Origin of the sequence: Trujillonella endophytica (genome assembly GCF_900110555.1) — a bacterium.
In the GTDB taxonomy this organism is placed as follows: domain Bacteria; phylum Actinomycetota; class Actinomycetes; order Mycobacteriales; family Geodermatophilaceae; genus Trujillonella; species Trujillonella endophytica.
The window spans coordinates 337,526-392,786 of the sequence record NZ_FOEE01000001.1 but is presented as its reverse complement, the minus strand read 5'-3'; the positions used below and the strand labels follow the sequence as shown (position 1 = coordinate 392,786).

The window sequence follows — 55,261 nt, the reverse complement described above, 5'->3', positions numbered from 1 at the left end:
CGGCATGTCGTAGTGGCCGAGGTCGGCCAGCCAGGCGACGACGTCGCGGCCGCGGTAGGCGCGGGCGATCCGCGGCGCCCGGCCCACGGCGAGGTGCACGGTCCGCCCGGCCAGGTGCAGGTCCTCGGCGATCTGCGCGCCGGACTGGCCGGTGCCCACCACCAGGACCTCTCCCGGCGGCAGCCGGTCGGCGTTGCGGTACTCCGCGGCCGACAGCTGGACGACGGCGTCCGGCAGCTGGCCCGCCCAGCCGGGCACGACCGGCCGGGCGTAGCCGCCGGTCGCCAGCACCACGTGGTCGGCGGTGAGCGTGCCGGCGGAGGTGGTGAGCACGAAGCCGCCGTCGGGGCCGGGCCCGAGCCGCTCGACCGCCGTCCCCTCGAGCACCGGCGGGTCGAAGGAGGCGACGAACCCGCGCAGGTACTCGACGATCTCGGCCTTGACCATGAAGCCGTCGGGATCGGCGCCCCGGTACGGCCAGCCGGGCAGCCGGCACTGCCAGTTCGGGGTGACCAGGCAGAAGCTGTCCCAGCGGGCGTCGGTCCACTCGTGGCAGACGGTGCTGCGCTCCAGCACCACGTGCTCGACGCCGTCGCGGCGCAGGTACCACGACAGCGACAGGCCGGCCTGCCCGCCGCCCACGATCGCGACCGGCACGTGCGCCGGGAACCGCGCCCGCACGGTGTCCCAGCTCGTCCGCTCAGACACCGGCCAGCACCCCGTAGGCCTCGGGGCGGCGGTCGCGCAGGTGCGCCATCGAGCGGCGGGCGCCGGCCAGGACGCCGGGCACGTCGACGGCCGCCACCGCCATGCCCTCCCGGACGCCGGTGGTGGCGAGCACCTCGCCGCCGGGGCCGACCACCTTCGCGCTGGCGACGAACCGCAGCGACCCGAAGGTGCCCGACTGGTTGGCCGACACCCACACCACCTGGTTCTCCAGCGCGCGGGCCTGGTCGAACAGGTCGAACCGGTGGGTCCAGCGGTCGTCGGCGAGGTCCGGGGAGGCCGCGGTGCGCGCCGCCGGCCACGCCGACATGCAGACGACCACCTCCGCGCCGTCCAGCGCCAGCGTGCGGGACGCCTCGGGAAAGGCCTTGTCGTAGCAGATGAGCATCCCCAGCCGGCCGACCGGCGAGTCGAACGCCCCGAAGGTCTCCCCCGCCGCGTAGCTGTGGTGCTCGCCGAGGGGCTGGTGCACCTTGCGGTGCACGCCCAGGACGCCGTCGCCGGTCACCGCGACCGCGGTGTTGTAGCGGCGGGCGCCGTCGGACTCGCAGAACCCCGCGGTGACGACGACGTCGCCGGCCAGCGCGGCGAGCCGGGCGATCTCCGGACCGTCGACGTCGAGCGCCGGCGGCAGCGCGTGCCCCGGCGGTACGGCGTCGTCCGCCCGCCCGGCCGCCCCGGCGTCCACCCTCCCGGCATCCACCCCGTGCTCGCCGAGGTCGGCCAGGTAGCCGCCGAGGGTCGCCTCGGGCAGGGCGAGCAGCTGCACGCCGCGGGCCCGGGCGGCGGCCAGCAGCTGCTCGATGCGCGCGAACGCGGCGTCCAGGTCACGCCCGAACGGCGCGGCCACGGCCGCGAGGGTGGTGGTCACGCGGAACCTCCAGTGCTGATGGAGTGCGGCGAGCGAGGTTTTCTCGCTTGTGGCACTCCGCTGGGGCCCAGGCCGGTGACGGCGCCGGGCAGGGCGGGGGTCAGCGAGCCGTCGGGCCAGCGCAGGGAGACCCCGCTGCCGGGGACGAGCTCGCCGCAGGCGGCGCTGGTCGCCGGGCCGGCCGCGGCCACGGCCCGGCCGGGGGCGTCGGCGGTGAGGAAGGCCGTGCCGGGGAAGCAGGTGAGCCAGTCGCCCACCGTGGCTTCCGCCGGGCGCGGGACGGCGGCCACGTCGAGCACGGCGCCGCAGCCACTGGCCTCGGCCAGCATGCCGAGGGTGCCGACGACGCCGGCCATGCTGACGTCCTTGGCCGCCGCGGGTGCGGTGCGGGCGACGACCGAGCCCAGGAGCCGCAGCTCGGCGGGCGCCCGCCCGGTGGTGGAGTCCCACTGGGTGCCGGTGCCGCCGCGCCGCCAGCCGCCACCCAGGTCCGCGGTGAGCGACACGGTGTGCCCGGGCCGGCCGCTGGCGGCAGGCACCGGCCGGTCGGTGCGGCCGAGGGCGGTGACGCTCAGCGCCGCCGGGACGCCGAGCTGGGTGTGTCCCCCGAGCACCGGCACCCCCCAGGCCGCCGACGCCGCCCGCAGCCCGGTCAGGACGCGCGCGGCGAACGAGGCGTCCCGGGCCGCGACGGCGTCCAGCAGGCCGACCGGGGTCGCACCCATCGCCGCCAGGTCGTTGACGTTGACCAGCACGCCGCACCAGCCGGCCCACTCGGGGTCGCGCTCGACGAGCGAGGGCAGGATCGCGTCACAGGCGGCGACGACGTCGGTGCCGGGCACGGGAGCTCCGTCGTCGCCGACGAAGCCCGGTCCCCCCAGGTCCAGCCCGGCGAGCAGTCCCCCGAGCGGTGCCTTGGTCGCGGCGGCCAGGGCCGCGAGCCGGCCGACCGGCCAGGTCACCGTGACGTGCGGGGCCCCGCCGAGGTCGGCGGTTCCCGTGGCGTGCCAGCCCAGCCGGGCGAACAGCGGCGCGACCCGCTGCTGCACGGTGGCGTCGAAGCGCAGCACCCCGGCGGACTCGGCGCGGGCGCAGGCGGCGGTGACGAGCGCCGCCGCGGTGCCGGCCGGGGCCCCGGGGGCGACGACCAGGCGGGACCCGGTCCACCAGCCGACGTCCGGGCCCCCGGGATCGGCCGGGCCCAGCCGGACGCCCCCGAGCACGGTGCCGTCGGGCGCGCGGGCGACGAGGACGACGGTGCGCGGATCGTCGTCGGCGCCGTCCCGGTCGCCGCCGGCGAACAGGCCCTGGTCCTCGACGAACGCGGCGTGCCGCAGCCGCCCGTGGGCCGCGACACCGGCCGCGTCGGCCTCGGCGATCCGCGGCCGGACGGGGGGCACCGCCCGGAAGTCGACGAGCAGCACGTTGCGCTCCAGCGAGCGCAGGTCCGCGGCCGTCGGCGGCACCATCATCGCGGTCACCCGCCGGCCGCCGGCAGCGCGCTGCACGCCCCGCACGCGGCGCAGCCGGCGCCCTGGTCGGCGCCGCGCATCCCGATCCGCCGCAGGCCCGCGGCCACGCGGGTGGTGACGTCGTCGAGCAGGGCGGGAGCGGGGGCGCCCACGCCGTCGGCCGCCGCGAGGGTGCCGGCGAGCGGCCGGTAGGGGACGACGAACGGGTACACCCCCCGCTCGGCCAGGCGCAGCGCCCCGGCGACGAGCTCGTCGGGGTCCTCCCCCAGGCCGACCAGCAGGTAGGTGGACACCCGGTTGCGCCCGAAGACCCGCACCGCCTCGTCCCAGGCGGCGTCGTACTGGGCCATCGGCACGGTGGCCTTGCCCGGCATCCAGCGGCGCCGGACCGCCTCGTCGAGGGACTCGACGTGGATGCCGATCGCCGTGGCGCCGGCGTCGTGCAGCTCCCGGAGCACGCCGAGGTCCCCAGGGGCCGGTGGCTCGCACTGCACCTGCACCGGCAGCCCGGGCACCGCGGCCGTGACCGCCCGCACGCAGCGGGCCAGGTGCCGGGCGCCGCGGCCGCGGCCGGTGGTGGTGCCGGTGGTCAGCACCACCTGCCGGACGCCGTCCAGGCGGACCGCCGCCTCGGCGACCTCGGCGAGCTGCGCCGGCGTCTTCACCGCGGTGGTCGAGCCCGCGGCCAGCGACGCCTCGATCGCGCAGAACCGGCAGCGCTGGTCCTCGGCGTACCGGACGCAGGTCTGGACCACCGTTGAGGCCAGGACGTCGCTGCCGTGCAGCCGGGCCAGCCGCTCGTAGGGGATGCCGTCGGCGGTGCTGAGGTCGTAGAAGCGCGGCCGGGCGACCGGCTGCGCCTCCAGCCCGAGGTCGGCGCCGTCCAGCAGCAGCCGGCCGCCGCTGATCGCGTAGGGGCTGCCGGCGTCCACCGGGAGCGCCGTCGGCACGCCGTCCAGCAGCACGTGCCCGTCGTCGCTGGGGCCGGCGCCGGCCCGGCGGCGGACCGGCGCGTCCACCCGGACCCCGAGGATGGCGAGGTCGACACGGTGGCGCCCCGCGCGCGGAGCCGGGCGCGCGGGGCTCGCGGTCCCCGGGGGTGGGGCCATCAGAGGTTGTAGGTCGAGTTGATGATGGCGCCCTTGCGGGCGTAGTGGATGAGCGCGTCCTGCACGTCGAGCGGATGGCAGGGGATGCAGCCGGCGATGAGATCCTCCTCGCGCAGCCCGTGCAGGGAGAGCCCGAAGCGGCAGACGTAGACCGTGCCGCCCTCGGCGATGAACCGCTCGATCTGGGTGTTGATGTTGTGCTCGCCCGGGAAGGCCGAGTCGCCGGTGGTCGGGAAGCCGCGGGTGGCCATCGCGTTCATCGCGGCGGGGCCGTAGAAGTACAGGACCGACTCGTAGCCCTTGCGCAGGGCGCGCAGCGCCTGCAGGCAGGCCACGAAGCTGACCGAGGACTCGTGGGCGATGCCGTGCACGAGGGTGAAGTAGGACTCGCCCTCGCCGGCCTGGTAGTCGGGGAAGATCTTGGTCGACCCGTAGAGGTTGCTGCCCGGGGGCAGCGAGGGGTGCGGGATCTCGCCGAGGCTCGCCTGCTGGGCGGCCTTGAGGTCCTCGTCGCTGATCAGCGGCGTGCCGGTGGTGGCGGGCAGGGTCTGGGTCACGGGCGTGCCTTCCTTCTCTCGGGGTGGGGGCTCAGAGGCCGTGGAGGGCCTCGAAGTTGCGGGCGAACACGAGGTCGGCCAGCTCGCCGTCGCCGGTCGCGGCGGCCAGGCGGGCGTACTCGCCGTCGAAGTCGCCCCACGGCTGGTCGGAGGCGAACAGGACGCGGTCGGCGCCGATGCCGTGCCGCTCGATCTCGGTGGCGAACCAGCGGGGTGCGAAGCCGATCGCCCAGCTGGTGTCGGTGTAGACGCGCTTGCCGGCGGCGACCCAGGCGAAGAAGCGCTGGCCGATGAGCTTGATGTGGCCGCTCATCCCGCCGCCCATGTGCACGAGGTGGACGGCGACGTCGTCGGCGTAGTCGTCGACCAGGGAACCGACCTCGTCGAGGTCGCTGGCCGCGCCGGGGCTGGTGTGCACGTGCACGACGAGCCCGTGCGCGCGGGCGGCGCCGAAGATCGCGTCCAGCTGCGGCCGGCACGCGGGGTCGGTCACCCGGCCACCGAGCAGGAAGGACAGCTTCAGCGCCGCGACCCCGCGCTCCCCGGCCAGCGCGAGCGCCTTCTCGGTGGCGACGGCGTCCTGGGGGCGGGGTGAGGTCCACAGCCCCGCGAGCACCCGTTCGTCGCGCTGGGCTGCCTCGACCACGAGTTCGTTGAGCGCGAAGGAGGTGCCCGGGTCGGGCACTCCGTAGTTGGGGATGACCAGCGCGCGCTCGGTGCCCTCGCGGTCGAGGTCGGCGAGCAGCTCGGCGATGGTCGCCCGGGCCGTCGTGTCGGGGTTGACCGGCGGGCCGCCGTAGAAGGGGTATGCGGGGAGGACGCCGAGGTGACGGTGCGCGTCGTGCAGCACCGGCGGGCGTCGGGTCATGCCGGAAAGGCTGTCCGCGCGGCGTGTCCTCGTGGTGACGTCCGGAACGAGATTCGGTTACCGCTGCGCCGCCGTCCGGTCCGCCGGGTTTCGGCGCCGTTGCCCGGAGGGCCCTGCCCGCGTGTCCCGGCAGCGGGGGCCTGCGGCCCTGCCGCTTCCGGGGCCTGGAACGGATGCTGATCCCGTGCGCCGCCGCGCGGCGCCCCCCGGCCGGGCGCCGCATCGCAGGACCCTCCGCCGGCTGGCCATCCTGGTGGTGGTCGGCGGGACGACGCTGGTCCCGGTCCTGCCGTGCGCCGCCGCGCCGCCGGGAACGGCCGCACCGCCCGCGAGCGCGGTCCCCGACGGCTCCCCGCCCGCGGCCACCCCCGCTCCCCCGCCCCCGGCACTGGCCGACGCGGCGCAGGCGGCGGGGGGCGCGATCACGGCCGTCGTGCTCGACCCGGCCGGCCGCGTGCTCACCGCCGCCGACGCCGACCGGCCGCTGCCCACGGCCTCGCTGGTCAAGGTCCTGGTGGTGGAGGAGCTGCTCACCCGCGAGGCCAGGGGCACCGTGGTGCTGACGGCGGCCGACCGCAGCTGGATGGCAGCCGCCCTGACCACCTCCGACGACGCGGCGATGAGCGCGCTGTGGGTGCGCCACGACGGGGCGGCGCTGGTCGCGGCCGCGGTCGTGCGGCACCGGCTGACCGGGACCGCGCCGCCGCGGCTGCCCGGGCAGTGGGGCACCGCGCCGACGACGGCCCGCGACGTGGCCGCGGTGCTGTCGGCGGTCGAGCGGGGCACCCGCCCCGCGGACGCCGTGCTGCGCGGCTGGCTGCGCGCCGTCACCCCGACGGCCGCCGACGGGTTCGACCAGGCCTTCGGCCTGCTCGGCGCGGGCGGGGCGGTGGCCGCCAAGCAGGGGTGGATGTGCTGCGTCGGCGGGCGGCGGCACCTGCACTCGGCCGGTGTGCTCCCCGACGGGCGGATCGTCGTCGTGCTCGGCGAGTTCCCCCGCACCACGCCCTGGTCGGCGGCCCGCCCGGCCCTGGACGGCGCGGCGGCCGCTCTGGTGGCGGCCACGGCTCCCAGCGAGGTCGCAGCGCGCTGACCGCGCCCTCCCAGCGGCGCGGCGGAGCGTGGGCCCATGGACGGACGCACGTGGTTGTTCGACCCCGCGACCGCGCACGCCACCGTGCTGGCGCACCGGCCGGCCGGGTGCACGGCGGTGGAGTGCGTGGTCTCCGACGCGGTGTGGGCCGACGTCGTCGGGCTCCTGCGGTGGGCCGACGCCGGCACGCGGGTGCCCGCTCCGCTCGCGGCGGGCACCTGGTGGCGGCTGGCCACCGGCTGCGCGGCACTGCTGCGCCGGCTGCCCGGCCTCTGCGCCGAGCTCGACGAGCCGTGGGCGGTGCAGGGCCTGCCGGGTGAGGACGAGCGGCCGGCGGCCGAGCGGCTCATCCGCGCGACCGGTCGGCTCGCCGGCCTGCTCTCCGCTCCCGCCCCCGTGCCCCTGCGCCGGCTGGCCTCGGCCGTCGACGCCCTCGGCGCGGCGGCGATCGCCGTCCTGGTCGAGACCGGGTGCGCCGGCGGGGCGCGACCGGCCCCGTGAGCTCGGCCGACCCGCTCAGCCGACCTCGGTCAGCCGGCCGGTGGCGACGTCGAACACGAAGCCGCGGACGCTGTCCTTCACCGGCACGAACGGGCTGTCGAGGATCCGCTGGACCGACGCCTTCACGTCGACCTCCAGGTCGGCGAACGCCTCGGACCGCCACGGCGGCCGCACCCCCGTGTCGGCCTCCACGCCGTCGCGGAAGTCCTCGTCGGTGAAGGTGAGCATCCCGCAGTCGGTGTGGTGGACGAGGACGATCTCCCTCGTGCCGAGCAGCCGCTGGCTGATCGCCAGCGAGCGGATCTCGTCGTCGGTGACGACGCCGCCGGCGTTGCGGATGACGTGCGCCTCCCCCTCGGCCAGGCCGAGGGCCCGGTAGACGTCGAGGCGGGCGTCCATGCAGGCGAGCACGGCGACGTGCTTGGCCGGCGGCAGGGGCAGCGGGCCGGAGAAGGTCTCGGCGTAGCGGGCGTTGTTCTCGAGCAGTTCGTCGGTGACGGACACGGGGGCGCTCCAGTGCGGGCCGGGAGTCGGGGGCGGCACGGCGCCGCCCCTCGGAACCAGTATCCCTACTAAACCGGTCGACTTGACAGACTTTGCGTCGAGGCGTTCGCTGGTCCTCGTGCCCGCACCCGCCCTGTACCGCCGGTCCAGCGTGGACCTGCTGCGGGTCGCCAGCGCCCTCTGTCCGGCTTCCTGACGCCCCCACCCCCCTTTCCTCCGCGCCGCAGCGCGACTCCCCGTCAGGACTCCCCGTGACCCTCAGCACCGCCCTGCCCCCGGCCGCCGCCGACCTGCTCAGCACGATCACCGCCACCCGCCCTGCTCCCGACGAGATCACCGCCCGCCGGACCAGCGCGACCGCCCTCGCCGCGGCCCTCGCGGCCAACTCCGCCGCGTGGGCCGACCTCGTGGAGTACCGGCCGGACCGCCGCTGGAGCTCCGTGCTCGACCACGCCACCGCCGCCGCGGCGCTGGATCCCGCGCTGCACGCCGACCTGGTCGGCGCGCAGGTGGAGCTGTTCTCATGGCTGCCCGGCCAGGCCACCGCGCTGCACGACCACGGGGGCGCGGCCGGCGCCTTCGCCGTCGTCCACGGCGCGCTGACCGAGCTCACCGTCACCGAGACCGCCGCCGGCGGGGTGCACGACGAGGAGGTGCTGCTCACGGCGGGCCGGGTCCGCCCCTTCGCCCCGCACCACGTGCACCAGGTGACCAACGTCGGCGTGCTGCCCGCCGTGAGCGTGCACGTCCACACGCCGCGGCCGACCGTCGTGCACACCTACCGGATCGCCGCGTGCGGGTTGCTGCGCACCGGTACCGAGCAGCTCGGCTGAGCGGACCGGCCCGCCCGCGCCGCTCAGCGCAGCGGCGCGGGCGGGCCGTCGTCGCCGGTCAGCGGACGCTGGAACCAGGCGACGTCGCGCCAGTCGCCGTCCTTGAAGCCGACGGCACGGAACACCCCGACCGGGGCGAAGCCGAGCGCGCCGTGCAGGCCCTCGCTCGCCGGGTTCGGCAGCGTCACGCCGGCCAGCGCGGTGCGGTACCCGCGGTCGGCCAGCCGCGCGAACAGCGCCCCGTAGAGCGCGCGCCCCGCGCCGGTCCGACGCCGCCCCGGCTCCAGGTAGACGCTGACCGTGCACGACCACCGGTAGGCCGCCCGGGTCATCCACGTACCGGCATAGGCGTAGCCCACGACCGCGCCCGCGTCCTCCGCGACGAGCCAGGCGTGGGCCGCCTGCGCCGCCGCGATCCGCGCCGCCATCTCCTCCGCGCCCGGCGGCTGCGCCTCGAAGGAGACGGCCGAGCCGGTCACGTACGGCGCGTAGATCTCGGCGCAGCGGAGCGCGTCGGCGGCGGTCGCGTCGCGGATCTGCAGGCGGGCCCCGGTCACCGTCCGAGCCTGGCACGCCCGCGTTGCGCCACCGTGACGGGCACGGGCGCGCCTGTGGCACCGTTCCCGGCCATGACCGCCGTCCTGTCGATCCAGTCCCACGTCGTGTTCGGCCACGTGGGCAACTCCGCCGCGGTGTTCCCCCTCCAGCGGCTGGGGATCGAGGTGTGGCCCGTGCACACCGTGCAGTTCTCCAACCACACCGGCTACGGCGCCTGGCGCGGACGGGTCTTCGACGGGCAGGCCGTCGACGAGGTGGTCGAGGGCATCGCCGAGCGGGACGCGCTCGCCGGGTGCGACGCCGTCCTCTCCGGCTACCTGGGGTCGGCCGACATCGGGCACGCGGTCGTCGGCGCCGTCGGCCGGGTCCGCGCGGCCAACCCGGCCGCCGTGTACTGCTGCGACCCGGTCATCGGTGACGTCGGCCGCGGCGTGTTCGTGCGGCCGGGCATCCCGGAGTTCATGCGCGAGGTCGCCGTTCCGGCCGCGGACCTGGTCACCCCCAACCACTACGAGCTCGACCTGCTCTCGGGGACGACGACGGGCTCGCTGCAGTCGGTGAAGGACGCCGTCACCGCCGTGCACGGCCTGGGCCCGAAGGTCGTGCTCACCACCTCGCTGGACGCCGAGGACACCCCGCCCGACGCCGTGGACCTGCTCGCGTCGGAGGGCGGCCGGCACTGGCGGGTGCGCACCCCCCGCCTCGGCGTCGCGGTCAACGGCGCCGGCGACGCGATCGCCGCGCTGTTCCTCGCCCACTGGCTCGACACCCGCTCCGCGGCCGAGGCGCTGGGCCGCGCGGCCGCGTCGGTGCACGGCCTGCTCGCCGCCACCGAGGCGGCCGGATCGCGGGAGATCCTGCTCGTCGCGGCCCAGCAGGAGTTCGTCACCCCGAGCCACGTGTTCGCGGTCGAGGAGGTCTGAGCGATCCGCGCGCCCGCGGCAGGGCCGCCCCGACGCCGGCACTCCCGGGGCGGGAGAGTCAGGGCGCCGGCCGCCCTGACGCGACGCAGCCGGGGACGGCGGGCTCCCGTGCGGCGTGCTCAGCGGCGTGCACCAGTGCCGCGGGCAGCTCGTCGAACACGTGCCCGCGCGCGGCCACCGGGCCGAGGGCCCCGACCGCGGTCAGGAGCCGGGCCTGCTCCGGGGTGGCGCCCTTCACCAGCACGGTGACCCCGCGGCGCTCCAGGCCCTCGACGGCGTCCCTGAGCGCCCTCGCCCCCGTGGCGTCCAACAGCGTCATGCCGCTGAGCCGGAGCACCACCACCCGCACCTCCCGGTCGGCCGCGAGACCGGCCAGCGACCGGACGGCCGCGAAGAACACCGGACCGTCCAACCGGTAGACCTGCACGTGCGGTCCGAGCCCGGCCGGCACCTCGTCGGGCGCCGCGGACAGGGTGCGCGCCAGGTGCACCAGCGCGAGGACCGCGGACGCGGCCAGGCCCACCTCCACGGCGGTCACCAGGTCGGTGGCCACCGTGGCGACGGCGGTCAGGCCGAAGACGACGGCGTCGGCCCGGGTGGAGGCGAGGACCGCCCGGACGTTGTGCCGCTCGATCATCCGCCACGCCGTCACCAGCAGCACCCCGGCCAGCGTGACCAGCGGGATGCGGGCGACCAGCGGTCCCGCCACCAGCACCAGCACCGCCAGCACGCCCGCGTGGGTGAGCGCCGCGGCCGGCGTGGCCGCACCCGCGCGGGCGTTGACCGCGGTCCGGGCGATCGCACCGGTGGCCGGCATGCCCCCGCACAGACCCGAGGCCACGTTGGCCAGGCCCTGGCCGACCAGCTCCCGGTCGGGGTCGTGCCGGGGCCCCGGCACCAGCCCATCGGCGACCCGGGCCGACAGCAGGCTCTCCAGCGCGGCCAGGAACGCCACCACGAACGCGGGGCCGACGAGCGCCCCGACTCCACCGAGGTCCGGCAGCGCCGGCACCGGCAGCCCGGCCGGCAGCGTGCCGATCACGGCGAGATCAAGGCCGGCCAGCTCGGCGACCAGCGTGCCGGCGACGACCGCGATCAGCCCGGCGGGCACCGCACGGTGCAACCGCGGCAGCACGCCGGCCAGCAGCACGGTGAGCACCAGCACGCCCAGCACGGCGGGGTCGGGTGCGGCGAGGAAGCCGCCGATCGCCACCGCTGCCGCGGCAGCGGCGTTCTCCTGGCCGGTCACCTCGACGCCGAGCGCGTGCGGAACCTGCTGCGCAGCGATGACCACCGCGATGCCGACGGTGAAGCCCTCGACGAGCGGCCACGGCACGTACTCCAGCAGGCGCCCCAGCCGGAACACGCCCGCCGCCAGCACCAGCAGGCCGGCCAGCACGGCGAGGGGATAGACGACCTGGGGACCGTGCTCGGCGACCAGCGGCACCAGGACGACCGCCATCGCGCCGGTCGGCCCGGAGACCTGCACCCGCGAGCCGCCGAACACCGCGGCGACCGCCCCGGCGACGACGGCGGTGACCAGGCCGACCGCCGGCCCGACCCCGGACGCGACGGCGAAGGCCAGCGCCAGGGGCAGCGCCACGACCCCGACGGTGGCGCCCGCCGCCAGGTCCCGAGGCCAGGAGCGGCGCAGCCCGCGGTAGTCGGCACGCCGGGGCAGCAGCGCGCGCAGCCGGTCCGCCAGGGCGTTCACCGGACCCGGGCCCGGTCGGCCAGCGCGACGGCGTCGTCGGCCCCGTCGAGCTCGGCGAGGAGGGCCTGCCCCTCCCGGAGGGTGGCTGTGATCATGCGCCGGGCGACCGCGAGCAGCTCGGCGGTCTGCGGGTCGCGCAGCGAGCACACGACGGTGCTGCGCACCCTCCGGCTGTCGACCACGCCGGCCCGGCGGAGCACCGTCACCTGCTGGGACAGGTGGGACAGCTCCAGCCCCGTGGCATCGGCGAGCTCGCCGACGGTGCGGTCGCCCTCTGCCAGCAGTTCGAGCACCCGGACCCGGGCGGGATGGGCGAGCGCCTTGAACAGATCGGCCTTCGCCTCAGCGACGGGACGGCCGGCGGTGAACGGCATGCTCGGAGTCTATGACTTGAGAGAACCGTCAAGTGGTGAAGCTGCTCACTCGCGAGCGACGGGTGCGCGCTCCCCCTCCGCGGCGTGCCGCTCCACCGATGCCAGGACGTCGCGCAGGTCGTCGGCGATGCGGCGCAGCCGGTCCTCCGGCAGGCCGGCGAGCATCTGCTGCTGCTGCTCGAGCCCGGCGCCGACCGCCTCGTCGATGAGGGCCCGCCCGCCGTCGGTGAGCCGGACCTGCAGCGCGCGCCGGTCGGCGGGGTCGGGCGTTCGCACGATGTGCCCCGCCTTCTCCAACCGGTCGAGGCGACTGGTGGTGCCCCCGCTGCTGAGCATCATCTCGGCGGTGAGCCGCCCGGGCGAGAGCCCGTCCGGGCCGCCGGCGCGGCGCAGCGTGGCGAGGACGTCGAAGTCGGCACGGGTGATGCCGAAGCGGGCGTGGAACCGCTCCTGGGCGTCGCCGGCCACCCGCGCGGCCCGGTAGATCCGGCCGAAGACGGCCATGGCCAGGGTCTCCAGGTCCGGCCGCTCGGCCGCCCACTGGTCGATGATCGCGTCGACGCCGTCCCGCTCGGTCACGGCGGCAGCATCGCACAGCCGTACGGGTTCGAGAAAGCCGCTGCCGAGTATCTTGACATCGAGATACATACCGGCGAACGATTCCGGCCATGACGCTCACGGCCTCCCCCCTCGCTCCGGGAGCCGCCCCGACGACGCCCCACCGCCGGCCCGGCCTCCTCGTCCTCGCCACCGCCGTCGCGCCCGTGACCTGGGGTACGACGTACGTCGTCACCACCGAGTGGCTCCCACCCGACCGCCCACTGCTGGCGGCCACCGTGCGCGCGCTCCCGGCCGGCCTGCTCCTGGTGGCGCTGGGTCGCCGGCTGCCGCGCGGCGCCTGGTGGGGAAAGGCGGCCGTGCTGGGCGTGCTCAACATGGGCGCGTTCTTCGCGCTGCTGTTCGTCGCCGCCTACCGGCTGCCCGGCGGCGTCGCGGCGGTCCTGGGTGCCGCCCAGCCGCTGCTGGTGGCCGTGCTCGCCGTGCCCCTGCTCGGCGAGCGGCTGCGTGGGCGGACGCTGACCCTCGGCCTGCTCGGCGTCGCCGGCGTCGGGCTGATCGTGGTCACCGGGCCGGTGGCGCTCGACCCGGTCGGCGTCCTCGCCGGTCTCGCCGGAACGGCGAGCATGGGCGCGGGCGTCGTCCTCACCAAGCGGTGGGGCCGGCCCGTGCCGGTGCTGGCCTTCACCGGCTGGCAGCTCACCGCGGGCGGCCTGTTCCTGTTGCCGCTGCTCCTGCTGGTGGAGGGCCTGCCGCCCGCGCCCACCGGCGGGCAGGCCGGCGGCCTCCTCTACCTGGCCACGGTCAACACCGCGCTCGCCTACGTGCTCTGGCTGCGGGGCGTCGGCGCCCTGCCGACCGCGCACGTCAGCTTCCTGGCCCTGCTCTCCCCCGTGGTCGCCGCGGCCGCCGGCTGGGTGCTGCTGCAGCAGGTGCTCTCCCCGCTCCAGCTCGCGGGCATGGCGCTCGCGCTCACCGCCGTCGTCGCGGCCCAGCGCTCCCCCACCCCCACCCCCTCCCGAGAGGACTGAACCGTGCACGTGTTCCTGACCGGTGGCACCGGCCTGATCGGCTCCGCCGTCCTGACCGCCCTGCTCGCCGACGGCGCCACCGTCTCCGCGCTGGCCCGCAGCGACGCCTCGGCCGCCACGCTCACCGCGGCCGGCGCGGCCGTCGTCCGCGGTGACCTCACCGACGGCCGCCTGCTGGCCACCGCTGCCCGCGGCGCCGACGCCGTCGTGCACACCGCGTCCCCCGGCGACGGGACCAGCGCCGCGGTCGACGCCGCCCTGCTCGACGCGGTGCTGCCCGCGCTCGCCGGCACCGGCCGGCCCTACGTGCACACCAGCGGCGCGTGGGCCCTCGGCTCCGGCGACCTGGACGAGACCACCCCGCCCGACCCCGCCGAGCTGGTCGCCTGGCGCGTGCCGCTGGACGCCCGCGTGCAGGCCGCCGCGGCCGACGGCGTCCGCAGCGTGGTGCTCGCGCCGGGCATCGTGCACCGCGCGGGCGCGGGGATCCCGGCCACTGTGGTCGGCGGCGGGCCGCGCACCCCGGACGGCGCGCTGGTGCTGCCCGGCAGCGGCGCGCAGCACTGGACCACCGTGCACGCCGACGACCTGGGCCGGCTCTACGCGCTGGCGCTGCGGCACGCGGCGCCGGGCAGCCGGTACCTCGCGGTGAGCGGGCACAACCCGACGGTGACCGAGATCGGGGCCGCGTTCGCCCCCAGGGTCGTGGGCTCGTCGGACGAGGAGACCGCCGGCCGCCTCGGTCTCTTCGGCGCCGCGCTGCTGCTCGACCAGCGGGCGACCGGCGCACTGGCCCGGTCCGAGCTGGGCTGGGCGCCGGCCGGGCCGACACTGCTCGACGAGCTGACCCGGGCTGCGGCCCCTGCTGCCTGAGCCGCCGCGGCGGCCCGGGGTCGCGCCTCAGGGCAGCCGGTAGACGGCGTCCGGGACGTCGGTGACGAACATGTGCCCCGGCGCGTGGGTGATCGCCAGGGGCGGCCGCGAGGCGAGGACGGCGGCCTGCGGCGTCACCCCGCAGGCCCAGAACACCGGGACGTCGCCGGGGCGCGCCTCCACCGCGTCGCCGTAGTCGGGAGCGCCCAGGTCCGCGATGCCCAGGGCCTCGGGCGCGCCGACGTGCACCGGGGCCCCGTGCACCTGCGGCATCCGCGCGGTGACCTGGACGGCGACGGGCACCAGCGCCGCCGGCACCGGACGCATCGACACGACCAGCGGCCCCGACAGCCGGCCGGCGGGACGGCAGGGCCGGTCCGTCCGGTACATCGACACGATGCGGCCCTGCTCGAGGTTGCGCACCGGCACCCCGGCGGCCAGCAGCGCCGTCTCGAAGCTGAAGCTGCAGCCGATCAGGAAGGCCACGAGGTCGTCGCGCCAGACGTCGAGCACCTCGGTCGGCTCGTCGACCAGCTCGCCGTCCCGCCACACCCGGTAGCGGGGCAGGTCGGTGCGCAGGTCGGCGCCGGGGGCCAGCGTCGTCTCCGGGGAGCCGGGGTCGGTCACCTCGAGCACGGGCACCGGCTGCGGGTTGCGCTGGGCGAACAGCAGCATGTCCCAGGCCCAGTCCTGCGGAAGGACGACGAGGTTGGCCTGCGTGTGTCCCGGCGCGGCGCCCGACGTGGGGGCGGCCAGGCCGGCGCGGTACTGCGCGCGGTGTTCGGCGGGAGCAGCCATGCCCCCCATGCTGGTGGCCGCACGGCGTCCCGGCAGCCGGTCAGAGGGCGGGGTGGTCGCCCAGGACCTCGGTGCCGAAGGTCGCGGCCAGCGCGACCAGCCGGTCCGGATCGGCGCGCAGCGCCTCCTCGCCCTCGCGCTCCACCGCGGCGAAGAACCCCTCCATGCCGGCCGGGGAGACCACCGTCAGCATCCGGGCGGGCTCGTCGCCCAGCCGGCGCAGCGCGTGCGGCGTGCCGCGCGGCACGAGCAGGAACGCGCCCGGCCCGGCCTCGGTCTCCGCGCCGTCCAGCCAGGCCGCGACCCGGCCGGAGAGGACGTAGAACGCCTCCTCGGCGGCGATGTGCCGGTGCAGCGGGGTCACCGCCCCCCAGAACTCCTCCTCGACGAGCCAGTAGGCGCCGCCGGTGACCTCGGCGCCGGCCTTGGTCGTGTAGGTGGACCCGAGTGCGGTCGTCCGGGCGCCCTGCGCCGATTCCAGAACGATCATGGTGACCTCCCGGGGGATGCGGTGCCGATGCGACCGACCCTCCCGAGGGGAGCACCACCCGTCAACGCCCGCTGTTCCGCGACAGCGCAAGAACGGTCGGGCACGCGGGGCCGGTTCCTCGCCAGACTCTTCCCGTGGCCGACGAGACGACTCCCCCGAGCGGGCGCGACCGACTGCGCGAGCTGATCGACGCCGTCCTCGACGAGGACAACCGCACGCTGCCCGCCATGGCCGGGGACGCCTACGCCAGCCCCTGGTACTTCAGCCGCCAGGTCACCCGCGGCGCGGGCGAGCCGCCCGTGGCGCTGCGCCGCCGGGTGCTGCTCGAGCGCGCGGCCTGGCAGCTGCGCCGGGGCGCGGCCGTCACCGACACCGCGTTCGCCGCCGGCTACGACTCGGTCGAGGGGTTCGCGCGCGCGTTCGCCCGCGCCTACGGACGGCCGCCGGGCAGCGTCGCCGACGAGCAGCCGGGGACCCGCGACGCGCACTGGCTGCCGGCGCCCAACGGCATCCACTTCCACCCGCCGATGTCGCTGTGGGTCGCCGACGAGTCCGGCCGCGGCGCCCCCGACGAGGTGACCGGGCTGATGGTCCACCACGACGTCGAGGACACCCGCGCCCTGCTCGAGGCCGCGAAGGGCCTGACCGACGAGGCGTACCGGCTGGCCCGGCTGCCCGGCTGGTCGGTCCTGCCGTGGGACGGCACCGAGGAGTCGATCGCCGACGTCCTGCACGGGCTGGTGCGGAGCAAGGAGGTGTGGCTGGCCTCGATCGAGGGCGCCGACCACCCGGCGGGCGGGGCCGACGACCCGGTCGCCCTGCTGGCCCGGTTCGACGCCGTGGCCCCGCGCTGGCTGGCCGCCGTCCGCGACATCGCCCGCCGCGGCGCCTGGGGCGACCGGCTGGTCGACGCGCTGTGCGAGCCACCGGAGACGTTCGTGCTCGGCAGCGTCGTCGCGCACGTGCTCACGTACGCCGCACACCGGCGGCTGCTGGTGCGCCACCTGCTCCGCGACGCCTGCGTGGAGATCGACACCGGCGACCCGATCGACTGGCTGACGCGCTCGTCCCGCTGACAGGAGGACCACCCCGTGACCCGCACCGTGTACTACACCGCCACCACCCTCGACGGCTTCATCGCCACCCCCGAGCACTCGCTGGACTGGCTGCTCTCGCGGCAGATCGACCAGGACGGCCCGTTCGGCTACAAGGACTTCGAGAAGCGGATCGGCGCCGTCGTCATGGGCGCCAGCACCTACCGCTGGATCCGCCGGCACGAGCCGGACTCGTGGGCCTACGCCATCCCGACCTGGGTGCTCACCCACTCGCGCGACCTCGAACCGTTCCCGGGGGCCGACATCCGGATCACCGCGGCCGACTCGCCCGAGGCGCTCACCACCCTGCACGGGGAGCTGGTCGCCGCCGCCGGGGGACGCGACGTCTGGGTCGTCGGCGGGGGCGACCTCGCCGGCCAGTTCGCCGAGGCCGGCCTGCTCGACGAGCTCGTCGTCTCGATCGCGCCGGTCACGATCGGCGCCGGCGCCCCGCTGCTCCCCCGCCACGTGGAGCTGGTGCGCACCGAGTGGGCGGTCAACGGCGAGTTCGTCTGCGTCCGCTACGACGTCGTCCGGTAGCCGAGTCGCTCGAGCGCGGAAACCGTTCCCGAGGGAACTCCGCTCAGCCGGTGATCCTCTCGGGAAATCGCTTGGCCGGACCGCGATGCTGGACGGCGTGCGGCTCACCTTCACGCGGATGGCCGACCGGCGCGCCGTCGAGTCGCTGATCGAACGGGACGACGGCGTGGTGTTCGCCGTCCGCGGTGCGGGCGGCGGCGAACACCTCCCGCACGACCTCGTGCACGCGCTGGTCGAGGCCGAGCTCGGCATCCGCGACGGGATCTGGGGCTGCGTCGCCGACGGCGCGGTGTGGACGACGATGCGCCACGTGTCGGGTCGCCGTCCCCCGCACGCCGCCGAGCGCTCGGAGCGGCTCAAGCGCGAGCGGCCGCGGCGATCGGCCGGGCCGAGGCCCTGGCCGACCTCGTGCATCGGCTCGCCGACGGCGCGGAGGTGCTCTCCGGCGAGGCGGATCGCAGCGGCATCCCCTCGGAACGGCTGGCCGCGGCGGCCGAGGCGCTGCGGGCGGCCGGCCGGCGCTGGGCGGCGCTGCGGCCCGGCGAGGAGGAGGTCCTCCAGTGGCCGGGGAGCCGGAGCCGTCGGCGCTGAGCAGGATGAGCCCCATGGACCTGAACTCCGACCTCGGCGAGGGCTTCGGCCAGTGGACCCTGGGGGACGACGAGGCGCTGCTCGGCGTCGTCACCAGCGCGAACGTGGCTTGCGGCTTCCACGCCGGGGACCCGGTGATCCTGCGCCGGGTGTGCGAGCAGGCGGCGGCCGCTGGGGTCGCCGTCGGCGCGCAGGTGGCCTACCGCGACCTGGCGGGGTTCGGCCGGCGCTTCGTCGACGTCGAGCCGCACGAGCTCACCCAGGACGTGCTCTACCAGATCGGCGCCCTGGAGGCCTTCGCCCGCGTGGCCGGCACCCGGGTGCGGTACGTCAAGCCGCACGGGGCGCTGTACAACGCGATCGTCGCGCACGAGGAGCAGGCCGCGGCCGTCGTCCGGGCCGTCGTGGAGTACGACCGCACGCTGCCGGTGCTGGGCCTGCCCGGCTCGGCCTGGCTGCGGCAGGCCGAGGCCGCCGGGCTGGCCGTGGTGGCCGAGGCGTTCGCCGACCGCGCCTACACCCCCGAGGGCACGCTGGTGTCGCGCCGGCTGCCCGGGGCGGTGCTGCACGACGCCGACGAGATCGCCCGCCGCTGCCTGGCCATGGCCACCGGCGAGCCGGTCGCCGACGTCGAGGGCGGCTCGCTCCTGCTGCGACCGGGCTCGATCTGCGTGCACGGCGACACCCCCGGCGCGGTGGCGATCGCCGGCCGGGTGCGCTCGGTGCTGACCGGGGCGGGGGTCGCGCTGGCCCCCTTCGCCGCCTGATGCGGGTCCTGCCCAGCGGGTCGACCGCGCTGCTGGTGGAGCTCGACGGGCTGGACGACGTCCTCGGCCTCTACGCCGCGCTCGTCGCCGAGCCGCTGGACGGCGTGGTGGACCTCGTCCCGGCCGCCCGGACCGTCCTGCTCGTCACCGACCCGTCGGCGGTGGCGCTCGCCGACGTCGAGGCCGCCGTCCGCCGGGTCCGTCCGCGGCCGGGCCGCGCCGGCACCGGGGGAACCGTGGAGCTGCCGGTGCACTACGACGGCGCGGACCTCGCCGACGTCGCCGCGCTGTGGGGCGTCGACCCCGACGAGGTGGTGCGGCGGCACACGGGCACCGGGTGGACCGTCGCCTTCTGCGGCTTCGCCCCCGGGTTCGGCTACTGCACCCCCGACGGCGACCCGTGGGACGTGCCGCGCCGGGACACCCCGCGGACGCGGGTCCCGGCCGGGGCGGTGGGGCTGGCCGGGCCGTTCAGCGGCGTCTATCCGCGGGAGTCCCCCGGCGGGTGGCAGCTGATCGGCCGCACCGACGTCGCCGTGTTCGACCTCGACCGCGACCCGGCGGCACTGCTGCGGCCCGGGGTGCGGGTCCGGTTCCGAGCGGTGTCGGGAGCGGCGTCGTGAGCCGCGCCGTCACCGTTCTCGAGACGGGCCCCCTCACCACGGTCCAGGACCTCGGCCGCCCCGGCCGGGGCGCGCTGGGCATCGGCCGCTCCGGGGCGGCCGACCGCTCCGCCGCCGCCCTGGCCAACCGGCTGCTCGGCAACGACGCCGGCGCCGCGCTGCTCGAGGTCACCTACGGCGGCCTGGTGCTGCGCGCCGAGGGCGACCTGCTGGTGGTGACCACCGGGGCCCGGTGCGCCGGGTCGGAGGCGCACAACGCACCGGTGCCGCTGCCGGCGGGGCGGGGGCTGCGGCTCGGCGTGCCGGAGACGGGGCTGCGCACCTACGTCGGCGTCCGCGGCGGTATCGACGTCGAGCCGGTGCTCGGCTCGCGCGCCACCGACGTGCTCTCCGGCCTCGGCCCGCCGGTCGTCTCGGCCGGCGACGTGCTGCCCGTCGGCCCGGCATCGGCGCTGCCGCCCGGCGTCGACCTCGCGGCGCTGGCGGACCCGCCGGGCGGTGAGGTGACCGTGCGGGTGCTCCCGGGCCCGCGCCGCGACTGGTTCGGCGACACCGGGTGGACCGCCCTGACCGCCCGGCCGTGGACGGTCACCGCCGAGAGCAACCGGGTCGGCCTGCGGCTGGACGGCGAGCCCCTGCGCCGCGAGCGGGAGGGCGAGCTGCCCAGCGAGGGCATGGTGCGGGGCGCGCTGCAGGTGCCGCCGTCCGGGCTGCCGGTGCTGTTCCTCGCCGACGGCCCCGTCACCGGCGGCTATCCGGTGATCGCCTACGTCGCCGACGACGACGTCGACCGCTGCGCGCAACTGCGTCCGGGGCAGGCGCTGCGGCTGCGCGGGTGACGGGTCCCGGTCACAGCTCGCCCGCGCCGCGGACGGCGAGCGACACCGCGAGCAGGATCATCACCACGGCGATGACGGCGTCCAGCACCCGCCAGGCCGCCGGCCGGGCGAACACGGGCCGCAGCAGCCGCGCGCCGAACCCGAGGGCGGTGAACCAGACGATGCTGCCGACCCCCGCGCCTACGGCGAACTCCCAGCGGTGCTCGCCGTAGGTGGAGGCCGTGGAGCCGAGCAGCACCACCGTGTCCAGGTACACGTGCGGGTTGAGCCAGGTCAGCGCCAGGCAGGTGGCGACGGTGGCGGCGATCCCGACGCGGGCACCAGCCGACTCCGACAGCAGAGCGGCCGGGCGGATCGCCCGCCGGGCGGCCAGAAGGCCGTAGCCGAGCAGGAAGGCCGCCCCGGCGAAGCACACCGCGGGAATCAGCCACGGCCGGCTCGACAGCACGCTCCCGGCGCCGAGCACGCCGGCGACGATGAGCGCGACGTCGGACAGCGCGCACACGGCGACGACGACGAGCACGTGCTCGAGGCGGAGACCCTGGCGCAGGACGAAGGCGTTCTGCGCGCCGATGGCGACGATCAGCCCCAGCCCCAGCACGAGCCCGGAGGCGGCGGCGACGAGCGCCGGGGCGGTGAGCACGCCGTCGACGCTAGGAACCCCGCCCCGAGCCGTCCAGCTCATGATTCTTCCGCGTCGTTAGCATCGCTGTCGATGGATCTCGACCTGAACCAGTTGCGGGCGCTGGACGTGACCGTCCGCGAGGGCACGCTCGAGGCCGCGGCCCGGGCGCTGCACGTGACGCCGTCGGCGATCAGCCAGCGGCTGCGCGCGCTGGAGGTGGCGACCGGCCGGGTCCTGCTGGTGCGGACCAAGCCGGTGCAGGTGACCGACTCCGGGCAGGTCGTGCTGCGGCTGGCGCGGCAGGTCGGGTTGCTCGCCGCCGACGTCGCCCGGGAGCTCGGCGAGGACGCGGCCGAGGACGGCGGCGGCGGGGCGGCGCCCGCGCCCGTGCTGCCGATCGCGGTCAACGCCGACTCCATGGCGACCTGGCTGCTGCCCGCGCTGGCGCCGCTGGCCGGCGAGGTCTGCTTCGACCTGCACCGCGAGGACCAGGAGCACACCAGCGCCCTGCTCCGGGCCGGCACCGTCATGGCGGCGGTGACCGCCGAGGCGCGGCCGCTACCCGGCTGCACCTCCACCCGCCTGGGGGCCATGCGCTACCGGCCGATGGCCGCTCCCGGCTTCGCCCACCGCTGGTTCCCGGGCGGGCCCACTCCCGAGACGCTGGCTCACGCCCCGGTCGTGGTGTTCGACCGCCGGGACGACCTCCAGCACCGCTACCTGTCCGCGGTCGCCGGTCCGGGCGTCGTCCCGCCGGCCCACTACGTGCCCGCCTCGGCGGACTTCGTCGCCGCGATCGGCCTCGGGCTCGGCTGGGGCATGGTGCCCGACCTCCAGGCGCGGACGGCGCCCGCGGACCTGGTCGTGCTCGACCCGGACGCCGGCGTGGACGTCGTCCTCCACTGGCAGCAGTGGAAGCTCCGCTCCCCCGCGCTCGACCGCGTCCGCGAGGCCGTGCTCGCCGCGGCGGCCCGCGAGCTGGACCGGTCGACCGGGGAGGTGGACCCCTCAGCCCGGGACCAGGTCCCGGCGGCGGAAGCCCGTCACCCCCGCGGCGAGCAGCAGGCCGGCGAGCGCGGTGAGGCCGGCGAGCGCGCCGGCTGACCACTCCTCGACCGGCGCCAGCGGCGTCCACGCCAGGGGCGACGCGTCGTCGACCCAGCCCGGCCAGTCGAGGGACGCGGCGAACATCGTCACGACCGCGACATAGGCGACCGCGCCCCAGGCCAGCGCGGAGGCAGACCGGGGCAGCAGCCCGAACAGCGCCACCGCCGCGCCGGCCAGCACCCACACCGCGGGCAGGTACGCCGTCGACGCGCTCAGCAACCGGGAGAACTCGCCGCCGTCCCCGGTGTCGACCGCGCGCACGGCGCCGATGGCCGCGCCGGCGACCAGGAGGACCAGCGAGGCCCCGGCCAGGGCGACGACGCCGTGCCCGGCCAGCCACGCCGCGCGGCTGGTCGCGGTCGCCAGGACCGGTTCGGCCCGGCCCACCGACTCCTCGGCGCGGGCGCGGAGGACCGCCGACACCGCGTACGCCCCGGCCAGGAGAGCGTTGATCGACAGCGTCGTCGCCAGGTAGGCGTCGACCAGGCTGCCCGAGTCCGGCAGGAACGCCCGCGCCTCGGGATTGTCGGCGAACAGCGTCTCCACCGACCCCGCCAGCCCGCCGTAGACCAGGCCGAGCAGCCCGAGCGCCACCGCCCAGCCCAGCAGCGCCCCGCGGTGCAGCCGGACCGCGAGTCCCAGCGAGGAGGCCAGCGAGGGCGGCGCCGAGGCCCGGCCGGGGCGGGCGGCCAGCAGCCCGGAGCCGAGGTCGCGACGGTCGAGCAGCGCGCCGGCGGCGGCGAGCAGGCCGACGGTGACGAGCAGGCACAGCAGGATGGGACTCCACCGGTCGTCGGACCACGGATGGGTCGCCTGCGCCCAGCCGATGGGCGAGGTCCACGACACCCAGCTGCCCTCCACGTCGCCCACCGCCCGCAGCACGAAGGCGATCCCCAGCGCTCCCCCGACCATGCCGTAGACGGCGCGCGCCGAGGCCGTGACCTGGGCGACGACGGCGGTGATGCCCGTGAACACCAGAGCTCCGGCGCCCACGGAGGCGCCCAGCAGGAACGACCCACCGGCCGGCAGCCCCGTGCCCACTCCCGCAGCGGCGACGGCCGGCACCATCGCGGCGCAGGCGAGCGCCGAGACGGCGACGGCCGCCAGCAGCGGCGCATGCCGGCCGACCCGGGTGGCCCGCAGCAGCTCGGTGCGTCCGGCCTCCTCGTCGCCGCGCGTGTGCCGGCCCGTGGTGAACATCGCCATCAGCGCCGCCACGAGGATCACGAACGAGGAGATCTCGAAGGCGACCGCCCCCGCGACCGTGTCCAGCCCGACCGGCGGACCGGCCAGGGCGATCGAGGCGGCGTTGCTGCCCACGGAGGCCTCGTAGGCGGCCAGGTCCTGGGGTGAGTCGTAGAGGGCCTGGCTGGACACCGACTGTGTGGCGACCAGCGCAGCTCCCCCGGCGATCCAGAGCGGCAGCCGCCACCGGTCGCGCCGCAGGGCGGCGCGGATCAGCGTGCCGGTACCGGCGACCGACGGTCCGCCGCTCACGACCGGGCCGCCGGGGCCGGCACGCCTCCGGCACCCGCCGCCGGCCCGGCGCCCTCCGCCTCCGCGTCCCCGTAGTGCCGGAGGAACAGCTCCTCGAGCGTCGGCGGGGTGCTGGTCAGCGACCGGACGCCCGCCCCGGCGAGGCACCCGACCACCGCGTCGAGGGCGTCGGTGTCGACGTCGAAGCGCATCCGCCCGGCGTCGCTGCGCAGGCCGTGGACGCCGGGGAGCTCCGCGAGCCCGGGCACCGGCCGGGCGGTCTCGACCGTCATCGCCGTCCGGGTGAGGTGCCGCAGCTCGGTCAGGCTGCCGCTCTGCACGGTGCGGCCCCTCCGGATGATGCTGACCCGGTCGCAGAGGTTCTCGGCCTCGGCGAGGATGTGGCTGGACAGCAGCACCGTGCGCCCTTGGGCCCGGAGCGCGCGGACCTCCTCCTGGAAGGCGGCCTCCTTCAGCGGGTCGAGCCCGGACGTCGGCTCGTCGAGCACGAAGAGCTCCGCGTCGGACGCGAGCGCGGCCACGAGGGCCACCTTCTGCCGGTTGCCCTTCGAGTAGGTCCGCGCCTTCTTGCGGGGGTCCAGCTCGAACCGCTCGAGCAACTCGGCGCGGCGGGCGGGGTCCAGCCCGCCCTGCAGCCGGCCGAGCAGGTCGATCGCCTCGCCACCGGACATGCCGGGCCAGAGCGTGACGTCGCCCGGGACGTAGGCCAGCCGCCGGTGCAGGCCGACCGCGTCCCGCCACGGATCCCCGTCGAAGAGCCGCACGGAGCCCGCATCGGCCCGTAGGAGCCCGAGCAGCACGCGGATCGTCGTGGACTTGCCCGAACCGTTGGGACCGAGGAAGCCGTGCACCTCACCGGCTGCGACGTCGAGGTCGAGGCCGTCCAGGGCGCGGGCCGTGCCGAAGCTCTTGACCAGTCCGGAGATCGAGATGACGGACGTCATGGCGCTGCAACCTACGGCCTGCGGGTGGCCGGGAAGGTGCACGAGCGCTCTGGACGAGACCCGCAGCGCCGACGTCCTCCTCGTCGGTCTCCCCTCCTGGCGAGGGCGGGCTCCGGCGAGGGCGGGCTCCGACCAGGGCGGGCTCCGGCCAGGGCCGGCTCCGGCCAGGGCCGGCTCCGGCTAGTGCGGCGGGCTCCGGCCAGGGCGGGCTCCGGCTAGTACGGCGGGACGTCGAGGTCCGTGCCGAAGCGCGGCGGATGACTGACCAGGGTGTCGCCCGAGGGAGCGGTGACCGCGAGGCCGCCATCACCGGTGTCGGCGAGCCGCCAGCCGGGGGCCTGGTGCTTGAGCCGGTGGTGGTGCTCGCACAAGCAGCAGAGGTTGTCGTGGGCGGTTCGCCCGTCGGGCCACTCGCGGCGGTGGTCGAGGTCGCAGACGCGGGCCCGGGCGCGGCAGCCGGGGAAGCGACAGCGCCGGTCGCGGAGCTTCACGAATCGCTCGAGTTCGGCGCCGGGATGGTGGTCGTCGACCCCGGGCGGCGGGTCGAGTCCCTGTCCGCGGCGGATGCCGGTGGCGTCGGTCAGCGCGACGAGGCTGCCGCGCAGCATGTCGACGACCGCGATGTTCGGACGGTGCGCGAGGCCGGTGCCGGCGACGTCCCGCACGGACATGAGGGCTCCGAGGTCGAGCAGCGCGCGGTCATCGCCGTCGGTCCACCCGCCGTCGAGCAGCGCCTCGCGAGCACCGGTGAGGGCAGCGCCGACGGCGGCCTCGTGCCGTGCCGCGGCCTGCGCCATCCACTCGGCCAGCGTCCGGTCGCGCGCCGGGGTCACGGGCGGCGACCGGTCGGGCTGCGCGGGTCCGGAGTTCGCCCGCGCCCCGGTCCGGGACCCGGGCGTGCCGGGGGCGCCGGGGGCGCCGGGGGCGCCGGGGGCGCCGAGGGCGCCGAGGGCGCCGGGGGTCCCGGGGGGTTCGGCTGTCCCGACCTCGTCGGCCGGCGGCAGATCTCTCAGGTCCGGTGCGGGGCGCGGCATCAGGCCGAAGGTGTACGCCAGCTCGCGGACCGCTTCCGCCGGGACCAGGTGCCCCTCGATGTGCCCGGGCTCGCTGCCGCCGAGCATGGTCTCCAGGGTCGCCACGAGGGTGAGCGCGACCGTGACCGGCGGCAGGCCGTTCTCCCCTGCGCGCAGGAGCAGGTCGGCGACGACGTCGGCCATCCGCTGCTGCTTGGTCCGCTCGTCGCCGTCGACCCGCAGCTGCTCGGCGTGGGCCTCCAGCGTGCGGTGGATCGCCGCGGCCACGGGGAGCGGCAGGTCGAGCGCCACCGTGGCCGTGCCGTCGCGGCGGTCGTGGAACCGCACCCCGCGCCCGCGCACCGCCGTGACCAGCTTGCGCGCTGCCGCATCGGCGTCCTCGCGGAGCACGATCCGCCGCGCGCAGTCCCCCAGCTGCGGCGGCGTCTTGTCCTTCAGCAGCCCCAGGACCCTCGCCTCGATCCGGGCGCGGAGCTCGTCGTCCTCCACCGGGCCGACGATCGCGATGATGTGCCGGGCGTGCGCCCAGCTGATCCGCCCCACTTCCAGAGCCGCGAGCGTGGCGGCCAGCCGCTCGACCAGCACGATCGCCTCGGCCAGCCGACTTCCGGCCGCGCTGGAGGTGACCCGCAGGGCCAGCGCCACCTCGTCCACCGCCCACTCGCTCACCTCGGTCAGCGCCGACGGCCGCGCCGCACGTGTGGCCGCCGACATCGCCCCCCGCTCCCCGGGCTGCCGATCGAACGAGCCCTGCGGCCGGCACCGCGCGAACGCCGCCAGCGCCCGCATCTCGCGCGCCACGGCCATCGCCTCGACCCGGGCGGCATGTCGGGCCTGCCCCAGATGATCTACGCCGGCGTCGAGCAGCCGCCGTAGCTCGGCTCCCGGTGCGCGGAGCTCGTCGGTATCGATCACGTGTTCGATCCTGGCGTCCGGCCCCCCGCCCACGCCGAGAAAATCGGAAGCTGTGGACAGCCTCAGTGCCTGTGGACGGATCCGGGCCCGACGTCGCACCCGCGGTCCAGCATCCACGTCATGGACGACCCTCAGCACCCAGCCCGACAGCGGCGCGGGACACCGCGCGCCATCAGGGACCGAGCCCCCCACGGCGCGCGGCTGCACTCAGAACGGATAGCGCGGCAGATCCCCCCGCAGCGTCACCCACTGCGTTTCGGTGAACGCCTCGATGTTGGCCTGCGCCCCGCCGTGCCGGGAGCCGGTGCCCGAGGCGCCGACCCCGCCGAAGGGGGCCACCGCCTCGTCGTTCACGGTCTGGTCGTTGATGTGCACCAGGCCGGAGGGGATCCGCTCGGCCAGCTGCAGTCCGGCGTAGACGTCGCGCGTCAGGATGCCCAGCGACAACCCGTACTCGGTGCCCGACGCCAGCCCGACCACCTCGTCCAGCGAGGCGAACGGGGTCACCGGCGCGACCGGGCCGAAGATCTCCTCGGCGTAGGCCGGGTGGTCGATCGCGACGTCGGCGAGCACGGTCGGCCGGTAGAACAGCCCGTCGTACTCGCCGCCGGTACGCACCGTGGCCCCCCGTGCCACCGACGCCGTGACCAGGCCGTGCACCCGGTCGCGCTGCCCGGCGTCGATCAGCGGCCCCAGGGCCACCTGCTCGCGGAACGGGTCGCCGACCGGCAGCTTCTCCACCTTCTCGGTGAGCACCTGCGTGTACTCCTCGGCGATCGACTCGTGCACGAGGTGCCGCGACGTCGCCATGCAGATCTGACCCTGGTGGGAGAAGGTGCCCCAGGCGCCGACCGGGGCCGCCGCGGTCACGTCGACGTCGGGCAGCACGATCAGCGCGGAGTTGCCGCCGAGTTCCAGGTGCGCCCGCTTCAGGTGCTGACCGGCCAGCGCGCCGACGGCCCGGCCCGCGCGGGTCGAGCCGGTGAAGGCGATCACCCGCACCTGCGGGGCGACGACCAGCGCCTCGCCGACGTCGGCACCGCCGGGCAGCACCTGGAACACCCCGGCCGGCAGGCCGGCCTCCTCGAACACCCGGGCGAACACGGCGCCGCCGCAGATCGCGGTGCGCGGATCGGGCTTGAGGACGACGGCGTTGCCCAGCGCCAGCGCGGGCGCGATCGCCCGGATGGCGAGGATCGTCGGCACGTTGAACGGGGCGATCACGCCGACCACCCCGGCCGGCACGCGCCGGGCGAACGACAGCCGCGGCGAGCCGGTGCGCAGCAGCTCGCCGTAGGGGTGCGAGGGCAGCGCGGAGGCCTCGAAGCACTCCTGGGCGCTGGTGTGCACCTGGAAGTCGCCGAACGGCGCGATCGCGCCGGACTCCCGGGCCAGCCAGCCCTTGATCTCCTCGGCGTTCGCCTCCAGCACCTCACCCGCGCGGCGCAGCACCCGGGCGCGCTGCTCGAACGGCGCCGCCGCCCACGCCTTCTGCGCCTCGGCGGCGCGCTCCGCGGCCGCGATCACGTCCTCGGGGGTCGCCTTCCCGACCGGGGCGATGACGTTCCCGGTCGCGGGCTCCACCGCGTCGTAGGTGCCGCCGGACCCGTCGGTCCACGCGCCCGTCCAGACCTTGCCGTGCCAGACGCCGTCGTCGAGCAGTGCCACTGTGTCTCCTCAGTCCTCGGAAGTGCCGGCGCGGAGTTCGGCCAGGATCGGGCCGGCCACCGCGAAGGCGTGGTTGGCGGCGGGCACCCCCGCGTACACCGCGGCGTGCTGGAGCACCTCGGCGATGTCGTCGTCGGTGAGCCCGTTGGCCACGGCGGCGCGCACGTGCAGTGCGAACTCGTCCCAGTGCCGCAGCGCGACGGTGGTCGACAGGGTGGCGATGCTGCGCTCGCGGCGGGTCAGGCCGGGCCGCTGCCAGACATCGCCCCAGGCCACCCGGGTGATGAAGTCCTGGAAGCCCGCCGTGAACGGGGTGGTGTTCGCGACCGCGCGGTCGACGTGCGCGTTCCCCAGCACCTCCCGCCGGGTGCGCATGCCCGCCTCCCGGCGCGCGGCATCGGTGTCGGGCAGGTCCTCGCTCATCGCCCCGCCCCGTCGACGTGGGCCAGCAGCGCGCCCGTCACCTCGGACACCCGCTCCAGGTTGGCCAGGTGCGCGCCCGGGCTCACCGACAGGAACTCGGCGCCCGGGATGCCGGAGGCGATCAGCCGCTGGTGCTCCGGGGGCAGCGCGAGGTCGTCGGCACCCGAGATCACCAGGGTCGGCGCCGCGATGCGGGAGAGGTCCTCGCGCAGGTCCAGGCCGGCCACGACCTCGCAGCACGCGGCGTACCCCTCGTCGTCGGCCCCGGCGATCATCGCCTCCAGGCGGGCGACCAGGTCGGGGTGCTCGGCGGCGTACGCCGGGGTGAGCCAGCGGCCGACGACGGTGGCCGCGACCGGCGCGGTGCCGCCGGTCCGGACCGCGGCCGCGCGGTCGCGGAAACCCTGCGGGTCCGCCTTCGCCGAGCTGCACAGGACGGCGAGCCGGTGCACCCGGTCGGGCTCCCGCGCGGCCAGCCGCAGCGCGGTCATCCCGCCCAGCGACAGCCCGGCGACGTGCGCCCGCCGCGCGCCCACGCGGTCGAGCAGCGCGACGACGTCGTCCACCAGGTCGTCGAGGGTGTACGGCCCGGCAGGCGCGGGCGACTCCCCGTGACCGCGGGTGTCGTAGGTGACCACCCGGAACCGCTCGGCCAGGGCGGGCACCTGCGGATCCCACATGCCGCGCGTGGCCCCCAAGGAGTTGGAGAGGACGACGACCGGCGCGTCGACCGGCCCGTCCTCGGAGAAGGCGACCTCGACCGCGCTCATGCGTCTCCCTCCGTCAGCCGGCGGTGGTCCGCCAGCGCCGCGTCCACCTGCGCGCCCGCCTCCCCGACGTCGAGCCCGGCGGCCGCGGGGATCGCCTCGGCGGCGGCCGCCGCGGTGGCGGCCATCCGCGGGACGTCGACCCGGAGCGAGGCCAGGCTCTCCGCCAGCCAGGACGCCGCCGACCCGACGGTGACCAGCAGCCCGGTCAGCGTCGGCCACTCCGCGTGCCAGGCGCCGGCGGCCCGCTCGTGCTCCTGCTCCATGGCGGCGAACAGGGTGCCGACCAGGCCGGGCGCCCGCCGGGCGCAGGCGCGCGCGGAGATCGCCGCCACGGGGTTGTTCTTGTGCGGCATCGCCGAGGACCCGCCGCGGGTGTCGCTGACCTCGGCGACCTCCGCGACCTCGGCCTGCGCGAGCAGGACGACGTCGACGGCGACCGTCGCGACCACTCCCGCCGCCGCACCGAGGGCGCCGGCCAGGTCGGCGACGGGCAGCCGCACGGTGTGCCAGGGCAGCGCCGTCGACTCGAGCCCGAGCTCCGCGGCGAGCGCGTCCCGGACGGCGACGGCCGACCCCGCGAGCGTGCCGACCGCCCCGCCGTACTGCACCGGCAGCGACGCGACCACTTCCGCCAGCCGGGTGCGGGCGCCGTCCAGGCCCGCCGTCCAGCCCGCGGCCTTCAGCCCGAACGTGGTCGGAAGGGCCTGCTGCATCAGCGTCCGGCCGATGAGGACGTCGTCCCGGTGCGCCGCCGCGAGCCCGGCCGCGCTCTCCGCGGCCGCCGCCAGATCGGCGTCGAGCACGGCGATCGCGTTGCGGGCGAGCAGCACGAGCGCGGTGTCCAGCACGTCCTGGCTGGTGGCGGCGACGTGCACGGCGCGGGCCGCATCGGGCCCGACGGCCTCGCGCAGCGCCCGGACCAGCGGCGGCACGGGGTTGCCGGCATCGGCGGCCCGGGCCACCACCGTGGCCAGGTCCAGCCGGCCCGGATCGGCGCAGGCGGCGGTCACCGCGTCGGCCGCGGTGGCGGGGACGAGACCGGCGCGGGCGGCGGCGCGGGCCAGCGCCGCCTCCACCGCGAGCAGCGCCCGGAACCAGGCGTCGTCGGAGACGGTGGCGGCGGTGCCGCCGCGGGCGAAGGTGCCGGCGAAGAGGCTCATACCGCGAAGAACACCGTCTCGCGCTCCCCCTGCAACCGGACGTCGAAGCGGTAGCCGTCGTCGGCGGGCGTGGCCAGCAGCGTCTCCCGGGCCGCGTCGTCGGGCAGCGACCGCAGGACGACGTCGGCGGCGTTGGCCTCGGCCTCGTCGGCGAAGTAGATGCGCGTGACCACCCGGTCGAGCAGGCCGCGGGCGAAGACCGAGACGTCCACGTGCGGCGCCTGCAGGCCGCCCTCGCCGTCCGGCACCCGGCCCGGCCTGAGCGTGAAGACGGCGAACTCGCCCGACAGCGTCTGCGCCCGCGCGTGGCCGCGGAACCCGGGACGGCCGGCCGCCCCGCGCGGATCCTCGGGCGACGGGAACCGCCCGTCGGGGTCGGCCTGCCACGTCTCCACCATCGCGTCGGGAACGACGTCGCCCGCCCCGTCGAACACCCGCCCGCGGATCCAGAAGCCGCCCGCGATCCCCTCGGCGGCGGCCCACTCGCCGTCGGGCCAGGTCAGGCCGATCGCCAGGTAGGGGCCGACGGTTGCGCTCGGGGTGGTGCCGCGGCGCAGGGGCTCGGTCAGGAAGCCGCTGCCCCGCCTCCCCGACCGGGGCTGGAAGGGCCCGGGCGGGTCGGCCGGCACGTCGAGCGGATTCAGGGCCGTCACGCCGCGCCTCCCGCGCGATTCCGCCCCGCGGTCCCCCGCACCTCGGAGTCGGCGGTGGTCTCGAACGGCGTCTGCTCGGCCCCGCGCAGCACGATGTCCCACTCGAACGCGAGCGCCCAGTCGGCCTGCGTCCGCTCCAGCGAGAACCGGCTGATCACCCGGTGCCGCGCCGCGGGGGGGATCGCACCGAAGATCGGGTCCTGGCCGAACAAGGGGTCGTCCGGGAAGTACATCTGGGTGACCAGGCGCTGGACGAACGCGCGGCCGAACAGCGAGAAGTGGATGTGCGCCGGCCGCCACGCGTTGGCGTGGTTGCCCCAGGGGTAGGCGCCCGGCCGGATCGTCAGGAACTCGTAGCGGCCGAGGTCGTCGGTGACCACGCGGCCCATCCCGTCGAAGTGCGGGTCCAGCGGCGCGGGCCACGTGTCGACGACGTGCCGGTAGCGGCCGGCGGCGTTGGCCTGCCACACCTCGATCAGCGCGCCGGGGACCGGGCGGCCGTCGCTGTCGAGCACGCGGCCGTGCACGAGGATCCGCTGGCCCACGGCCTCGCCGCCGAGGCGCTGCGTGAGGTCGGCGTCGGCGGGGGTGACGCGGTCGGCGCCCAGGACCGGGCCGGTGACCTCGGTGAGCCGGTGCGGCAGGTCGACCGGCGTGCGCAGCGGGGCCCGCAGGGCGGTGCTCCGGTAGCCGGGGTACGCGAGCGGGGTGCGCATCGAGGGGTCCTCGCGCAGGTAGCGCGGCAGGACCGGGTCGTCGGAGGTGCTCCGCGTCATGCCGCGACCGTAGGCCGCGGCACTACGCTGCCCAAGCTCGCACTCCCACTGGACGGAAGGGGCGCCCGTGGCCGGACGCGCCGCGCTGCCGGGACGGTCGGTGACGTCCCGCGCCCTGGCCGTGCTCGACGCGTTCACCGCCGACGCGCCCCGCCTCACGCTCACCCAGATCGCCGAGCGGTCGGGCACGCCGCTGTCGACCGCGCACCGGCTGGTCGCCGAGCTCGCCGACTGGGGCGGCCTGGCCCGCCGGCCCGACGGCCGCTACGAGATCGGCCACCGGCTGTGGGACCTCGGCCTGCTCGCGCCGGTGCAGGCCGAGCTGCGGACGGTCGCCGCGCCGTTCCTGCTCGACGTGCACACCGCCACCCGCGACACCGTGCACCTGGCGGTCCGCGAGGGCCCGACCGCGCTCTACGTCGAGCGGATCTCCGGCCGCGAGTCGGTGCCGGTGGTCAGCACCGTCGGCAGCCGGCTGCCGCTGCACGCGACCGGCGTCGGCAAGGTGCTGCTGGCCGCGGCGCCGGACGACGTCGTCGACTCGGTGCTGCGATCGCTGACCCGCCAGACCCGGCACACGGTCGTCGACCCCCGGCGGCTGCGCCGGGAGCTGGCCGAGGTGCGCCGCCGTGGCTACGCCCGGACGACCGAGGAGATGTCGCTGGGCACCCACTCGGTCGCCGTGCCGGTGCAGGTGGAGGGGACGCCGGTGGTGGCCGCGGCGCTCGGCGTCGTCGTCCCGAGCTCGCGCCGCGACGTGACCCGGCTCGCGCCGGTGCTCGAGGTGGCCGCCCGCGGCATCGGCCGGCAGCTGGCCCGGGTGCGCGACTTCCACTGAGCGGGAGGCCGGGGATGACCGCGCCACCCCGCCGCGACCACACTCGGCGGCGTGCGCACTCAGGTGGGGATCATCGGCGCCGGCCCGGCCGGCCTCCTGCTGTCGCGGCTGCTGACGCGCCACGGCATCGACTCGGTGGTGCTGGAGAACCGCTCCCGCGACTACGTCGAGGCGCGCATCCGCGCCGGCATCCTCGAGCAGCACACCGTCGACACCCTCACCGCCGCGGGCGTCGGCGACCGGCTGCACCGCGAGGGCCTGGAGCACTCGGGCATCCACCTGCAGTACCCCGGCACCCGGCACACGCTGGACTTCCCGGCGCTGTGCGGCCGCAGCGTGTGGGTCTACGGCCAGACCGAGGTCACCAAGGACCTCGTCGCCGCCCAGCTCGACGGCGGCCCGCCGCTGCTGTTCGAGGTCTCCGACGTGACGCCCGAGGACGTCGACGGCGACGCGCCGCGGATCCGGTTCACCGACGCCGACGGCATCCCGCAGGTGCTCGAGTGCGACGTGATCGCCGGCACCGACGGCTTCCACGGCCCCTCCCGGGCGGTCGTCGCCGCCGGCGCCGGCGGGGCGCGGGTGTGGGAGCGCACCTACCCCTACGCCTGGCTGGGGATCCTCGCCGACGCCGCCCCCGCCACCGACGAGCTCATCTACGCCTGGCACCCCGACGGGTTCGCCCTCTACTCGATGCGGTCCCCGAAGGTCTCCCGGCTGTACCTGCAGGTCGACCCGGACGAGAAGATCGAGGACTGGTCCGACGACCGGATCTGGGACGGGCTGGCCACCCGCCTCGCCCTCGACGGCTGGGCGCCGAACACCGGCCCGATCACCGACAGGTCGATCCTGCCGATGCGCTCGTTCGTCAGCGCCCCGATGCGCCGCGGCCGGCTCTTCCTCGCCGGCGACGCCGCGCACATCGTGCCGCCGACCGGCGCCAAGGGCCTCAACCTCGCCGTCGCCGACGTCACCCTGCTGGCCACGGCCCTGGTCCGGCTGCTCCGGGAGGGGCGCACCGACCTGGCGGACGCCTACTCCGACACCGCGCTGCGCCGGGTCTGGCGGTGCACGCACTTCTCCTGGTGGATGACGTCGATGCTGCACGCCTCCGGCGACGACTTCGACGCCCAGCTCCAGCTGTCCCAGCTGCGCCGCGTCTGCTCCTCCGAGGCCGCGGCCCGCGAGCTGGCCGAGAACTACACCGGCCTGCCGATCGAGGCGTGAGCCGCACCCCGCCGGGCGGCCGCCGGACGGCGGAGGACACTGCGCCGGTGACGAGCACGGGGGCCGCACCGGGGACGCCGACGACGCCGGGAGCGCCGACGACACTGGGGACGCCACCCCGGGGCCTGGTGCAGGTGCTGGTCTCCACGGTCGCCGTCGTGGCGGTGATCAGCAGCCTCGGCGCCCCACTGGTGCCCCTGATCGCCGAGACGCACGACGTCCCCGTCACCACCGCGCAGTGGGCGCTGACCGTCACCTTCCTCGTCGGCGCCGTCGCGACGCCCGTCCTGGGCCGCCTCGGCGACGGCCCGCACCGGCGGGCGGTCATGCTCGGCGCGCTGGCCGTCGTCGTCGTGGGGAGCACGCTTGCCGCGCTGCCGCTCGGGTTCGGCTGGCTGCTCGCCGGCCGCGCCCTGCAGGGGCTGGGGCTGGGGCTGGCCCCGCTCGCCATGGCCACGGCCCGGGACGCGCTCTCGGGCAGCCGCCAGCGCGGCGCGATCGCCGCCCTGTCGATCACCGTCGTCGCCGGGGTGGGGCTCGGCTATCCGGTCGCGGGCCTGGTGGCCGACCTGGGCGGCCTGCACGCGGCCTTCTGGTTCGGCGCGGCGGTCGCGGCCCTGGCCCTCGCCGCCGGCGCGCTCGTGCTGCCCCCGGCCCGGTCCGCCCCGGCCCGCGCGATCGACGTCCCGGGGGCCGTCCTGCTGGGCACCGCGCTGAGCGCCGGTCTCCTGGTGCTCAGCGAGGGCGGCGCGTGGGGGTGGACGTCGCCGCGCGTGCTGGCGCTGGCCGCCGTCGCCGTCCTGGCCGCCGCGAGCTGGGCCGCCTGGGCGCTGCGGACCCCCACGCCGCTGGTCGACCTCCGGCTGGCCCGCGGCCGGTGGGCGGCGACCGCGCACCTGGCGTCGCTGCTCGTCGGCCTGGCCAACTACCTGCTGCTCTCCTCGGTCACCGTGTTCGCCCAGACGCCGACCGGCTCCGGCTACGGCTTCGGCGCCTCGGTGGTGACCGCCGGGCTCGTGCTCGTGCCGTTCTCCCTCGCCAGCGTGGCCGCGAGCCGCTCCGCCCGGGCCCTGTCCGACCGGTTCGGGCCGCGGGTCGCGGTGCCCGCCGGCGCGGTCGTGCTCGCCGCGGGCCTGGGGCTGTACGCGCTCACCCCCTCGAGCATCTGGCTCCTGGGCGCCGTCATGGCCGTCGCCGGCGTCGGCACGGGAGCGGTGTTCGCGCTCCTGCCGACCCTGGTCGTGGCGGCCGTCCCGCCCGGGGAGACCGGCAGCGCGATGAGCCTCAACCAGGTGCTGCGCTACGTCGGGTTCGCCACGGGGAGCGCGGCCACCGCGGCCGTGCTGGCCGCCACCACCGCCGACGGAGCGGCGTACCCCTCGGCCGGCGGCTACTCGGCGCTGGCACTCGCCGGCTCGGGCGTCGCCGTGCTCACCGCCCTCGTCACCCGGCTGCTGCCGCCGCGCCGGGCCGCGACGGTGTCACCGGCCGGGTGACCCTCCCGCCGCCAGCAGCCCCAGGACCGTCTCGGCGGTGCCCGGCGCCAGCGGCAGGTGCGGGAGCACCGCCGGGACCTCCTCGGGCTCGATCCCCTCGCCCAGCAGGAGGGCCAGCAGCCGGTCCGCGTCGGCCGGCGCCACCGGCCCGGCCGGGCCCGCCTCGGCCAGCGCGGCCCGGGCCAGGAACACCGCCCCCGACGCGGCCGTGTCCTCGGCGGGCAGCGCCTCCCGGCGCGGGGCCCGGGGCGCCGGTGCCGCCGCCTCGCGGGTGAGCGCCTCCGCCCGGCGGACCAGCGCCAGAGGCAGGCCCTCCGCCTCCACCTGCAGCAGCGGGACGCCGCCCAGCGCGGCCAGCGCCAGGTGCTCGGCCTCGATCCGCAGCGGCACCTCCCACTCCCCCGCCGCGACGAGGGCGGGCAGGTCGGACCCGTCCTCGCCGAGGTCGTCGAGCAGCTCGCTCCACAGCGCGGGCCGGGTGGCGCGGGCCCGCTCGGCGGCGAGCACGCACGTCGCCAGCACGAAGGGCTCGATCACCTCGTGGTCGAACCGGTCGGCGTAGACCACGCCGTCCGGTCCCACCGCGTTCAGCGCGTCGGCGAAGCTGCCCGGCAGGGCGTCGCCGAGGTCGAGCCGGCCGTCCTCCTCGCCGCTGAGCATCTGGCCGGTGGCCGCCCGGTCGCCCATCGTGCCGCCGGTCTCCACCAGCCGGCCGCGGCGGCGCAGGTGGTGCGGACGGTCCGACAGCCCGACCGTCCACGCGCACGCCTCGGCGACGAGCTCAGCGGTCCGCTCGCGCAGCACGGCGCGGCACAGCAGATCCATCCAGTCGACGTCGAACACGATCCCCTCCTGCCCTGCGTGGGGGCGCCGCACTCCCGCCGGCTCTAGCCTGACCGGCGAGGACGACGGCCGCGCGACGGGGAGCGCGGCGGGAGGAGGTGCGCGGTGGAGGTCGAGGAGACCCGCCTGCCCGGCATCGGGCTGCGGCACGACCTGGTGACCGCGTCGGGACGCCGGATCGCCGTCGTCTCGCAGTCCACCGGGGCCCGGCACCTCGTGCTCTACGACGAGGTCGACCCCGACGCCGCGGCCGCCACCGTGGAGCTGACCCCCGAGGAGGCCGACGCGGTCGCCGAGCTGCTGGGCGCCCCGCGGATCACCGAGCGGCTGTCGCGGCTGCGCGAGCAGGTGTCGGGCCTGGCCACCGAGGGGGTGCCGATCCTCCCGGGGTCCCCCTACGTCGGGGCGACCCTCGGCGACACCGCGCTGCGCACCCGCACCGGGGCGTCCGTGGTCGCCGTCCTGCGCGCCGGCGAGGCCGTCGCCTCGCCGCGGCCGGGCTTCCGCTTCCAGGCCGACGACCGGCTGATCGTCGTCGGCACGGCCGACGGGGTCGCGCGGGTCCGCAGCCTCCTGCAGGCGCCCTGACCGTCCACCCGTTCCGCACCGACGAACGACGCACCCCGGGGAGGCCCAGAGCGTGAGCGACGCGGCGCGGCTGCTCGTCGAGCTCGGCGCCGTCGTCCTCGCGCTGGGGGTGATGGGCCGGTTCGCGGCCCGGATCGGGCTCTCGCCGATCCCGCTCTACCTGCTGGCGGGGCTCGCCTTCGGCAGCGGGGGTCTGGCCCCGCTGGACGCCCCCGAGGAGTTCATCGAGGCCGGCGCGGACGTCGGCGTGGTGCTGCTGCTGCTCGTGCTGGGGCTGGAGTACACCGCCGACGAGCTGGTCACCAACCTCCGCCGGCAGGCGCCCGTCGGCGTCCTGGACCTGCTCCTCAACGGCCTGCCCGGCGCCGCCTTCGCGCTCCTCGCCGGCTGGGGCCCCACCGCCGCGCTGGCCCTGGCCGGCGTGACCGCGATCAGCTCCTCGGGGATCGTCTCCAAGGTCCTCACCGACCTCGGCCGGCTCGGCAACCGCGAGACGCCGGCGGTGCTCGGCGTCCTGGTGCTCGAGGACCTGGCCATGGCCGCCTACCTGCCCATCCTGACCGCGCTCGTCGCCGCCTCGGGCGGGGCGACGGCGGTGGCCTCGATCGCCGTCTCGCTCGGGGTCCTCGTGCTGGTCCTGGTGGTCGCGCTGCAGCACGGGCACGTCGTCAGCCGCGCGATCGGCACGGGGTCGGACGAGGTGCTGCTGCTCAGCGTGGTCGGCCTCGCGCTGCTGGTGGCCGGGGGCGCGGAGGCGGTGCACGTGTCGGCCGCCGTCGGGGCGTTCCTGCTGGGGATCGCGCTCTCGGGCGAACTGGTCGCCCGCCTGCGTCCCCTGCTCGGGCCGCTGCGCGACCTGTTCGCCGCCGTGTTCTTCGTGTTCGCCGGGCTGTCGATCGAGCCCGGCGACCTGCCCGCGGTGCTGCTGCCCGCGCTCGGCCTGGCGGCGGCCGGCATCCTCACCAAGATCGCCACCGGCTGGGTCGCCGGGCGACGGGCGGGGGTGGGCCCCGCCGGCCGGCTGCGCGCGGGAGCGGTGCTGGTGCCGCGCGGCGAGTTCTCGATCATCATCGCGGGCCTCGTCGGGAGCGCGGTCGCGCCGGAGTTCGGTGCGCTCGTGGCGGCCTACGTCCTCGTCCTCGCCGTGCTCGGACCGCTCGCCCCGCGGATCACCGATCCCCTGGCCCGCCGCCTCGCCGTCCGCGCGGCGGAGCGGGCGGCGCAGCAGCGGCGGGCCGGGACGTGACGGCGGCTCAGCCGAACAGGTCGGAGAGGAAGGACTCCTTGCGCTTCTTCTGCGGGTAGGGCTGCCCGTGCCGGCTGCCCGAGTGCGACCGGCCCTGCACCGAGCCGAGCACCTCGCTCACGACCGCGCCCAGACCGCCCCCGCCGCCGGACGACGACCGCTGCTCCTGCCGGTGCTCGTCGGCCTCGCGGTCGTGGTCGGAGCGGTAGCGCCCCTCCGCCGGCGGTGCCGACGGCGCGCGGGCGGCGCCGCCGTGCCAGGCGTTCTCCGCGTCGATCAGCCGCTCGAGCTCACCCCGGTCGAGGAAGATGCCGCGGCAGTCGCCGCACTGGTCGACGTGGACGCCGTTGCGCTCGTAGGTCCGCATGGACCCGTGGCACTTGGGGCAGGTCAGCTGCATGCCCGCGGGAACGGGCACCGCGGCCTCCGTGTTCCCGGCAGCGGTGCCGCCCGCTCCTGCTACCGGCGAGTAGCACATGTGGGATCGTCGTCCGCACCACGCACGAGAGGGCGGCGGCCATGGCGGCCGGCGTCAGGAGAGAGGTCCGATGCGGTTGCAGCTGTCCCCGGAGCTCGAGGCGTTCCGGGAGGAGATGCGCACCTTCTTCACCACGCAGGTGCCCCAGGAGATCCGGGACACCGTGGCCGCGCGGCGCCACCTGGGCAAGGACGACTACGTCCGGGCCCAGCGGGCGCTGAACGCCGCCGGCCTGGCCGTGCCGCACTGGCCGGTCGAGTGGGGCGGCAAGGACTGGACGCCGCTGCAGCGCCACATCTGGCGCGAGGAGATGCAGCTGGCCTGCGTCCCCGAGCCGCTGGCCTTCAACACGTCCATGATCGGCCCGGTGCTGGCCCAGTTCGGCAACCAGGAGCAGAAGGAGCGCTACCTGGCCAAGACCGCCAACCTCGACATCTGGTGGTGCCAGGGCTTCTCCGAGCCCGACGCCGGCTCCGACCTCGCGTCGCTGCGCACCACCGCCGTCCGCGACGGCGACGACTGGATCGTCAACGGTCAGAAGACCTGGACGACGCTCGGTCAGTACGCGGACTGGATCTTCTGCCTGTGCCGCACCGACCCGACCGCGGAGAAGAAGCAGCGCGGCATCTCCCTGCTGCTCTTCCCGATGGACACCCCCGGCGTGACGCTGCGGCCCATCGAGCTGCTCGACGGTGGCTTCGAGGTCAACGAGGTCTTCTTCGAAGACGTCCGGGTGCCCGCGGAGAACCTGGTCGGCGAGGAGAACCAGGGCTGGACGATCGCCAAGTTCCTGCTCGGCAACGAGCGGGTCGGCATCGCCCGGGTCGGCACGACCAAGTACTACCTGTCGCTGGCCAAGGACCTCGCCCGGCAGACCACCGCCGGCGGGCGGCCGCTGCTGGACGACCCGCGGATGGCCGGTCGGATCGCCGAGATCGAGAACGAGCTGCTGGCCCTGGAGCTGACCGCGCTGCGGGTGGTCGCCAACTCCGCCGACGGCAGGCCGCACCCGGCGTCCTCGGTGCTCAAGCTGCGCGGGTCGGAGCTGCAGCAGGCGGCCACCGAGTTGCTGGTCGACATCGCGGGCCCGCTCTCGCTGGCCTCGTTCGCCGACGGCGGCTCCGAGGTGCCCGACTGGGCCCGGGTGGCCACGCCGGAGTACCTGAACTACCGCAAGGTCTCCATCTACGGAGGCTCCAACGAGGTGCAGCGCACCATCATCGCCGGCACGATCCTGGGGCTCTGATCTGACGTGGACTTTCAGTTCGACAGCGAGCAGAACGACCTGCGCGAGGCCGTCCGCGGCCTCCTGGAGCGCGCCTACGGCGACGCGGAGGAGCGCCGCCGGGTGACCCGGGCCGACCCGGGCTTCGACGAGAAGACCTGGGCGCGGCTCGCCGAGATGGGCGTGCTCGGCCTGCCCTTCGCCGAGGCCGACGGCGGGATGGGCGCCGGCCCGATCGAGGTGGCGATCGTCGCCGAGCAGATCGGCCGGGTGCTGGCCCCCGAGCCGTTCGTCGAGGCCGTGGTGCTGGCCGGCGGCCTGGTCGCCGCCGTCGGCACCGCCGAGCAGCGGGCCGAGCTGCTGGGTCCGCTGAGCGAGGGCAGCAGCGTCCTCGCGTTCGCGCACGCGGAGCCGGCCACCCGGTGGAGCGCCGCCGCCGTGGGCGTCACCGCCACCCGGGACGGCGACGCGTGGACCCTGACCGGCGTGAAGGAGCCGGTGCTGGCCGGCGCCCGCGCCGACGTCCTGGTCGTCAGCGCCGTCACCGGCGGGGGCACGGCGCTGTTCGTCGTCGACGGCGACGCGACGGGCCTGACCCGCACCGGCTACCGCACGCACGACGGCGGGCGCGCGGCCAACGTGACGTTCGCGGCCACGCCGGCCCGGCTGCTCGGGGACGGCGGTTCCCCCACCCACCCCGCCGACCGCACCCCCGACATCGAGCGGGCCTTCGCCCTCGCGCGGATCGCCTACGCGAACGAGGCGGTCGGGGCCATGGACACCGCGCTGCGCACCACGTCGGAGTACCTCACGACGCGCAAGCAGTTCGGGGTCACGCTCAACAAGTTCCAGGCGCTCACCTTCCGCGCCGCGGACATGTACGTCTCCCTCGAGCTGGCCCGCAGCGTCGCGCTGTGGGCGAGCATGGTCGCCGACGCCGGCGGGGACGTCGTCTCCGCCGCCGACCGCGCCCGGCTGCAGACCAGCCGCGCCGGCCGGCACATCGGCCAGGAGGCCATCCAGCTGCACGGCGGCATCGGCGTGACCGCGGAGTACAAGGTCGGGCACTACACCAGCCGGCTCACCGCGATCGACCACGTGCTCGGCGACGGCGACTTCGCCCTCGACCGGCTCGCGGCCACGGTGGGCGACCACCCGACGGTCGACCCGCTCGGCGCGCCCTACGCCCCGGGTGCCGGCGTCGACGCCTGAGCCCCGCGGGGATCAGGGTCCCTGATCATGGAGCGTCCTCCCTCACCGCAGAACGTGAGGGAGGACGCTGCATGATCAGGTGGGCTGATCGTGGCCGAGGAGCGAGCCCTGATCGGGCCCGGTCCTAGTTGTCGAGCATCGCCCGGCGCAGCTCCTCGGCGCCCTGGGCCACCTGCTCGAGGACCGGGCCGACGGCGTCCTCGCGCAGCTGGCCGTCGGTGAGCTGCGCGACGTCGACGGCCTCGTACCCGGGCTCGGTCAGCCGCGCCGCCACTTCGAACGCCACCCGCAGCAGCGCGCCGTCGGACGAGGACCGGTCGTCGACCACGGTCAGCGGCCCCACCATGCTGTGCGGAAAGCCCCACTGCTCGAGCGCGACGCCGGTCAGCCGCATCCCGGAGATGCCGTACCGGCGCACCTCGGCGGCCCGCCGGCCGGGGAAGCTCGACTCCTGCGCCAGCAGCTCGCGGTAGCCGTCGGGGTCGTTGTGGTGCAGCAGCGCCACGCCCACCTGGGCCAGCAGGCCGAGGCAGAGCGTGTCCTGCGGCCGCTCCCCGAACCGGGTCGCGAGCAGGGACGCGGCGAGCGCGACGCTGGTCGTGCTGGCCCAGAAGTTCTCCGGCAGCCGCGACTCGTCGTCGAGATCGGTCAGGGCCACCGTGGCCATGGTCCGCACGGTCGTGAAGCCGACGACGGTCACCGCGAACTGCAGCGTCGTCACGCGCCCGCGCATGCCGAAGTAGGCGCTGTTGGCCAGCTTCATGACCCGGCTGGCCAGGGCGACGTCGGCGGCCAGGATGTCGGCCAGCACCCGGGCGCTGGTGTCGTCGGAGTTGGCGACCGACACGATCTGCGCGGCCACCGGCTTCTGGGCGGCCATGGTGTCGATGCCGGCCAGCACCCGGTCCAGGTCGAAGGAGGGGGCGGCGGCGAGGAGGGCCACGGGGCGGGGCTGGGCGGTCACGTCGGCTCCGGGGGCAGTGCGGGTCGGGCGGGCGGGCCGGGGCACGGCGGTCCGGATCACGGCAGGGGCGCCCGCGGCCCGGGGACGGCGGAGCCCGGCGGGGAGGCGCGCTGGGCGTACCAGGCCGCGGCGCCGGCACCGCTCATGGGCACCGCCAGACCGAACCCCTGCAGGTAGGTGGCCCCCAGCCGGGTCAGCTCGGCGGCCAGCTCCGGCGTCTCCACGCCCTCGGCGACGGTGCTCAGCCCGAGGCTGCCGGCCAGCGCGATGACGGCGGTGGTGATCTCGGTGTGTCCCTCGGCGATCTCGGCGACGAAGGAGCGGTCGACCTTCAGGCAGTCCACCGGCAGGTGCCGCAGGTAGGCCAGCGACGAGTAGCCGGTGCCGAAGTCGTCGATCGCCAGCTGCACGCCCAGGTCGCGCAGCTGCTGGAGCACCGTCCGGGCCGAGTCGGGGTCCTTCATGAGCGCCGACTCGGTGATCTCGATCGACAGCCGGCCGGGAGCCAGCCCGTGCCCGGAGAGCGCGGCGACGACCAGCGGGAGCAGGTTGGCGTCCAGCTGCAGCGCCGAGACGTTGACGTTGGCGCGGCGCGGCGCGTCGGCGCCCAGCAGGCGGTCCCACTCGGCCAGCTGCCGGCACGTCTCGTCCAGCACCAGCGAGCCGAGCGCCCCGATGAGGCCGCTCTCCTCCGCCAGCGGCACGAACGTGGTGGGGCTGATCGGGCCGCGCTCGGCGTGCTGCCAGCGGGCCAGCGACTCGACCGCGGTCGAGATCCCGTCCGCGGTGGCGAAGATCGGCTGGTACTGCAGCGCGATGTCGCGCCGCTCGATGGCGTCGCGCAGGTCCGCGACCAGCCGCAGCTTGTCCCGGGCCTGGGCGCGGGCGTGGTGGTCGAGCACGGTGATCCGGCCCTTGCCGCCGTCCTTGGCCTGGTACATCGCGATGTCGCAGTCGCGGATCAGGTCGTCGGCGCAGGCGTGCTCGTCCGCCTGGACCGTGACGCCGACGCTGGCGTGCGGGCGCACGTCGACGCCGCCGAGGCGCACCGGCTCGGCCAGCGCGGCGCCGATGCGCTCGGCGAGGGTCACCGCGTCGTCCTCGTCGACGTCCTCGCAGACGACGACGAACTCGTCGCCGCCGAAGCGGGCGACCAGGTCGCCCGGCCGCACCACCGCGCGCAGCCGGTCGGCGACCTCGACCAGGAGCTCGTCCCCGGCGGCGTGCCCGAGCGAGTCGTTGACGACCTTGAAGTTGTCCAGGTCCAGGAACAGGCAGGCCAGGCCGGCCTGCCCGCGGACGAACCGCGCGGCCACGTGCTCGGCCAGCAGGGTGCGGTTGGGCAGGCCGGTCAGCGGGTCGTGGTTGGCCTGGTGGGCCAGCCGGGTCTCGAACGCGAGCCGCTCGGTGATGTCCTCGATGCTGGCGACGAAGCCGGCGCCGACGCCGGGGGTGAACAGGTGCGCGAAGCGGATGACGGTGCGCCGTTCCCCGCCGTCGCGCTGGAGGAGGCGGGCCTGCGCCTCGCCGTCGCCGCCCCCGAGGACGACCGCGACCTGCTCGATGACGCCGTCGAGGTCGTCGGGGTGGATGCACGCCATCCAGCCAGTGCCCAGCAGCTGCTCGGACTGCAGGCCGACCAGGCTGCAGAACGCGTCGTTGACGTGCGCCAGCCGCATGCCCTGCTCCGAGAGCAGCGTGGGCACCGGGGAGCGCTCGGTCAGGGTGGCGAACCGCCGCTCGTGCACGTCGGCGGTCGCGCGCAGCGCGCGCTCCTGCTCGTTGTCCGCCGACACGATCCGCAGGTTCCACATCCGGCCGGTCGGGGTCGGGGTGCAGAGGACGACGCACTCGGTGAACACCCCGCTGGCCGTGCGGAACGGCAGGTTCATCCGGGCGGTCCGCTCGCGGCGCAGCAGGAGCTTGAGCTCGCCGCCGCGCAGCGAGGGCAGCAGGTGGGCGACCGGGAGGTCCCGCAGGTCCTCCAGCGCGTAGCCGAGGAGGTGCATCGCGCCCTCGTTGCCCCAGGTGATCCGGGGTTCGCCGCCCACCGTCTCGGCGACCAGCAGGGCGAGGCTGGTGCTCACCGCTGCGCCGTAGAAGACCGAGGAGACGATCTCCGGGGCCACCCTGGGATCGGCGATCGCCGTCGGGATGGCTGTCACGGTCATGCCTCCGTCCTGCACACGCTGTTCGTTGCGGACGATTTCGTCCGCACTGTCGTCTACGGTCGTCCGGTACCTCCGCTGCACCCGCCGTGCCACCGATCCACCCCGACGGGGGACCTCCCGGCCCCCGGAGTGCTGCTCCTCACAGGAGCCGCAGCTCTCGGTGACCGCCCGGGCTGATAGGAATCGGGCACGGACCCGCCGTCCCGCGCGGCCTCCCCGTCCCCAGGCCCCCCCGCAGTGCTGCCGGACCGACCTGTACTGGAGTGCGCGTGCTCATCGGAGTTCCCCGCGAGACCGCCCCGGGCGAGACCCGCGTGGCCGCCACGCCCACCACCGTGCGCCAGCTCATCGGCCTGGGCCACGAGGTCGTGGTCGAGTCCGGCGCGGGCGGGGCGGCGTCCTTCCCCGACGAGGAGTACGCCGAGGCCGGCGCCCGGATCGCGGCAGCCGCGGACACGTGGGGCGCCGACCTGGTGCTGCACGTGACCCCGCCGTCGGCGGTCGAGATCGGCCTGCTGCGCGACGGCGGGATGCTGGTGGGCCTGCTGGCGCCGGCCTTCGACCCCGACCTGATCCAGGCACTGGCCGGACGGCCGATCACCGCCCTGTCCATGGACGCCGTCCCGCGGATCTCGCGCGCCCAGTCGCTGGACGTGCTGTCGTCGATGGCCAACATCGCCGGCTACCGGGCGGTCATCGAGGCCGCGCACGCGTTCGGTCGCTTCTTCACCGGCCAGGTGACCGCGGCGGGCAAGGTGCCCCCGGCGAAGGTGCTCGTCGCCGGTGCGGGCGTGGCCGGGCTCGCGGCGATCGGGGCGGCCAGCAGCCTCGGCGCCATCGTGCGCGCCACCGACGTCCGCCCCGAGGTCGCCGACCAGATCGCCTCCCTCGGCGGGGAGTACGTGGGCGTGCCGGCCGACGAGCCGCAGCCGGGGGGCGGCACGGGGTACGCGTCGGTCACCAGCGAGGACTACAACGCCCGCGCGGCGGTGATGTACGCCGAGCAGGCCCGCGACGTCGACATCGTCATCACCACCGCGCTGATCCCCGGACGTGCGGCCCCGCGGCTGCTCAGCGCCGAGATGGTGGCCTCGATGAAGCCGGGCTCGGTCGTCGTCGACATGGCCGCGGCCCAGGGCGGCAACGTCGAGGGCTCGGTCGCCGACCAGGTGGTGACGACGGCCAACGGCGTCACGATCATCGGCTACACCGACCTGCCCGGGCGGCTGCCGGCCCAGGCCTCGCAGCTGTACGGCACCAACCTGGTCAACCTCGTCAAGCTGCTCACGCCGGGCAAGGACGGCCGGCTCGTGCTCGACCTCGACGACGTCGTTCTCCGCGCGATGACCGTCGTCCGAGAGGGCGAGGTGCTCTGGCCGCCGCCGTCGGTGGCCGTCTCGGCGGCGCCGGCGACCGCTGCTCCCCCGCCACCGGCGCCCCTGGTGCGGCACGAGAAGCCGGCGATGTCGGCGGGCCGGCGGTCGGCGCTGGTCGGCCTGGCCGCGGCCCTGCTGTTCCTGGCGACGGCGTTCGCCCCGAACCAGCTGGTCGGCAACCTGACCGTCTTCGCCCTCGCGGTGGTCGTCGGCTTCTACGTGATCGGGCACGTGCACCACGCGCTGCACACCCCGCTGATGAGCGTGACCAACGCGATCTCCGGGATCATCGTCGTCGGCGCCCTGCTGCAACTGGGCCACATCAGCGGGGCCGTGACCGTGCTCGCCTTCATCGCGGTGCTGCTGGCCAGCATCAACGTCTTCGGCGGCTTCGCCGTCACCCGCCGCATGCTCGGCATGTTCACCCGCGGCCCGGCCCGCACCGCCGTGTCCGCTCCGACCGCGGGAGCGCACCGATGAGCCTCGAGTCCGCCGCCGCGGCCGCCTACCTCGTCTCCGGCCTGCTGTTCGTCCTGAGCCTCGCCGGGCTGTCCCGGCACGAGACGGCGAAGGCCGGCAACACCTACGGGATGGCCGGCATGGCCCTGGCGCTCGTCGCCACGGTCGCCCTGGCCGCCGACGACCTCGAGGCCGCGGCGATCGTCGCCATCGGGATCGCGATGGCCGTCGGCGCCGCCGTCGGTATCTGGCGGGCCCGGCAGGTCGAGATGACCGGGATGCCCGAGCTGATCGCCCTGCTGCACAGCTTCGTCGGCCTCGCCGCGGTGCTGGTCGGCTGGAACGGCTACCTGTCGGTCGAGGGCGCCCCGGCCGGCGAGGCCGAGGAGCTGGCCCTCGCCGTGGAGATCCACTCGGCCGAGGTGTCGATCGGCGTCTTCATCGGCGCGGTCACCTTCACCGGCTCGATCGTCGCCTTCCTCAAGCTGTCGGCGCGCATCCGGAGCAACCCCCTGGTGCTGCCGGGCAAGAACTGGCTCAACCTCGGCGCGCTCGCGGCGTTCGTCGTCCTGACCGTCGTCTTCGTGGTCGAGCCGAACCTGCCGGTGCTCGCCGTCCTCACCGCTCTGGCGCTGGCGCTGGGCTGGCACCTGGTCGCCTCAATCGGCGGCGGCGACATGCCGGTCGTCGTCTCGATGCTCAACAGCTACTCGGGCTGGGCCGCGGCCGCCGCGGGCTTCCTGCTGGACAACGACCTGCTGATCATCACCGGCGCCCTGGTCGGTTCCTCGGGTGCCTACCTCAGCTACATCATGTGCAAGGCGATGAACCGCTCGTTCATCTCCGTGATCGCCGGCGGCTTCGGCAACGAGGGGGCCGCGGCGTCCGGCGGCGACGAGGACGGCGAGCACACCGAGATCACCGCCGCCGACGTCGCCGAGCTGCTGATGGACGCCGAGTCGGTCGTCATCACCCCGGGCTACGGCATGGCCGTGGCGCACGCGCAGGGCCCGGTCGCCGACCTCACCCGGCAGCTGACCGAGCGCGGGGTCGACGTCCGCTTCGGCATCCACCCCGTCGCGGGGCGGCTGCCCGGGCACATGAACGTGCTGCTCGCCGAGGCCAAGGTGCCCTACGACATCGTGCTGGAGATGGACGAGGTCAACGACGACCTGGCCAGGACCTCCGTCGTCCTCGTCATCGGCGCCAACGACACGGTGAACCCCTCGGCGGCCGAGGACCCGTCCAGCCCCATCGCCGGCATGCCGGTGCTGCGGGTGTGGGAGGCCGAGACGGTGATCGTGTTCAAGCGGTCGATGAACACCGGGTACGCGGGGGTGCAGAACCCGCTGTTCTTCCGCGAGAACACCCGCATGCTCTTCGGCGACGCCCGCGAGCGCGTCGAGGACATCCTCAAGGCGCTCTGACCCCCGGGTCGGCGGGCCCGCCTTGCGCCGGCCCGCCGACGCGCCGACCGTGGCGGCGTGGATCCCTTCCGTCTGCCGCGCATCCCCGGGCTGTCCGACCTCGTCTCGCTGCTGCAGACGCAGACGGAGGCGCTGGCCTCGCTGCCGCGCACGCTCACCGACCTCAACGGCGCCGTCCGCGAGCTGATCACCGCCACCCGGACGGCGACGGCGGCCATCACCTCGGCCCAGCGCACCGCCGAGCGGCTGGAGGCGCTGGTCGAGGAGCTGGAGGAGCCGGTGCGCGCCCTGCGGCCCGGGCTGGTCCGGGTCGGCCGCGTGCTCGACGACCCCGTGGTCGACACGCTGCCGGAGACGCTGCGCCGGCTGTCCGACGACCTGCTGCCGATCGTGTCCGGCCTGCGCGCCGCCCAGAGCCGGGTCGAGTCGGTCACCGGGCTGCTGCGGCTCCGGAGGAACGAGGAGCGCGACTGAGGACGAACGCGAACGGCTCCTCGAGCCCGCGCAGGTCCATCAGCCCCAGCAGCGTCGCCGCGTCGACCCGGCGGAAGGCGTCGATGATCGGCAGCGCGTCGTAGACGATCGCCGCCGTCGCCACCCCGCGGTGCGCCACGGTCCGCACCCGCGCCCCGGGCCGGCGGGCGCGCAGCAGCGGAAGGACGGCGGCGACGCCCAGCCGGGCCGGCAGCGTCCGCGCGAGGCCCGGGGCGTGGAGGAGCACCGCGAGCGGCACCGGCCAGGGCGTGACGGGCCGCGGGACGCCGTCCCGGCCGGGGAACAGCAGCGGGTGCACGGTCTCGGGATCGAGCACCTCCTTGCCCCACCAGCCGTGCAGCGTCAGCAGCCCGTCCAGCCGGCTGCCGGTGGGGAGCTCGGCGCCCCGCCAGCGGCCGACCAGCTCCTCGGGGGCGACGGGCTCGAGCGAGTCGAACAGGGCGAGCACCCCCACCGCCGAGCTCACCGGACGGTCTCCGGCACCCGGGTCGCGCCGTCGGTGCGGGCCGCGGCCACCTGCGGGCGGGTGAGGAACAGGACGCCGCGCAGGTCCGCGCCGCGCAGGTCCGCCCCCCGGAGGTCGGCGCCGAGCAGGTCGGCTCCGCGCAGGTCGGCCTCCCGGAGATCGGCCCCGATCAGCAGCGCGCCACGCAGGCAGGCGGCCCGCAGGTCGGCGCGGCGCAGCCGCGCCCCCGCCAGATCGGCACCGGCGTGGTCCCGGCGGGGGCCGGGCAGCTCGCTGCGCACCCGCTCACCGACGTCGCGCAGCAGCGCACCGGCCTCCCGGCGCAGCCGCCCGACGTCGAGGACGGCGAGCTCGGCGGGCGGGGCGTCCCGCAGGCCGCGCACGCGGTCGCGGAGCGCGGTCAGCCCGGCGCCCAGCGGCGCGGCGGCGGGCCGGGTCAGCGCCTCGGCGAGGTACCAGAGCAGCTCCGACAGCCCGCGCATCGCGTCGAGGACGGCGAGCGCCTCCGGCTCGCCGCGCGGGTCCCGGCCGCCGTAGGTCACCTGCACGACCTGCTGGCCGGCGCCGAAGCAGTCGAAGGCGACGCATCCGCGGAAGCCCCGCTCGGGCAGCTGCGCGTGGATGCCGCACCGGTCGTCGGCGGCGAGGTTCGGGCAGGGCCGCCCGGCCGGCTTGTCCAGGGCGAAGTCGGCGGAGGCGGCGAACGGCGGCAGGACGCAGCACAGCGCGGCGCACCTGCTGCAATCGGCGTGCAGGAGGGCCCGGTCGTCGTCCGCCGGGATCGCGGGTGGCACGGGCCCTCCAGGGGACGTCAGGCGGTGGCGCGCTCCAGGGTGACGAGGATGCCCTCGACCCCGCCCGGGCCCATCCGGCCCTTGACCTCGACCGCGGTGATGGCCTTGAGCTGCCACCCCTCGCGGGCGTGCTCGTTGAGCACCTTCTCCAGCTTGTCACCCGACATCTTGCCGCCGAGGAGGCCCTCGCGGAGCTCCACCACCTTGTACTCGTAGCGCCCTGCCATGTCTCGCTCCTCGCTCTCAGGGGGTGGGTCCTGCGCCGTCGGCGGGCGGACCGGGAGCCGGGCCGCGGACGAACTCGGCGACGGACTCCTCCAGCCGCGCCCAGGTCGAGCTCCACTCGACCAGCGGGTCCAGCAGCCGCTCGAACACGGCCAGCTGCTCGTCGAAGGCCTGCAGCTGGGCGACCATGCCCTGGATCTGCCGGCGCTGGCCCTTCACCGCCTGGTCGATGGCCCGCAGCTGCGCCGCCGACATCGCGCCGGGCGGGGAGGGCAGCCGCGGCAGCCCGAAACCCGACGGGACGGCGCCGGCGGCCAGCCCCCGGGCGCGGTCGGTGAACCCGCGCAGCTGGTTGACGAAGTCCTCGATCGACCGGGGCACGCGCCCTCCGGCCGGTTCCTGCTCGGTCACGCCGCCCCCTCCGGCCCGACCTGCGCGGGCTCCCTCCCCCAGTCTGCCCGCCGCCACGGCCCAGCGACGCCGGAGCGGCTCAGCGGCGCCGGGCGGCCAGCGATCCGACCGCGGCGACGATCCGGCCGTAGCCGCCCGGGGCCACCCGCACGAGGAGGTCGGGCACGATCGCGCTGACGCCGATGAGCAGCCGCGGCGTGCGCCGCTCGACGGCGCGGACGATCAGCGCCGCCGCCTTCTCCGGCGGGAAGCGCAGCAGCCGGGCGAACTCGGCCTTGCCCCGCGCGGCCTCCTCGGGGTCCACGCCTGCGGCCACCCGGGCGCTCTCGGCGATGCGGGTCCGGATGCCGCCGGGGTGCACGCTGGTGACGCCCACGCCGTCCTCGGCGAGCTCGTGCCGCAGCGCCTCGGTGAACCCGCGGACGGCGAACTTGCTCGACGAGTACGCGGCCTGCCCGGCGGGCGCCATCAGCCCGAACAGGCTGGAGACGTTGACGACGTGCGACCCCGGACGGGCCGTCAGCGTCGGCAGGAACGCCTTCGTCAGCCGGACGACGGCGCGGAAGTTGATCTCCATGACCCAGTCGAACTCGTCGAGGGTCACCTGGTCGAAGCGGCCGCCGAGGGCGACGCCCGCGTTGTTGACCAGCAGCGTGGTGTCCGGGTGCGCGGCGACCAGCTCGTCGGCCAGCCGCTGGGTCGCGACCGGGTCGGCCAGGTCGACGACGGCCGTGTCCACCGAGACCCCGGGGTGCGCCGACCGGACCGCGGCGGCCACCGCGCCCAGCCGCTCGGCGTCCCGGTCGACGAGCACGAGGTCGCTGCCGCGGGCGGCCAGCAGCGGCGCGAGGGCGGCGCCGATCCCGCTGGCCGCGCCGGTCACGACCGCCGTCCCCCCGGCGAAGCGGTAGGCCTCCATCAGGCGGCCGCCGGCAGCCGGGCCGGCTGCCGCCTCGAGAAGCGGATGCCCTCGTCCTCGACCGGTCCGCGGCGGAACAGCCGCAGGTCCAGGATGTAGTTCTGGTGGAGCTTCCACGGCGCCCGGCCGCCCTGCTTGGGCAGCCGGTCCAGGCTGCGCTGCACGTAGCCGGAGCTGAGGCCGAGGAACGGCTCGCGCTCGGGGCCGGCCGGGGCCAGCGGGGTCGCGATGTCTGTGCCGGTTCGCTCCAGGTGCTCCAGCAGGCGGCACACGTGGCGGGCGACCAGGTCGGCCTTCAGCGTCCAGGAGGCGTTGGTGTAGCCGATGGTGAGCGTGAAGTTGGGAACCCCGGAGACCATCATCCCCTTGTAGGAGACCGTCTCCGACAGCTCGACCGGCCTCCCGTCCACGGTGAGGGCCATGCCGCCGATCGGCAGCAGGTTGAGGCCGGTCGCGGTGACGATCACGTCCGCGGCCAGGTGCTCCCCCGACGCGAGCCGGATCCCGGTCTCGTCGAACCGCGCGATGCGGTCGGTGACGATCGAGGCCGAGCCGGACCGCAGGGCGCGGAACAGGTCGCCGTCCGGGACGACGCACAGCCGCTGGTCCCACGGGTCGTAGGGCGGGCTGAAGTGGGTGTCGAGGTCGAAGCCCGCCGGCAGCTGCCGCTCCTGGGCCTTGCGCAGGACCTTCTTCATCAGCGCCGGGCGGCGGCGCGACAGCTGGTAGGACGCCATGGAGACCAGCACGCTCTTCCAGCGGACCACCGGGTAGACCACCCGCTCGGGCAGGCGCCGGCGCAGCTTCTCGGCCAGCGCGTCCCGCCCGGGCAGCGCGACGACGTAGGTGGGCGTCCGCTGCAGCATCGTGACGTGCGCGGCCTGCGGGGCGAGGCTCGGGACCAGGGTGACGGCGGTGGCGCCGCTGCCGATCACGACCACGCGCTTGCCGGTGACGTCGAGGTCCTCGGGCCAGTGCTGCGGGTGCACGACCTGCCCGCGGAAGCTCTCGGCGCCCTCGAAGCGCGGGGTGAAGCCCTCGTCGTAGCGGTAGTAGCCGGAGCACACCGACAGCCACGAGCAGGTCAGCTCCTCCTGCTCGCCGGTGTCGGTGCGCTCGACGGTGACCGTCCAGCGGGCGTCGGCCGAGGACCACTGCGCCGACAGCACGCGGGAGCGGTAGCGGATCCGGCGGTCGACGCCGTACTCGCGGGCCGTCTCCTCGATGTAGTCGCGGATCGAGGTGCCGTCGGCGATGGCCTGCGGATCGGTCCACGGCCGGAACGCGTAGCCCAGGGTGAACATGTCCGAGTCCGAGCGGACGCCGGGGTAGCGGAACAAGTCCCAGGTGCCGCCCATCGCCGCGCGCGCCTCGAGGACGGCGTAGGTCGTGCCCGGCCGCTCCCGCTCCAGGTGGCAGGCCGCGCCGATGCCGGACAGCCCGGCCCCGACGATGAGGACGTCGACGTGCTCTGCAGTCATCGGGCTCCCGCTCTCCGTGGTGGCCGTTCCCATGCTGCACCGCGCGGACGGTGCTGTCGACACCGTGTCGAGCAGCTCAACGATGCGTCGACGGATCGGTTGCGCGGGTCAGCGGTCGATCCGGTCCGAGCCGTAGATGGTCCGCAGCCAGATGGCCAGGAGCACCTCGACCAGGTCCTCCTCGGCCAGGCCGGGCCCCGCGCCGGAGACGGAGACCTGGATGACGCGCTCGTTCATCCAGTTGAGGGCCACGGCGAGGTCGCGGGCCGGCGGCCCGGCCGGGGCGGCGCCCCGGGCGCGCTCGGCGTCGATCGCGGCGGCGGTCTCGGCCACGAAGTCCTCCATCACCGCCGACCACAGCGACCGCACCTCGGGGCTGGCGGCGAGCAGCTGGGTGGCCGCGGCGGTCAGCGCCCGGTGCTCGCGGAACGTGTCGCGCACGGTGACCAGCGCGGCCCGCCACGCGTCCCGCGCCCCGGTGGCCCCGGCGAGCGCGGCCGTGCGGGCGGCGCGGGCCTCGGCGACCACCCGGTCGAGCAGGGCGAGGACGACCGCCTCCTTGGAGGCGAAGTAGAAGTAGAAGGTCGAGCGGGAGATCCCGGCGCCCCGCGCCAGGTCGTCGACCGAGATGCCGTCCAGCGGCCGCTGCTCGAGCAGCGCCTCGGCGGTGGCCAGCAGCGCCCGCTCCCGGTCGTCGCCCGAGGGACGGCGGGGACGCCGACCGCGCCCGGGAACATCGGTCAGGGCCTCGCTCACGAGGCGGACGCTACCCGGCGTCGAGCATCTCGACATGGCGTCGAGCCGCGGGCAGTCGGCTCAGGGCAGGCGCCAGACCGTCGTCCGGCGCACACCCGGCCCCTCGGTCTCGTCGTCGAGCATCTCGACATGGCGTCGAGCCGCGGGCAGTCGGCTCAGGGCAGGCGCCAGACCGTCGTCCGGCGCACACCCGGCCCCTCGGTCTCGGCGATCTCGTGGACCGCGGCCTCGACCAGCCGCTCGTGCGGCAGGTAGGGCCGGCCGGGATCCCCGATGTAGACCGCGCAGCCGGCATCGCGCGCCCGGTCGAGGAAGGGCAGCACCCGCTCGGTCATGACGCGGTCGTAGCAGACGTCGCCGGCCAGGACGACGTCCACCGGGGGCAGGGGATGGCCGAGGACGTCGCCCAGCACGCTCACGCCGCCGACGCCGTTGAGGCCGGCGTTCACCGCGACCGCCGTCCGGCTGAACGGGTCGACGTCGCTGGCGAGCACCCGCGCGGCGCCGGCCCGTGCGGCGGCGATCGCCACCAGGCCGCTGCCGGCACCGAGGTCGAGGACCGACCGCCCCGCGACGACCTCCGGGGAGTCGAGCACGAAGCGGGCCAGGGCCTGCCCGCCCGGCCACGCCGCCGCCCAGAACGGCGGGGCGTCACCGGCTCCGCCCGCGGAGCCCTCCATCGCCTCCCACAGGGCGACGACGTCGTCGGCCACGTGCAGCCGGACCTCCGGCACCGAGGACGGCCGGCGCACGGCGGTGTGCGCACGGACGAATCCGGCGGGCACCACCGCGGTCATCACGCCGTCAGCCAATCAGTCGGCACCGCCGGCTGGAACGGCCCCGCTGCAGGGACCCGCGCCGCGCGGAGCGTGGCGTGGGGGGCAGCGGGGCCGTTCCTCAGTACCAGCCGGTGGACTGCGAGTGCGCCCACGCGCCGCAGGGGCTGCCGTAGCGGTTCTCGATGTAGATCAGGCCGGCGTCGATCTGGCGGTAGCCGTCGCTGGTCTTGGCGATCCCGGTGCTGGCCCAGGTGGAGTTCAGGAACTGCGGAATGCCGTACGCAGTGCTCGTCGGGTTCTGCGCGTTGGGATTCCAGCCGCTCTCCCGGCCCCAGAGCCGCTCGAGGCAGGAGAACTCGGAGGCGCTGCCCACCTTGGCGAGCGCGTAGTCCTTGAACGACCCCTGCGAGGCCGGGGCGGAGTTCGAGGATGACGACGTCGGCGCGGGGGCGGAGGCGGGGGCGGGGGCGCTGGGCCGCTGTGCGGCGGCCTGGGCCTGGGCGGCGGCCTGCGCCTCCGCGGCGGCCTGCGCCTCCGCGGCGGCCTGCGCCTCCGCGGCGGCGCGCGCGGCGGCCTCGGCGGCGGCGGCCTCGGCGGCCAGCCGGTCCCACTCGGCCTGGTCGGCGGCCTGCTGCACCGCTGCGGCGCCGTAGGCCTCGATGCCGCGCTCGGACCGGGTGGCGGCGAGGTCGCCGAGCCCGGAGAGGTCCGGCGAGCCGGCCGCGGCGGGGGCCACGCCGTCGACGCCGAGCGCCTCGGCGACGCTCACGGACTCGGGAACGGGGGCTGCGTCGGCCGAGGCCGGCGTCTCGCCGGTGGCCAGCACGCTGACCATGATGCCGCCGGCGGCGGCAGCGGCGAGGAGGACTCCGGGACGGCGCGCGCCCAGCAGGGAGCTGGCGCGACGGAACCGGGCGGTGCGGTGCGAGGACATGCGGGGAGGACTCCGAGTGAGAGTGCGCACGCGGCAGCGACCCCTTCGTCGAGGGGGCGCAGGCGGTGCTGGTGTGTCTTCGGGGGGATCCGGGGGCGCGACGGCGCGCCGTCCCGGGGCGGGGCGGGTGCGAGGGCGGCGCGGCTAGACGAGCGAAGCGCGCGGCCGACGGCACCTGCGGGCCGCGGGAGCCCGGAGGCGAGGCATGCGGAGAATCTCCGTTTCTTCCGTTGCCGCCTACCGAGTTAGCTGACGGGTTCGGGAGGGAAGGCGCCCTACCCGGCTCCGAGCGGGGCTCGGAGAGCGGGATTCACCCCAGTACTGCGGTGGGTCCCCGGCTCGCTCCCGCACAGGGCGGTCGCGACTCGGCGGCGTCCGGCCGAACTCCCCGGCTGGGGAGGAGACGACCGACCGGACTCAGCCACGGTAGGTGCCGTTACCGAGCCGTGACAATGCCGGAACGGCAATCCCCTGCGTGACGATCGTCGCCCCACGCGTCCCCGGCGCCCCCCGGGCCGGGCCCGCGGGCACGCAGAGTCACCGGCGCGGCGCCGCTCAGGAGGCGACGGGCC

Annotated in this window: 61 protein-coding genes and 1 riboswitch (2 of these 62 cut by a window edge); of the genes, 23 read left to right on the top strand and 38 right to left on the bottom strand. The window is 76.1% G+C overall.

The features are described from left to right. From BMY88_RS01930 to BMY88_RS01905, 6 genes are all read right to left on the bottom strand, one after another. On the bottom strand, positions 1-708 hold the 5' portion of the coding sequence (locus BMY88_RS01930; protein WP_244524407.1) for an MSMEG_0569 family flavin-dependent oxidoreductase. 624 nt of this gene lie to the left of the window's left edge; only the first 708 of its 1,332 coding nucleotides appear in the window; its start codon is at positions 706-708; its stop codon lies beyond the left edge, outside the window. After that, positions 701-1,597: a carbon-nitrogen hydrolase family protein gene (locus BMY88_RS01925; protein WP_091939531.1), complete on the bottom strand. Its 897-nt coding sequence runs from the start codon at positions 1,595-1,597 to the stop codon at positions 701-703. The genes BMY88_RS01930 and BMY88_RS01925 overlap by 8 nt, the downstream gene beginning before the upstream one ends. Beyond that, positions 1,594-3,105: an MSMEG_0567/sll0787 family protein gene (locus BMY88_RS01920; protein ID WP_244524406.1), complete on the bottom strand. Its 1,512-nt coding sequence runs from the start codon at positions 3,103-3,105 to the stop codon at positions 1,594-1,596. The genes BMY88_RS01925 and BMY88_RS01920 overlap by 4 nt, the downstream gene beginning before the upstream one ends. Next, on the bottom strand, positions 3,075-4,088 hold the full coding sequence (locus BMY88_RS01915) for an MSMEG_0568 family radical SAM protein (protein ID WP_244524405.1): 1,014 nt from the start codon (positions 4,086-4,088) through the stop codon (positions 3,075-3,077). The genes BMY88_RS01920 and BMY88_RS01915 overlap by 31 nt, the downstream gene beginning before the upstream one ends. A gap of 89 nt (positions 4,089-4,177) precedes the next feature. After that, a complete protein-coding gene (locus tag BMY88_RS01910; RefSeq protein ID WP_211435421.1) occupies positions 4,178-4,735 on the bottom strand; it encodes an MSMEG_0572/Sll0783 family nitrogen starvation response protein in 558 nt (185 codons plus the stop codon). A gap of 31 nt (positions 4,736-4,766) precedes the next feature. Then, positions 4,767-5,603, bottom strand: coding sequence for an amidohydrolase family protein (locus BMY88_RS01905; protein ID WP_091939527.1), 837 nt, complete (start codon positions 5,601-5,603; stop codon positions 4,767-4,769). 184 nt (positions 5,604-5,787) lie between these two features. Between BMY88_RS01905 and BMY88_RS01900 the strand changes: the two genes are divergently transcribed. Then, positions 5,788-6,696 (top strand): serine hydrolase, encoded by a 909-nt coding sequence (locus tag BMY88_RS01900; protein WP_091939525.1) that lies wholly within the window; start codon positions 5,788-5,790, stop codon positions 6,694-6,696. Between the two features lie 36 nt (positions 6,697-6,732). Then, a complete protein-coding gene (locus BMY88_RS01895; RefSeq protein WP_091939523.1) occupies positions 6,733-7,197 on the top strand; it encodes a hypothetical protein in 465 nt (154 codons plus the stop codon). Between the two features lie 15 nt (positions 7,198-7,212). Here the strand turns inward: BMY88_RS01895 and BMY88_RS01890 are convergent, their stop codons facing one another. Beyond that, the gene (locus BMY88_RS01890) at positions 7,213-7,701 is read right to left on the bottom strand and encodes a beta-class carbonic anhydrase (protein ID WP_091939521.1); all 489 of its coding nucleotides are present in this window, start codon (positions 7,699-7,701) and stop codon (positions 7,213-7,215) included. 251 nt (positions 7,702-7,952) lie between these two features. On the opposite strand from BMY88_RS01890, the gene BMY88_RS01885 reads away from it, so the two are divergent. Continuing rightward, entirely contained in the window at positions 7,953-8,534 is a 582-nt protein-coding gene (locus tag BMY88_RS01885; RefSeq protein ID WP_211435420.1) for a cysteine dioxygenase, read from the top strand. Between the two features lie 23 nt (positions 8,535-8,557). Here BMY88_RS01885 and BMY88_RS01880 read toward each other — a convergent pair whose 3' ends face one another. Beyond that, positions 8,558-9,091, bottom strand: a complete 534-nt coding sequence (locus BMY88_RS01880; RefSeq protein ID WP_211435419.1) for a GNAT family N-acetyltransferase — start codon at positions 9,089-9,091, stop codon at positions 8,558-8,560. Positions 9,092-9,163: 72 nt separating this feature from the next. On the opposite strand from BMY88_RS01880, the gene pdxY reads away from it, so the two are divergent. Next, positions 9,164-10,015: a pyridoxal kinase PdxY gene (pdxY, locus tag BMY88_RS01875; RefSeq protein ID WP_091939519.1), complete on the top strand. Its 852-nt coding sequence runs from the start codon at positions 9,164-9,166 to the stop codon at positions 10,013-10,015. Between the two features lie 58 nt (positions 10,016-10,073). On the opposite strand, the gene BMY88_RS01870 is transcribed toward pdxY, so the two are convergent. Genes BMY88_RS01870 through BMY88_RS24575 form a run of 3 tightly spaced genes read right to left on the bottom strand, consistent with a single transcriptional unit; the run spans position 10,074 to position 12,682 of the window. After that, positions 10,074-11,729, bottom strand: a complete 1,656-nt coding sequence (locus BMY88_RS01870) for a SulP family inorganic anion transporter (protein ID WP_211435418.1) — start codon at positions 11,727-11,729, stop codon at positions 10,074-10,076. Beyond that, on the bottom strand, positions 11,726-12,103 hold the full coding sequence (locus tag BMY88_RS01865; RefSeq protein ID WP_091939516.1) for an ArsR/SmtB family transcription factor: 378 nt from the start codon (positions 12,101-12,103) through the stop codon (positions 11,726-11,728). Before BMY88_RS01865 ends, BMY88_RS01870 begins: the two co-directional genes overlap by 4 nt. A 45-nt stretch (positions 12,104-12,148) precedes the next feature. Beyond that, positions 12,149-12,682 carry a MarR family winged helix-turn-helix transcriptional regulator gene (locus BMY88_RS24575; protein WP_280138678.1) on the bottom strand — a complete coding sequence of 178 codons (534 nt, stop codon included), beginning with the start codon at positions 12,680-12,682 and terminating at the stop codon, positions 12,149-12,151. 89 nt (positions 12,683-12,771) lie between these two features. Here BMY88_RS24575 and BMY88_RS01855 point away from each other — a divergent pair, with 89 nt between their 5' ends. Together BMY88_RS01855 and BMY88_RS01850 are read left to right on the top strand one after the other, a co-directional pair. Further along, positions 12,772-13,692, top strand: coding sequence for an EamA family transporter (locus BMY88_RS01855; RefSeq protein WP_091939512.1), 921 nt, complete (start codon positions 12,772-12,774; stop codon positions 13,690-13,692). A 3-nt stretch (positions 13,693-13,695) separates the two neighbouring features. Next, the gene (locus tag BMY88_RS01850) at positions 13,696-14,565 is read left to right on the top strand and encodes an NAD-dependent epimerase/dehydratase family protein (protein WP_091939510.1); all 870 of its coding nucleotides are present in this window, start codon (positions 13,696-13,698) and stop codon (positions 14,563-14,565) included. 27 nt (positions 14,566-14,592) lie between these two features. On the opposite strand, the gene BMY88_RS01845 is transcribed toward BMY88_RS01850, so the two are convergent. Together BMY88_RS01845 and BMY88_RS01840 are read right to left on the bottom strand one after the other, a co-directional pair. Beyond that, the gene (locus BMY88_RS01845; protein ID WP_091939508.1) at positions 14,593-15,363 is read right to left on the bottom strand and encodes a putative hydro-lyase; all 771 of its coding nucleotides are present in this window, start codon (positions 15,361-15,363) and stop codon (positions 14,593-14,595) included. A gap of 40 nt (positions 15,364-15,403) precedes the next feature. Further along, a complete protein-coding gene (locus BMY88_RS01840) occupies positions 15,404-15,853 on the bottom strand; it encodes a cupin domain-containing protein (protein ID WP_091939506.1) in 450 nt (149 codons plus the stop codon). Positions 15,854-15,987: 134 nt separating this feature from the next. Between BMY88_RS01840 and BMY88_RS01835 the strand changes: the two genes are divergently transcribed. Further along, on the top strand, positions 15,988-16,929 hold the full coding sequence (locus BMY88_RS01835) for a helix-turn-helix domain-containing protein (RefSeq protein WP_244524404.1): 942 nt from the start codon (positions 15,988-15,990) through the stop codon (positions 16,927-16,929). A 15-nt stretch (positions 16,930-16,944) separates the two neighbouring features. Continuing rightward, positions 16,945-17,487, top strand: coding sequence for a dihydrofolate reductase family protein (locus tag BMY88_RS01830; protein WP_091939504.1), 543 nt, complete (start codon positions 16,945-16,947; stop codon positions 17,485-17,487). A gap of 43 nt (positions 17,488-17,530) precedes the next feature. Here the strand turns inward: BMY88_RS01830 and BMY88_RS01825 are convergent, their stop codons facing one another. Beyond that, complete coding sequence (locus tag BMY88_RS01825; protein ID WP_139220378.1) at positions 17,531-17,797, bottom strand: hypothetical protein; 267 nt, start codon at positions 17,795-17,797, stop codon at positions 17,531-17,533. A 98-nt stretch (positions 17,798-17,895) separates the two neighbouring features. On the opposite strand from BMY88_RS01825, the gene BMY88_RS01820 reads away from it, so the two are divergent. The 4 genes from BMY88_RS01820 to BMY88_RS01805 are packed head-to-tail and all read left to right on the top strand — an operon-like array spanning position 17,896 to position 20,307. Beyond that, a complete protein-coding gene (locus BMY88_RS01820) occupies positions 17,896-18,078 on the top strand; it encodes a hypothetical protein (RefSeq protein ID WP_091939501.1) in 183 nt (60 codons plus the stop codon). Positions 18,079-18,092: 14 nt separating this feature from the next. After that, complete coding sequence (locus tag BMY88_RS01815) at positions 18,093-18,845, top strand: LamB/YcsF family protein (RefSeq protein ID WP_091939968.1); 753 nt, start codon at positions 18,093-18,095, stop codon at positions 18,843-18,845. Continuing rightward, a complete protein-coding gene (locus BMY88_RS01810) occupies positions 18,845-19,468 on the top strand; it encodes a 5-oxoprolinase subunit B family protein (RefSeq protein WP_091939500.1) in 624 nt (207 codons plus the stop codon). The genes BMY88_RS01815 and BMY88_RS01810 overlap by 1 nt, the downstream gene beginning before the upstream one ends. Further along, on the top strand, positions 19,465-20,307 hold the full coding sequence (locus BMY88_RS01805) for a 5-oxoprolinase subunit C family protein (RefSeq protein ID WP_091939498.1): 843 nt from the start codon (positions 19,465-19,467) through the stop codon (positions 20,305-20,307). Before BMY88_RS01810 ends, BMY88_RS01805 begins: the two co-directional genes overlap by 4 nt. Before the next feature lie 10 nt (positions 20,308-20,317). Here BMY88_RS01805 and BMY88_RS01800 read toward each other — a convergent pair whose 3' ends face one another. Continuing rightward, the gene (locus BMY88_RS01800; protein ID WP_244524403.1) at positions 20,318-20,950 is read right to left on the bottom strand and encodes a LysE/ArgO family amino acid transporter; all 633 of its coding nucleotides are present in this window, start codon (positions 20,948-20,950) and stop codon (positions 20,318-20,320) included. Positions 20,951-21,022: 72 nt separating this feature from the next. On the opposite strand from BMY88_RS01800, the gene BMY88_RS01795 reads away from it, so the two are divergent. Continuing rightward, positions 21,023-22,036 carry a LysR family transcriptional regulator ArgP gene (locus tag BMY88_RS01795; protein ID WP_091939494.1) on the top strand — a complete coding sequence of 338 codons (1,014 nt, stop codon included), beginning with the start codon at positions 21,023-21,025 and terminating at the stop codon, positions 22,034-22,036. Here the strand turns inward: BMY88_RS01795 and BMY88_RS01790 are convergent. The 9 genes from BMY88_RS01790 to pcaH form a co-directional block, all read right to left on the bottom strand. Beyond that, on the bottom strand, positions 21,941-23,536 hold the full coding sequence (locus tag BMY88_RS01790; RefSeq protein WP_091939492.1) for an ABC transporter permease: 1,596 nt from the start codon (positions 23,534-23,536) through the stop codon (positions 21,941-21,943). The genes BMY88_RS01795 and BMY88_RS01790 overlap by 96 nt on opposite strands. Next, positions 23,533-24,480 carry an ABC transporter ATP-binding protein gene (locus BMY88_RS01785; RefSeq protein WP_091939490.1) on the bottom strand — a complete coding sequence of 316 codons (948 nt, stop codon included), beginning with the start codon at positions 24,478-24,480 and terminating at the stop codon, positions 23,533-23,535. Before BMY88_RS01785 ends, BMY88_RS01790 begins: the two co-directional genes overlap by 4 nt. Before the next feature lie 215 nt (positions 24,481-24,695). Next, positions 24,696-26,429, bottom strand: a complete 1,734-nt coding sequence (locus tag BMY88_RS01780; protein ID WP_139220377.1) for an HNH endonuclease signature motif containing protein — start codon at positions 26,427-26,429, stop codon at positions 24,696-24,698. 207 nt (positions 26,430-26,636) lie between these two features. Next, positions 26,637-28,097: a benzaldehyde dehydrogenase gene (locus tag BMY88_RS01775; RefSeq protein ID WP_091939486.1), complete on the bottom strand. Its 1,461-nt coding sequence runs from the start codon at positions 28,095-28,097 to the stop codon at positions 26,637-26,639. A 9-nt stretch (positions 28,098-28,106) separates the two neighbouring features. Then, positions 28,107-28,520: a 4-carboxymuconolactone decarboxylase gene (gene pcaC / locus BMY88_RS01770; protein WP_091939484.1), complete on the bottom strand. Its 414-nt coding sequence runs from the start codon at positions 28,518-28,520 to the stop codon at positions 28,107-28,109. Continuing rightward, positions 28,517-29,290 carry a 3-oxoadipate enol-lactonase gene (gene pcaD, locus BMY88_RS01765; RefSeq protein ID WP_091939482.1) on the bottom strand — a complete coding sequence of 258 codons (774 nt, stop codon included), beginning with the start codon at positions 29,288-29,290 and terminating at the stop codon, positions 28,517-28,519. The genes pcaC and pcaD overlap by 4 nt, the downstream gene beginning before the upstream one ends. Continuing rightward, positions 29,287-30,450, bottom strand: a complete 1,164-nt coding sequence (locus BMY88_RS01760; RefSeq protein WP_091939480.1) for a lyase family protein — start codon at positions 30,448-30,450, stop codon at positions 29,287-29,289. Before BMY88_RS01760 ends, pcaD begins: the two co-directional genes overlap by 4 nt. Next, positions 30,447-31,103, bottom strand: a complete 657-nt coding sequence (gene pcaG / locus BMY88_RS01755) for a protocatechuate 3,4-dioxygenase subunit alpha (RefSeq protein ID WP_211435416.1) — start codon at positions 31,101-31,103, stop codon at positions 30,447-30,449. Before pcaG ends, BMY88_RS01760 begins: the two co-directional genes overlap by 4 nt. Continuing rightward, entirely contained in the window at positions 31,100-31,879 is a 780-nt protein-coding gene (gene pcaH, locus BMY88_RS01750; protein ID WP_091939479.1) for a protocatechuate 3,4-dioxygenase subunit beta, read from the bottom strand. Before pcaH ends, pcaG begins: the two co-directional genes overlap by 4 nt. Before the next feature lie 67 nt (positions 31,880-31,946). Here pcaH and BMY88_RS01745 point away from each other — a divergent pair, with 67 nt between their 5' ends. From BMY88_RS01745 to BMY88_RS01735, 3 genes are read left to right on the top strand one after another with little or no spacing between them, the layout of a single operon-like run. Further along, on the top strand, positions 31,947-32,717 hold the full coding sequence (locus BMY88_RS01745; RefSeq protein ID WP_091939477.1) for an IclR family transcriptional regulator: 771 nt from the start codon (positions 31,947-31,949) through the stop codon (positions 32,715-32,717). Between the two features lie 51 nt (positions 32,718-32,768). After that, positions 32,769-33,944: a 4-hydroxybenzoate 3-monooxygenase gene (locus BMY88_RS01740; protein WP_091939475.1), complete on the top strand. Its 1,176-nt coding sequence runs from the start codon at positions 32,769-32,771 to the stop codon at positions 33,942-33,944. Between the two features lie 47 nt (positions 33,945-33,991). Then, entirely contained in the window at positions 33,992-35,440 is a 1,449-nt protein-coding gene (locus BMY88_RS01735; RefSeq protein WP_244524402.1) for an MFS transporter, read from the top strand. On the opposite strand, the gene BMY88_RS01730 is transcribed toward BMY88_RS01735, so the two are convergent. Further along, positions 35,426-36,283 carry a hypothetical protein gene (locus BMY88_RS01730; protein ID WP_091939472.1) on the bottom strand — a complete coding sequence of 286 codons (858 nt, stop codon included), beginning with the start codon at positions 36,281-36,283 and terminating at the stop codon, positions 35,426-35,428. The genes BMY88_RS01735 and BMY88_RS01730 overlap by 15 nt on opposite strands. A gap of 105 nt (positions 36,284-36,388) precedes the next feature. Here BMY88_RS01730 and BMY88_RS01725 point away from each other — a divergent pair, with 105 nt between their 5' ends. Both BMY88_RS01725 and BMY88_RS01720 read left to right on the top strand, forming a co-directional pair. Further along, a complete protein-coding gene (locus BMY88_RS01725; RefSeq protein ID WP_091939470.1) occupies positions 36,389-36,871 on the top strand; it encodes a cation:proton antiporter regulatory subunit in 483 nt (160 codons plus the stop codon). Positions 36,872-36,923: 52 nt separating this feature from the next. After that, on the top strand, positions 36,924-38,117 hold the full coding sequence (locus BMY88_RS01720) for a cation:proton antiporter (RefSeq protein ID WP_091939468.1): 1,194 nt from the start codon (positions 36,924-36,926) through the stop codon (positions 38,115-38,117). Positions 38,118-38,124: 7 nt separating this feature from the next. Here the strand turns inward: BMY88_RS01720 and BMY88_RS01715 are convergent, their stop codons facing one another. Beyond that, entirely contained in the window at positions 38,125-38,535 is a 411-nt protein-coding gene (locus tag BMY88_RS01715; RefSeq protein ID WP_244524401.1) for a TFIIB-type zinc ribbon-containing protein, read from the bottom strand. A gap of 130 nt (positions 38,536-38,665) precedes the next feature. Here BMY88_RS01715 and BMY88_RS01710 point away from each other — a divergent pair, with 130 nt between their 5' ends. Both BMY88_RS01710 and BMY88_RS01705 read left to right on the top strand, forming a co-directional pair. Continuing rightward, a complete protein-coding gene (locus BMY88_RS01710) occupies positions 38,666-39,841 on the top strand; it encodes an acyl-CoA dehydrogenase family protein (protein WP_091939466.1) in 1,176 nt (391 codons plus the stop codon). A 6-nt stretch (positions 39,842-39,847) separates the two neighbouring features. Then, complete coding sequence (locus BMY88_RS01705; protein ID WP_091939464.1) at positions 39,848-41,032, top strand: acyl-CoA dehydrogenase family protein; 1,185 nt, start codon at positions 39,848-39,850, stop codon at positions 41,030-41,032. A 124-nt stretch (positions 41,033-41,156) separates the two neighbouring features. Here the strand turns inward: BMY88_RS01705 and BMY88_RS01700 are convergent, their stop codons facing one another. Both BMY88_RS01700 and BMY88_RS01695 read right to left on the bottom strand, forming a co-directional pair. Then, positions 41,157-41,996, bottom strand: coding sequence for an HDOD domain-containing protein (locus BMY88_RS01700; protein ID WP_244524400.1), 840 nt, complete (start codon positions 41,994-41,996; stop codon positions 41,157-41,159). Between the two features lie 56 nt (positions 41,997-42,052). Further along, a complete protein-coding gene (locus BMY88_RS01695; RefSeq protein ID WP_091939462.1) occupies positions 42,053-44,167 on the bottom strand; it encodes a putative bifunctional diguanylate cyclase/phosphodiesterase in 2,115 nt (704 codons plus the stop codon). Between the two features lie 269 nt (positions 44,168-44,436). Here BMY88_RS01695 and BMY88_RS01690 point away from each other — a divergent pair, with 269 nt between their 5' ends. The 3 genes from BMY88_RS01690 to BMY88_RS01680 are packed head-to-tail and all read left to right on the top strand — an operon-like array spanning position 44,437 to position 47,903. Next, the gene (locus BMY88_RS01690) at positions 44,437-46,023 is read left to right on the top strand and encodes a Re/Si-specific NAD(P)(+) transhydrogenase subunit alpha (RefSeq protein ID WP_091939459.1); all 1,587 of its coding nucleotides are present in this window, start codon (positions 44,437-44,439) and stop codon (positions 46,021-46,023) included. Then, entirely contained in the window at positions 46,020-47,429 is a 1,410-nt protein-coding gene (pntB, locus tag BMY88_RS01685) for a Re/Si-specific NAD(P)(+) transhydrogenase subunit beta (RefSeq protein WP_091939457.1), read from the top strand. The genes BMY88_RS01690 and pntB overlap by 4 nt, the downstream gene beginning before the upstream one ends. A gap of 57 nt (positions 47,430-47,486) precedes the next feature. Further along, on the top strand, positions 47,487-47,903 hold the full coding sequence (locus BMY88_RS01680; RefSeq protein ID WP_091939455.1) for a hypothetical protein: 417 nt from the start codon (positions 47,487-47,489) through the stop codon (positions 47,901-47,903). Here BMY88_RS01680 and BMY88_RS01675 read toward each other — a convergent pair. The 10 genes from BMY88_RS01675 to BMY88_RS23645 form a co-directional block, all read right to left on the bottom strand. Continuing rightward, the gene (locus tag BMY88_RS01675) at positions 47,860-48,390 is read right to left on the bottom strand and encodes a DUF4334 domain-containing protein (protein WP_091939453.1); all 531 of its coding nucleotides are present in this window, start codon (positions 48,388-48,390) and stop codon (positions 47,860-47,862) included. The two genes, BMY88_RS01680 and BMY88_RS01675, sit on opposite strands and share 44 nt — an antisense overlap. Beyond that, the gene (locus BMY88_RS01670; protein ID WP_244524399.1) at positions 48,387-49,184 is read right to left on the bottom strand and encodes a pentapeptide repeat-containing protein; all 798 of its coding nucleotides are present in this window, start codon (positions 49,182-49,184) and stop codon (positions 48,387-48,389) included. The genes BMY88_RS01675 and BMY88_RS01670 overlap by 4 nt, the downstream gene beginning before the upstream one ends. Before the next feature lie 17 nt (positions 49,185-49,201). Beyond that, positions 49,202-49,411, bottom strand: a complete 210-nt coding sequence (locus BMY88_RS01665) for a DUF4177 domain-containing protein (protein ID WP_091939451.1) — start codon at positions 49,409-49,411, stop codon at positions 49,202-49,204. Between the two features lie 16 nt (positions 49,412-49,427). Continuing rightward, entirely contained in the window at positions 49,428-49,820 is a 393-nt protein-coding gene (locus BMY88_RS01660; RefSeq protein ID WP_091939449.1) for a hypothetical protein, read from the bottom strand. A gap of 79 nt (positions 49,821-49,899) precedes the next feature. Then, complete coding sequence (locus BMY88_RS01655) at positions 49,900-50,739, bottom strand: SDR family NAD(P)-dependent oxidoreductase (protein ID WP_091939447.1); 840 nt, start codon at positions 50,737-50,739, stop codon at positions 49,900-49,902. Continuing rightward, positions 50,739-52,220 (bottom strand): flavin-containing monooxygenase, encoded by a 1,482-nt coding sequence (locus BMY88_RS01650; protein ID WP_091939445.1) that lies wholly within the window; start codon positions 52,218-52,220, stop codon positions 50,739-50,741. Before BMY88_RS01650 ends, BMY88_RS01655 begins: the two co-directional genes overlap by 1 nt. Positions 52,221-52,328: 108 nt before the next feature. Then, entirely contained in the window at positions 52,329-52,976 is a 648-nt protein-coding gene (locus BMY88_RS01645) for a TetR/AcrR family transcriptional regulator (RefSeq protein ID WP_244524398.1), read from the bottom strand. A gap of 155 nt (positions 52,977-53,131) precedes the next feature. Continuing rightward, on the bottom strand, positions 53,132-53,773 hold the full coding sequence (locus BMY88_RS01640) for a class I SAM-dependent methyltransferase (protein WP_091939440.1): 642 nt from the start codon (positions 53,771-53,773) through the stop codon (positions 53,132-53,134). Positions 53,774-53,873: 100 nt separating this feature from the next. Then, positions 53,874-54,689 (bottom strand): aggregation-promoting factor C-terminal-like domain-containing protein, encoded by an 816-nt coding sequence (locus BMY88_RS23650; protein ID WP_244524397.1) that lies wholly within the window; start codon positions 54,687-54,689, stop codon positions 53,874-53,876. A 219-nt stretch (positions 54,690-54,908) separates the two neighbouring features. Further along, positions 54,909-55,056, bottom strand: a riboswitch (cyclic di-AMP (ydaO/yuaA leader). A gap of 188 nt (positions 55,057-55,244) precedes the next feature. Further along, positions 55,245-55,261, bottom strand: the 3' portion of a protein-coding gene (locus BMY88_RS23645; RefSeq protein WP_091939438.1) for a coiled-coil domain-containing protein. The gene runs 763 nt beyond the window's last position; 17 of the gene's 780 nt are visible here — the last part of the coding sequence; its start codon lies off the right edge, out of view; it ends in the stop codon at positions 55,245-55,247.

Bases quoted from the DNA above. Each gene is read 5' to 3' on its own strand.
- BMY88_RS01905 (WP_091939527.1), bottom strand. From the start codon at position 5,603: ATGACCCGACGCCCGCCGGTGCTGCACGACGCGCACCGTCACCTCGGC.
- BMY88_RS01895 (WP_091939523.1), top strand. From the start codon at position 6,733: ATGGACGGACGCACGTGGTTGTTCGACCCCGCGACCGCGCACGCCACC.
- pdxY (WP_091939519.1), top strand. From the start codon at position 9,164: ATGACCGCCGTCCTGTCGATCCAGTCCCACGTCGTGTTCGGCCACGTG.
- BMY88_RS01865 (WP_091939516.1), bottom strand. From the start codon at position 12,103: ATGCCGTTCACCGCCGGCCGTCCCGTCGCTGAGGCGAAGGCCGATCTG.
- BMY88_RS01855 (WP_091939512.1), top strand. From the start codon at position 12,772: ATGACGCTCACGGCCTCCCCCCTCGCTCCGGGAGCCGCCCCGACGACG.
- BMY88_RS01845 (WP_091939508.1), bottom strand. From the start codon at position 15,363: ATGGCTGCTCCCGCCGAACACCGCGCGCAGTACCGCGCCGGCCTGGCC.
- BMY88_RS01840 (WP_091939506.1), bottom strand. From the start codon at position 15,853: ATGATCGTTCTGGAATCGGCGCAGGGCGCCCGGACGACCGCACTCGGG.
- BMY88_RS01815 (WP_091939968.1), top strand. From the start codon at position 18,093: ATGGACCTGAACTCCGACCTCGGCGAGGGCTTCGGCCAGTGGACCCTG.
- BMY88_RS01810 (WP_091939500.1), top strand. From the start codon at position 18,845: ATGCGGGTCCTGCCCAGCGGGTCGACCGCGCTGCTGGTGGAGCTCGAC.
- BMY88_RS01795 (WP_091939494.1), top strand. From the start codon at position 21,023: ATGGATCTCGACCTGAACCAGTTGCGGGCGCTGGACGTGACCGTCCGC.
- BMY88_RS01785 (WP_091939490.1), bottom strand. From the start codon at position 24,480: ATGACGTCCGTCATCTCGATCTCCGGACTGGTCAAGAGCTTCGGCACG.
- pcaC (WP_091939484.1), bottom strand. From the start codon at position 28,520: ATGAGCGAGGACCTGCCCGACACCGATGCCGCGCGCCGGGAGGCGGGC.
- pcaD (WP_091939482.1), bottom strand. From the start codon at position 29,290: ATGAGCGCGGTCGAGGTCGCCTTCTCCGAGGACGGGCCGGTCGACGCG.
- BMY88_RS01760 (WP_091939480.1), bottom strand. From the start codon at position 30,450: ATGAGCCTCTTCGCCGGCACCTTCGCCCGCGGCGGCACCGCCGCCACC.
- pcaH (WP_091939479.1), bottom strand. From the start codon at position 31,879: ATGACGCGGAGCACCTCCGACGACCCGGTCCTGCCGCGCTACCTGCGC.
- BMY88_RS01710 (WP_091939466.1), top strand. From the start codon at position 38,666: ATGCGGTTGCAGCTGTCCCCGGAGCTCGAGGCGTTCCGGGAGGAGATG.
- BMY88_RS01695 (WP_091939462.1), bottom strand. From the start codon at position 44,167: ATGACCGTGACAGCCATCCCGACGGCGATCGCCGATCCCAGGGTGGCC.
- pntB (WP_091939457.1), top strand. From the start codon at position 46,020: ATGAGCCTCGAGTCCGCCGCCGCGGCCGCCTACCTCGTCTCCGGCCTG.
- BMY88_RS01665 (WP_091939451.1), bottom strand. From the start codon at position 49,411: ATGGCAGGGCGCTACGAGTACAAGGTGGTGGAGCTCCGCGAGGGCCTC.
- BMY88_RS01655 (WP_091939447.1), bottom strand. From the start codon at position 50,739: ATGGAGGCCTACCGCTTCGCCGGGGGGACGGCGGTCGTGACCGGCGCG.
- BMY88_RS01650 (WP_091939445.1), bottom strand. From the start codon at position 52,220: ATGACTGCAGAGCACGTCGACGTCCTCATCGTCGGGGCCGGGCTGTCC.
- BMY88_RS01640 (WP_091939440.1), bottom strand. From the start codon at position 53,773: ATGACCGCGGTGGTGCCCGCCGGATTCGTCCGTGCGCACACCGCCGTG.
- BMY88_RS23650 (WP_244524397.1), bottom strand. From the start codon at position 54,689: ATGTCCTCGCACCGCACCGCCCGGTTCCGTCGCGCCAGCTCCCTGCTG.